63 protein-coding genes and 1 pseudogene (2 of these 64 running past the window's edge) are annotated in these 55581 nt (G+C 63.5%); 35 read left to right on the top strand and 29 right to left on the bottom strand.

Translation table 11 applies throughout. The annotated features are described in order from the left end of the window. On the bottom strand, positions 1-35 hold the beginning of the coding sequence (locus tag AB0H22_RS11480; RefSeq protein WP_358146728.1) for a DUF4307 domain-containing protein. It extends 325 nt beyond the left edge of the window; only the first 35 of its 360 coding nucleotides appear in the window; its start codon is at positions 33-35; the stop codon falls past the left edge of the window. Positions 36-263: 228 nt separating this feature from the next. Between AB0H22_RS11480 and mca the strand changes: the two genes are divergently transcribed. Genes mca through AB0H22_RS11460 form a run of 4 tightly spaced genes read left to right on the top strand, consistent with a single transcriptional unit; the run spans position 264 to position 3775 of the window. Beyond that, positions 264-1133 (top strand): mycothiol conjugate amidase Mca, encoded by an 870-nt coding sequence (gene mca, locus AB0H22_RS11475; RefSeq protein WP_180752034.1) that lies wholly within the window; start codon positions 264-266, stop codon positions 1131-1133. Next, entirely contained in the window at positions 1130-1414 is a 285-nt protein-coding gene (locus AB0H22_RS11470; protein ID WP_180752035.1) for a hypothetical protein, read from the top strand. The genes mca and AB0H22_RS11470 overlap by 4 nt, the downstream gene beginning before the upstream one ends. Next, a complete protein-coding gene (locus tag AB0H22_RS11465; protein ID WP_180752257.1) occupies positions 1380-3389 on the top strand; it encodes a thioredoxin domain-containing protein in 2010 nt (669 codons plus the stop codon). Before AB0H22_RS11470 ends, AB0H22_RS11465 begins: the two co-directional genes overlap by 35 nt. A gap of 11 nt (positions 3390-3400) precedes the next feature. Beyond that, a complete protein-coding gene (locus AB0H22_RS11460; RefSeq protein WP_180752036.1) occupies positions 3401-3775 on the top strand; it encodes a nuclear transport factor 2 family protein in 375 nt (124 codons plus the stop codon). A 62-nt stretch (positions 3776-3837) separates the two neighbouring features. Here AB0H22_RS11460 and AB0H22_RS11455 read toward each other — a convergent pair whose 3' ends face one another. Further along, positions 3838-4590, bottom strand: coding sequence for a hemolysin III family protein (locus tag AB0H22_RS11455; RefSeq protein ID WP_358146647.1), 753 nt, complete (start codon positions 4588-4590; stop codon positions 3838-3840). Between the two features lie 109 nt (positions 4591-4699). On the opposite strand from AB0H22_RS11455, the gene AB0H22_RS11450 reads away from it, so the two are divergent. Next, a complete protein-coding gene (locus tag AB0H22_RS11450) occupies positions 4700-5482 on the top strand; it encodes an isoprenyl transferase (RefSeq protein WP_180752038.1) in 783 nt (260 codons plus the stop codon). On the opposite strand, the gene AB0H22_RS11445 is transcribed toward AB0H22_RS11450, so the two are convergent. From AB0H22_RS11445 to AB0H22_RS11410, 8 genes are read right to left on the bottom strand one after another with little or no spacing between them, the layout of a single operon-like run. After that, complete coding sequence (locus AB0H22_RS11445; protein WP_358146727.1) at positions 5483-6325, bottom strand: SDR family oxidoreductase; 843 nt, start codon at positions 6323-6325, stop codon at positions 5483-5485. A 14-nt stretch (positions 6326-6339) separates the two neighbouring features. Next, positions 6340-7587: a cytochrome P450 gene (locus AB0H22_RS11440; protein WP_180752040.1), complete on the bottom strand. Its 1248-nt coding sequence runs from the start codon at positions 7585-7587 to the stop codon at positions 6340-6342. Positions 7588-7592: 5 nt separating this feature from the next. Next, entirely contained in the window at positions 7593-8150 is a 558-nt protein-coding gene (locus AB0H22_RS11435) for a nuclear transport factor 2 family protein (protein WP_358146646.1), read from the bottom strand. Between the two features lie 11 nt (positions 8151-8161). Beyond that, the gene (locus AB0H22_RS11430; RefSeq protein ID WP_358146645.1) at positions 8162-8362 is read right to left on the bottom strand and encodes a ferredoxin; all 201 of its coding nucleotides are present in this window, start codon (positions 8360-8362) and stop codon (positions 8162-8164) included. Then, entirely contained in the window at positions 8362-9750 is a 1389-nt protein-coding gene (locus AB0H22_RS11425) for a cytochrome P450 (protein ID WP_180752043.1), read from the bottom strand. Before AB0H22_RS11425 ends, AB0H22_RS11430 begins: the two co-directional genes overlap by 1 nt. After that, the gene (locus AB0H22_RS11420) at positions 9747-10574 is read right to left on the bottom strand and encodes an SDR family oxidoreductase (RefSeq protein ID WP_358146644.1); all 828 of its coding nucleotides are present in this window, start codon (positions 10572-10574) and stop codon (positions 9747-9749) included. Before AB0H22_RS11420 ends, AB0H22_RS11425 begins: the two co-directional genes overlap by 4 nt. Beyond that, positions 10574-11788: a cytochrome P450 gene (locus tag AB0H22_RS11415; RefSeq protein ID WP_358146643.1), complete on the bottom strand. Its 1215-nt coding sequence runs from the start codon at positions 11786-11788 to the stop codon at positions 10574-10576. The genes AB0H22_RS11420 and AB0H22_RS11415 overlap by 1 nt, the downstream gene beginning before the upstream one ends. Continuing rightward, positions 11785-12372, bottom strand: a complete 588-nt coding sequence (locus AB0H22_RS11410) for a TetR family transcriptional regulator (protein ID WP_180752046.1) — start codon at positions 12370-12372, stop codon at positions 11785-11787. Before AB0H22_RS11410 ends, AB0H22_RS11415 begins: the two co-directional genes overlap by 4 nt. A 172-nt stretch (positions 12373-12544) precedes the next feature. Between AB0H22_RS11410 and AB0H22_RS11405 the strand changes: the two genes are divergently transcribed. The 7 genes from AB0H22_RS11405 to AB0H22_RS11375 all read left to right on the top strand — a co-directional run bounded on the left by AB0H22_RS11405 (position 12545) and on the right by AB0H22_RS11375 (position 19389). Next, the gene (locus AB0H22_RS11405; protein ID WP_358146642.1) at positions 12545-14014 is read left to right on the top strand and encodes an aldehyde dehydrogenase; all 1470 of its coding nucleotides are present in this window, start codon (positions 12545-12547) and stop codon (positions 14012-14014) included. Between the two features lie 14 nt (positions 14015-14028). After that, entirely contained in the window at positions 14029-14787 is a 759-nt protein-coding gene (locus tag AB0H22_RS11400; protein ID WP_358146725.1) for an SDR family oxidoreductase, read from the top strand. Beyond that, the gene (locus tag AB0H22_RS11395) at positions 14784-15647 is read left to right on the top strand and encodes an NAD(P)-dependent oxidoreductase (protein ID WP_358146641.1); all 864 of its coding nucleotides are present in this window, start codon (positions 14784-14786) and stop codon (positions 15645-15647) included. Before AB0H22_RS11400 ends, AB0H22_RS11395 begins: the two co-directional genes overlap by 4 nt. Continuing rightward, positions 15640-16017, top strand: coding sequence for a carboxymuconolactone decarboxylase family protein (locus tag AB0H22_RS11390; RefSeq protein ID WP_358146640.1), 378 nt, complete (start codon positions 15640-15642; stop codon positions 16015-16017). The genes AB0H22_RS11395 and AB0H22_RS11390 overlap by 8 nt, the downstream gene beginning before the upstream one ends. After that, on the top strand, positions 16010-17230 hold the full coding sequence (locus tag AB0H22_RS11385; protein ID WP_180752050.1) for a hypothetical protein: 1221 nt from the start codon (positions 16010-16012) through the stop codon (positions 17228-17230). Before AB0H22_RS11390 ends, AB0H22_RS11385 begins: the two co-directional genes overlap by 8 nt. Positions 17231-17337: 107 nt before the next feature. After that, on the top strand, positions 17338-17925 hold the full coding sequence (locus AB0H22_RS11380; protein WP_358146639.1) for a DUF5701 family protein: 588 nt from the start codon (positions 17338-17340) through the stop codon (positions 17923-17925). A gap of 33 nt (positions 17926-17958) precedes the next feature. Then, on the top strand, positions 17959-19389 hold the full coding sequence (locus AB0H22_RS11375; protein WP_180752052.1) for a hypothetical protein: 1431 nt from the start codon (positions 17959-17961) through the stop codon (positions 19387-19389). On the opposite strand, the gene AB0H22_RS11370 is transcribed toward AB0H22_RS11375, so the two are convergent. After that, entirely contained in the window at positions 19372-20280 is a 909-nt protein-coding gene (locus AB0H22_RS11370) for an oxygenase MpaB family protein (RefSeq protein ID WP_180752053.1), read from the bottom strand. The two genes, AB0H22_RS11375 and AB0H22_RS11370, sit on opposite strands and share 18 nt — an antisense overlap. Before the next feature lie 124 nt (positions 20281-20404). On the opposite strand from AB0H22_RS11370, the gene AB0H22_RS11365 reads away from it, so the two are divergent. Further along, a complete protein-coding gene (locus AB0H22_RS11365) occupies positions 20405-20839 on the top strand; it encodes a hypothetical protein (RefSeq protein WP_180752054.1) in 435 nt (144 codons plus the stop codon). 73 nt (positions 20840-20912) lie between these two features. On the opposite strand, the gene AB0H22_RS11360 is transcribed toward AB0H22_RS11365, so the two are convergent. From AB0H22_RS11360 to coaA, 3 genes are read right to left on the bottom strand one after another with little or no spacing between them, the layout of a single operon-like run. Next, positions 20913-22595 carry a GMC family oxidoreductase gene (locus AB0H22_RS11360; RefSeq protein WP_180752055.1) on the bottom strand — a complete coding sequence of 561 codons (1683 nt, stop codon included), beginning with the start codon at positions 22593-22595 and terminating at the stop codon, positions 20913-20915. A 41-nt stretch (positions 22596-22636) separates the two neighbouring features. Beyond that, the gene (locus AB0H22_RS11355) at positions 22637-23032 is read right to left on the bottom strand and encodes a nuclear transport factor 2 family protein (protein ID WP_180752056.1); all 396 of its coding nucleotides are present in this window, start codon (positions 23030-23032) and stop codon (positions 22637-22639) included. 39 nt (positions 23033-23071) lie between these two features. Continuing rightward, positions 23072-24004: a type I pantothenate kinase gene (gene coaA, locus AB0H22_RS11350; protein WP_180752057.1), complete on the bottom strand. Its 933-nt coding sequence runs from the start codon at positions 24002-24004 to the stop codon at positions 23072-23074. Between the two features lie 53 nt (positions 24005-24057). On the opposite strand from coaA, the gene AB0H22_RS11345 reads away from it, so the two are divergent. The 5 genes from AB0H22_RS11345 to AB0H22_RS11325 all read left to right on the top strand — a co-directional run bounded on the left by AB0H22_RS11345 (position 24058) and on the right by AB0H22_RS11325 (position 30188). Next, a complete protein-coding gene (locus AB0H22_RS11345) occupies positions 24058-25266 on the top strand; it encodes a DUF885 domain-containing protein (RefSeq protein ID WP_180752058.1) in 1209 nt (402 codons plus the stop codon). 21 nt (positions 25267-25287) lie between these two features. Next, positions 25288-26745: a glycine hydroxymethyltransferase gene (locus AB0H22_RS11340; RefSeq protein ID WP_180752059.1), complete on the top strand. Its 1458-nt coding sequence runs from the start codon at positions 25288-25290 to the stop codon at positions 26743-26745. A gap of 113 nt (positions 26746-26858) precedes the next feature. Then, positions 26859-27665: an acyl-ACP desaturase gene (locus tag AB0H22_RS11335; protein ID WP_180752060.1), complete on the top strand. Its 807-nt coding sequence runs from the start codon at positions 26859-26861 to the stop codon at positions 27663-27665. Positions 27666-27989: 324 nt separating this feature from the next. After that, positions 27990-29288 (top strand): PhoH family protein, encoded by a 1299-nt coding sequence (locus AB0H22_RS11330; RefSeq protein WP_180752259.1) that lies wholly within the window; start codon positions 27990-27992, stop codon positions 29286-29288. Between the two features lie 33 nt (positions 29289-29321). Beyond that, complete coding sequence (locus AB0H22_RS11325; protein WP_358146638.1) at positions 29322-30188, top strand: polysaccharide deacetylase family protein; 867 nt, start codon at positions 29322-29324, stop codon at positions 30186-30188. Between the two features lie 2 nt (positions 30189-30190). On the opposite strand, the gene AB0H22_RS11320 is transcribed toward AB0H22_RS11325, so the two are convergent. From AB0H22_RS11320 to glpX, 3 genes are read right to left on the bottom strand one after another with little or no spacing between them, the layout of a single operon-like run. Further along, positions 30191-30520 carry a hypothetical protein gene (locus AB0H22_RS11320; RefSeq protein WP_219603479.1) on the bottom strand — a complete coding sequence of 110 codons (330 nt, stop codon included), beginning with the start codon at positions 30518-30520 and terminating at the stop codon, positions 30191-30193. 49 nt (positions 30521-30569) lie between these two features. Then, on the bottom strand, positions 30570-31964 hold the full coding sequence (locus AB0H22_RS11315; protein ID WP_358146637.1) for a class II fumarate hydratase: 1395 nt from the start codon (positions 31962-31964) through the stop codon (positions 30570-30572). A 30-nt stretch (positions 31965-31994) separates the two neighbouring features. Beyond that, positions 31995-33023 carry a class II fructose-bisphosphatase gene (glpX, locus tag AB0H22_RS11310; RefSeq protein ID WP_180752063.1) on the bottom strand — a complete coding sequence of 343 codons (1029 nt, stop codon included), beginning with the start codon at positions 33021-33023 and terminating at the stop codon, positions 31995-31997. 32 nt (positions 33024-33055) lie between these two features. Here glpX and AB0H22_RS11305 point away from each other — a divergent pair, with 32 nt between their 5' ends. Next, positions 33056-33682, top strand: coding sequence for a DUF4245 domain-containing protein (locus AB0H22_RS11305; RefSeq protein ID WP_358146636.1), 627 nt, complete (start codon positions 33056-33058; stop codon positions 33680-33682). An 8-nt stretch (positions 33683-33690) separates the two neighbouring features. On the opposite strand, the gene AB0H22_RS11300 is transcribed toward AB0H22_RS11305, so the two are convergent. The 4 genes from AB0H22_RS11300 to AB0H22_RS11285 all read right to left on the bottom strand — a co-directional run bounded on the left by AB0H22_RS11300 (position 33691) and on the right by AB0H22_RS11285 (position 36803). Further along, entirely contained in the window at positions 33691-34590 is a 900-nt protein-coding gene (locus AB0H22_RS11300) for a DUF559 domain-containing protein (protein WP_180752065.1), read from the bottom strand. Between the two features lie 104 nt (positions 34591-34694). Beyond that, positions 34695-34889 carry an exodeoxyribonuclease VII small subunit gene (locus AB0H22_RS11295; RefSeq protein ID WP_180752066.1) on the bottom strand — a complete coding sequence of 65 codons (195 nt, stop codon included), beginning with the start codon at positions 34887-34889 and terminating at the stop codon, positions 34695-34697. After that, entirely contained in the window at positions 34886-36118 is a 1233-nt protein-coding gene (gene xseA / locus AB0H22_RS11290; protein WP_358146635.1) for an exodeoxyribonuclease VII large subunit, read from the bottom strand. The genes AB0H22_RS11295 and xseA overlap by 4 nt, the downstream gene beginning before the upstream one ends. Then, a complete protein-coding gene (locus AB0H22_RS11285) occupies positions 36111-36803 on the bottom strand; it encodes a lipid droplet-associated protein (protein ID WP_358146634.1) in 693 nt (230 codons plus the stop codon). Before AB0H22_RS11285 ends, xseA begins: the two co-directional genes overlap by 8 nt. Positions 36804-36863: 60 nt before the next feature. On the opposite strand from AB0H22_RS11285, the gene AB0H22_RS11280 reads away from it, so the two are divergent. Next, positions 36864-37862: a 4-hydroxy-3-methylbut-2-enyl diphosphate reductase gene (locus AB0H22_RS11280; protein WP_180752069.1), complete on the top strand. Its 999-nt coding sequence runs from the start codon at positions 36864-36866 to the stop codon at positions 37860-37862. Between the two features lie 6 nt (positions 37863-37868). On the opposite strand, the gene AB0H22_RS11275 is transcribed toward AB0H22_RS11280, so the two are convergent. The 3 genes from AB0H22_RS11275 to AB0H22_RS11265 form a co-directional block, all read right to left on the bottom strand. Beyond that, on the bottom strand, positions 37869-38804 hold the full coding sequence (locus AB0H22_RS11275) for a DUF6542 domain-containing protein (RefSeq protein WP_358146633.1): 936 nt from the start codon (positions 38802-38804) through the stop codon (positions 37869-37871). Positions 38805-38866: 62 nt separating this feature from the next. Next, positions 38867-39046, bottom strand: coding sequence for a YbdD/YjiX family protein (locus tag AB0H22_RS11270; RefSeq protein ID WP_358146632.1), 180 nt, complete (start codon positions 39044-39046; stop codon positions 38867-38869). Then, on the bottom strand, positions 39043-41313 hold the full coding sequence (locus tag AB0H22_RS11265) for a carbon starvation CstA family protein (protein ID WP_358146631.1): 2271 nt from the start codon (positions 41311-41313) through the stop codon (positions 39043-39045). The genes AB0H22_RS11270 and AB0H22_RS11265 overlap by 4 nt, the downstream gene beginning before the upstream one ends. Before the next feature lie 120 nt (positions 41314-41433). On the opposite strand from AB0H22_RS11265, the gene AB0H22_RS11260 reads away from it, so the two are divergent. The 4 genes from AB0H22_RS11260 (at position 41434) to AB0H22_RS11245 (ending at position 42842) form a co-directional block, all read left to right on the top strand. Further along, positions 41434-41757, top strand: a complete 324-nt coding sequence (locus tag AB0H22_RS11260) for a hypothetical protein (protein ID WP_180752073.1) — start codon at positions 41434-41436, stop codon at positions 41755-41757. A gap of 37 nt (positions 41758-41794) precedes the next feature. Continuing rightward, the gene (locus AB0H22_RS11255; protein ID WP_180752074.1) at positions 41795-42016 is read left to right on the top strand and encodes a PspC domain-containing protein; all 222 of its coding nucleotides are present in this window, start codon (positions 41795-41797) and stop codon (positions 42014-42016) included. An 89-nt stretch (positions 42017-42105) separates the two neighbouring features. After that, on the top strand, positions 42106-42471 hold the full coding sequence (locus tag AB0H22_RS11250; protein ID WP_180752075.1) for a hypothetical protein: 366 nt from the start codon (positions 42106-42108) through the stop codon (positions 42469-42471). A gap of 65 nt (positions 42472-42536) precedes the next feature. Next, entirely contained in the window at positions 42537-42842 is a 306-nt protein-coding gene (locus tag AB0H22_RS11245) for a hypothetical protein (protein ID WP_180752076.1), read from the top strand. 2 nt (positions 42843-42844) lie between these two features. Here AB0H22_RS11245 and AB0H22_RS11240 read toward each other — a convergent pair whose 3' ends face one another. After that, positions 42845-43192 (bottom strand): DUF488 family protein, encoded by a 348-nt coding sequence (locus AB0H22_RS11240; RefSeq protein ID WP_180752077.1) that lies wholly within the window; start codon positions 43190-43192, stop codon positions 42845-42847. A 29-nt stretch (positions 43193-43221) separates the two neighbouring features. Between AB0H22_RS11240 and ychF the strand changes: the two genes are divergently transcribed. The 3 genes from ychF (at position 43222) to AB0H22_RS11225 (ending at position 45775) form a co-directional block, all read left to right on the top strand. Further along, entirely contained in the window at positions 43222-44295 is a 1074-nt protein-coding gene (gene ychF, locus AB0H22_RS11235) for a redox-regulated ATPase YchF (protein ID WP_180752078.1), read from the top strand. Continuing rightward, positions 44261-45361: a DUF5677 domain-containing protein gene (locus tag AB0H22_RS11230; RefSeq protein ID WP_358146630.1), complete on the top strand. Its 1101-nt coding sequence runs from the start codon at positions 44261-44263 to the stop codon at positions 45359-45361. Before ychF ends, AB0H22_RS11230 begins: the two co-directional genes overlap by 35 nt. A gap of 234 nt (positions 45362-45595) precedes the next feature. Next, complete coding sequence (locus tag AB0H22_RS11225; RefSeq protein ID WP_358146629.1) at positions 45596-45775, top strand: hypothetical protein; 180 nt, start codon at positions 45596-45598, stop codon at positions 45773-45775. Here the strand turns inward: AB0H22_RS11225 and AB0H22_RS11220 are convergent. Continuing rightward, positions 45766-46130 (bottom strand): annotated as a pseudogene (locus tag AB0H22_RS11220) (VOC family protein). The gene AB0H22_RS11225 and the pseudogene AB0H22_RS11220 sit on opposite strands and share 10 nt — an antisense overlap. Positions 46131-46462: 332 nt before the next feature. Here AB0H22_RS11220 and AB0H22_RS11215 point away from each other — a divergent pair. Next, complete coding sequence (locus AB0H22_RS11215; protein WP_180752082.1) at positions 46463-46771, top strand: hypothetical protein; 309 nt, start codon at positions 46463-46465, stop codon at positions 46769-46771. Then, positions 46771-47775 (top strand): hypothetical protein, encoded by a 1005-nt coding sequence (locus AB0H22_RS11210; RefSeq protein ID WP_358146628.1) that lies wholly within the window; start codon positions 46771-46773, stop codon positions 47773-47775. The genes AB0H22_RS11215 and AB0H22_RS11210 overlap by 1 nt, the downstream gene beginning before the upstream one ends. 57 nt (positions 47776-47832) lie before the next feature. Here the strand turns inward: AB0H22_RS11210 and AB0H22_RS11205 are convergent, their stop codons facing one another. Next, positions 47833-49353 (bottom strand): multicopper oxidase family protein, encoded by a 1521-nt coding sequence (locus tag AB0H22_RS11205; RefSeq protein WP_358146627.1) that lies wholly within the window; start codon positions 49351-49353, stop codon positions 47833-47835. A 190-nt stretch (positions 49354-49543) separates the two neighbouring features. Between AB0H22_RS11205 and AB0H22_RS11200 the strand changes: the two genes are divergently transcribed. The 6 genes from AB0H22_RS11200 to AB0H22_RS11175 all read left to right on the top strand — a co-directional run bounded on the left by AB0H22_RS11200 (position 49544) and on the right by AB0H22_RS11175 (position 55073). Continuing rightward, complete coding sequence (locus AB0H22_RS11200) at positions 49544-49897, top strand: hypothetical protein (RefSeq protein ID WP_358146626.1); 354 nt, start codon at positions 49544-49546, stop codon at positions 49895-49897. Positions 49898-49996: 99 nt separating this feature from the next. Continuing rightward, positions 49997-50326: a hypothetical protein gene (locus AB0H22_RS11195; RefSeq protein WP_358146625.1), complete on the top strand. Its 330-nt coding sequence runs from the start codon at positions 49997-49999 to the stop codon at positions 50324-50326. Between the two features lie 134 nt (positions 50327-50460). Further along, positions 50461-50826 carry a hypothetical protein gene (locus tag AB0H22_RS11190; RefSeq protein WP_358146724.1) on the top strand — a complete coding sequence of 122 codons (366 nt, stop codon included), beginning with the start codon at positions 50461-50463 and terminating at the stop codon, positions 50824-50826. Between the two features lie 170 nt (positions 50827-50996). Beyond that, entirely contained in the window at positions 50997-52022 is a 1026-nt protein-coding gene (locus AB0H22_RS11185) for a PLP-dependent cysteine synthase family protein (RefSeq protein ID WP_358146723.1), read from the top strand. 50 nt (positions 52023-52072) lie between these two features. Continuing rightward, entirely contained in the window at positions 52073-53290 is a 1218-nt protein-coding gene (locus AB0H22_RS11180; protein WP_358146722.1) for an MFS transporter, read from the top strand. Between the two features lie 7 nt (positions 53291-53297). Continuing rightward, positions 53298-55073 (top strand): ABC-F family ATP-binding cassette domain-containing protein, encoded by a 1776-nt coding sequence (locus AB0H22_RS11175; protein ID WP_358146624.1) that lies wholly within the window; start codon positions 53298-53300, stop codon positions 55071-55073. A gap of 177 nt (positions 55074-55250) precedes the next feature. Here the strand turns inward: AB0H22_RS11175 and AB0H22_RS11170 are convergent, their stop codons facing one another. Together AB0H22_RS11170 and AB0H22_RS11165 are read right to left on the bottom strand one after the other, a co-directional pair. Next, a complete protein-coding gene (locus tag AB0H22_RS11170; protein ID WP_255486142.1) occupies positions 55251-55376 on the bottom strand; it encodes a hypothetical protein in 126 nt (41 codons plus the stop codon). Positions 55377-55494: 118 nt separating this feature from the next. Beyond that, positions 55495-55581, bottom strand: the 3' portion of a protein-coding gene (locus AB0H22_RS11165) for a DoxX family protein (protein WP_180752088.1). It continues 441 nt past the right edge of the window; only the last 87 of its 528 coding nucleotides appear in the window; the start codon falls outside the window, past its right edge; the stop codon is at positions 55495-55497.

The raw sequence follows: 55581 nt of genomic DNA, 5'->3' as shown, positions 1-55581 counted from the left end.
GCTATTACCACCAACACGGTTAGCCCGATCGCGATCCAGCGGCCACGACGGGGTGTGCTCGCTTTGGTTCCGTAGCGGTCCCCTGGTGGCCGTAGTGCCGTTGGTCTTGGCGCAAGCGGCTCATCTGGCTCTGCTGGTCCTGGCGCAAGCGGCTCATCCACGGGTCAACGGTATGACGGGTATGAGTGGGATGAAACGATGGGGGACGCTAGAGCATCCCTAGAAGGCCGGATAGAGAAGATCAGGAAGAGGCGGGCGCACGGGTGACCGGATTGCGATTGATGGCGGTTCACGCCCACCCCGATGACGAAGCCAGCAAGGGCGCCGCCACGACGGCGCGTTACGCCGCCCAAGGCAACGACGTCATGGTGGTGACGCTGACGGGTGGTGAGCGGGGCGACATCCTCAATCCGGCGATGGATCGTCCCGAGGTCGCCGCGAACATTGCGATGATCCGTCGCGAGGAGATGGCCAAGGCCGCTGCCGAACTGGGCGTGCAACACCGCTGGCTCGGATACGTGGACTCGGGACTTCCGCAGGGAGACCCGCTGCCTCCGCTGCCTGAGGATTCGTTCGCACTGGTGCCCATCGAAGAGCCGATCGCCAAGCTGGTCGCGGTGATTCGGGAATTCCGGCCACACGTCATGACGACCTACGACGAGAACGGCGGATATCCGCATCCGGACCACATTCGATGCCATGAGGTGTCGATGGCGGCCTTTGACGCCGCGGCAGACCCGAACCAGTTCCCCGAGGCGGGTGAGCCGTGGACGGTCAGCAAGATCTACTACAACCACGGATTCATGCGAGCGCGTATGCAATTACTCAATGACGAGTGCAAGAAGCATGGGCACAAGGGGCCGTTCGATGAATGGCTTGAGCGCTGGCCCCCCGATGACGACACCTTCGATCGGCGGGTGACCACTCGCGTGCCGTGTGCGGACTTTTTCGATGCTCGGGACGCAGCGCTGCGTGCGCACGCCTCGCAGATCCCGCCGGACAGCAGCTTCTTCTCGGTTCCACGCGAGTTTGAGCGCCGGCTGTGGCCCACCGAAGACTTTGAGTTAGCGACATCGCGAGTGCCGACGAGCTTTCCCGAAGACGACCTGTTCGCCGGAATCGAGGCCAAATGATGCTGATGGACGCCGTGCTGGTGCTCGCCGACGAGAAGGGGCCCACCAATGTCGGACCGGATTTCGGTAAGGCCGGTCCGTTTGGTTTGACGGTTGTGGTGCTGCTGATGGTGGGCACCTTCTTCCTGATTCGGTCGATGAACGCGCATTTGCGCAAGCTGCCGGAGGCGTTCGATCCCGAACACCCCGAGGCCGATCAGGCTGCCGACGAGGGCACAGTGGGCGCAGCGGCTGAGGAGCCTCCGTCTGACACCACCGAGCAGCGGGGCGACGACCGTTAACCGCCTTTCCGAGGCAACCAGCCCATACCTGCGCCAGCACCTGGACAACCCGGTGCACTGGCAGCAGTGGACGCCAGAGGCATTGCAGGAAGCGCAGTCTCGCGATGTGCCGATTCTGCTGTCGATCGGGTACGCGGCCTGCCATTGGTGTCACGTGATGGCCCACGAGTCCTTTGAGGACGACGAGGTGGCCGCGGTTATGAATGCCGGGTTCGTCAACATCAAGGTCGACCGCGAAGAGCGTCCCGACCTGGACGCGGTCTACATGAACGCCACCGTCGCGATGAATGGGCAGGGCGGCTGGCCCATGACGTGCTTCCTCACCCCGGATGGGCGGCCTTTCTATACCGGGACCTATTACCCGAAACAGGGTTTTCTGCAGTTGCTTTCGGCGGTCCGCGAGACATGGGAGCAGCGCCGAGACGAGGTGGAAGAAGCAGCGTCAAGCATCACCGGGCAGTTACAGGCGATGTCGGGACGGCTCCCCGCCGGGCCCGGGGTGGATACCGCACTATGCGACGCGGCCATCGCCGCGATTCTGCCGGCCGAGGACGTGCGCTTCGGGGGTTTCGGTGGGGCGCCGAAGTTTCCGCCGTCATCTCTGCTGGAGGCGCTGCTGCGCGGATACGAACGCACCGGCGATGCGGCGGTGCTTGGTGTGGTGGCCAGGACCGCGACGGCGATGGCGCGTGGCGGCATCTACGACCAGCTGGCCGGAGGCTTCGCGCGGTACAGCGTGGACACGGCCTGGGTGGTGCCGCATTTCGAGAAGATGCTCTATGACAACGCGCTTCTGCTGCGTGTCTACGCGCACTGGGCGCGCCGCAGTGGCGACGCACTCGCGCGACGAATTACCGGCGAGACGGCCGATTTTCTGCTGGATGAGCTGCGTGTGGGCGACCTGTTCGCGTCATCGCTGGATGCCGATGCCGACGGATCCGAAGGCTCCACATATGTGTGGACGCCCACCCAACTCGCCGAGGTCCTTGGCCCGGAAGATGGCTCTTGGGCGGCAGCGCTTTTCGAGGTGACTCAGGCGGGGACCTTCGAACACGGCAGCTCGGTACTGCAGTTGTTGCGCGATCCCGAAGAGCAAGCAGATGTGAACCGGTGGCGTCGCGTACGCGAGACGCTGTTGACGGCGCGGCTGCAGCGGGTGCAACCCGGCCGCGACGACAAGGCCGTTACCGCCTGGAACGGGCTGGCCATCACTGCGCTCGTGGAGGCGTCGATCACCCTGGATCGAAACGATCTTCTGGATGCGGCGGCCAGATGCGCCGCCCGGCTGCTGGATCTGCATCTGCGCGACGGGCGGCTGCGGCGCGCCAGTCTGGGTGGGCAGGTGTCTGACGGCGACGGTGTGTTGGAGGACTACGGCACGCTCGCTACGGGCCTGCTCTCGCTGTATCAGGCGACAGGCCAATGGCGTTGGCACGAGGCCGCTGCTGAGCTACTGGATACCGCGCTCGACCATTTCGCCGATCCGGAATCGCCCGGTGCGTGGTTCGATGTCGCCGACGACGCCGAGCAGCTGGTACTCCGGCCGAGCGATCCGCTCGACGGCGCGACCCCGTCGGGGGCGTCATCGGTGACCGAGGCATTGCTCATCGCCGGTTACCTGCTGGAGGACTCGCGCTATCGGGAGGCGGCACACGCCTCGCTGTCGGCGGCGTCCATGGCGCTGGCGCGCGCACCTCGATCGGCCGGTCATTGGCTGGCGGTGGCCGAGGCCGCGGTCCGGGGCCCGATCCAGGTCGCGGTGGCGTGCGACGCCGAGACCTCGCCACTATTGCGACGGGCGCGGCTGGCAGCACCCGGTGGGGCGATTGTGGTTGGCGGGGTTAAGGATTCGAGCGAGCTGTTACGCGACAGGGGGCAGGTGGGCGGTGTCGACGCGGCCTACGTGTGCCGGGGTACTGTCTGCGATCTCCCGGTGACCGGGACCGAACAATTAGACGCCGCGTTGGGTCGGTAGCGTCGGCGGGCATGACCGTTACCCGCGAACAAGTTCTCGCCGTCGTCCAGAGCTACTGCGATCTGCTCACCAGTGGCACAGCCGCCGAGATCGCCGATCTGTACGCCGATGATGCGACCGTTGAAGATCCGCTGGGTGCCGACGTCCTCAAAGGGCGCGAGGCAATCCAGGGCTTCTACGCAACCATTGAGCCGCTGAACCGCCGCGGCGAGCTGAAGTTGGTGCGTGCCACAGCCAACGAGGCCGCGTTCCACTTCGAGCTGACCATCACGCATGAGCACGGCGGCATGGTGATCGCGCCGATCGATGTGATGACCTTCGATGACAACGGCAAGATCAGCTCGATGCGGGCCTTCTGGACCCAGGACGACATCAAGCAGCTCTAGTCGCCGCTCTCCTCGCTCGCCGAGTGTGAACGTTGGTGCTCACACTCGGCGGGGCAAGGTGACTAGAAGACCGCGAACCAGACCGCGATGTAGTGGCAGGTCGCGGCGATGACCGTCGCGGCGTGGAAGAACTCGTGGTGGCCGAAGTGCAGGGGCCACGGGTTGGGCCACTTCACGGCGTACAGGATGGCGCCGACGCTGTAGAAGGCTCCGCCGACAATCAGTAGCACCAGTGCCGGCACCCCGGCGCCGTGCAGCAGTGTCGACGAGAAGCCGATCGCCACCCACCCGAGCAGCAGATAGAGCGGCACTCCAACCCAGCGCGGTGCCGTCGGCCACCACATCTTGAGGACTACCCCGGCGAGCGCGCCGCCCCACACGATGGCGAGCACTAAATTGCCGTCGGCGGGTGGCATCGCGAGCATCGCGAACGGGGTATAGCTGCCCGCGATGAAGATGAAGATCATCGAATGGTCGAGTCGCTTCATCCAGGTGCGGGTGGTCTCGGATTTCCAGTTCACCCGGTGATACGCGGCGCTGACGGCGAAAACGCCGAAGACTGTCAGGCTGTAGATCGCGGTGGCCAGCCCCGCTTCCGGCGAGCGTACCGACCAGGCCACCGACACCAGCACGATGCCCGCGACGACGGCGGTGATGCATGCGTAGAGGTGGATCCAACCGCGTGCCTTGGGTTTGACGGGGAGCGTCTCGATACCGCCGACCAGTGCGGCCATGGGTAGGGAACGCTCGGAACCTTGTGCTTCCGGTGCAAGCTGGGGGTCCCTCCCGCTTGCGGGGGCCTCATCGGTCTGCATAAGTCACAGTATCTAACCCAACTAATCCGGTTGTGAAGGTTGTGTGCAGATCTGCGTCTCGTGCACTGTCGTGGCTCGGGCGTGTGACGGGCTCGCTAGGCTGGGTTCCGTGGAGATCATCCCGCCAAGGCTGAAAGAACCGCTATACAAGCTCTACGAAATGCGGCTCCGTCAGGAGCTGGCCAAGGCGGCGAAACCGCGGCATATCGCCGTGCTGTGCGACGGAAACCGTCGTTGGGCCCGGTCGGCGGGGTACACGGACGTCAGCCATGGGTACCGGATGGGCGCCCGCAAGATCGGCGAGATGCTCGGCTGGTGTCAGGACGCCGGTGTCGAGATGGCCACCGTGTATCTGCTGTCGGCCGAGAATCTGACACGTGATCCCGAACAGCTCGGCGAGCTGCTGGAGATCATTACCGATGTCGTCGAGGAGCTGTGTTCCCCGCAGAAGAACTGGAGCGTGCGCAGCGTCGGAGACCTCGATCTGCTGCCCGACGCGGTGGCCGAGCGCATGCGTCAGGCGGTGAAGTCCGCGCCCTCGGATGCGGGTTTCCATGTCAACGTGGCGGTCGGCTACGGGGGCAGACAAGAGATCACCGATGCGGTGCGCACCCTGCTGAACAAGGAGCTGGCCAACGGCGCGACCGCCGAGCAGCTGGTGCAGAAGGTGACGGTCGAGGGCATCTCCGAGAACCTGTACACATCGGGGCAGCCGGACCCGGACCTGGTGATCCGGACATCGGGGGAGCAGCGGTTATCGGGATTCCTGCTCTGGCAGAGCGCGTACTCGGAGATGTGGTTCACCGACGCGTACTGGCCCGAGTTCCGGCGTGTGGACTTCCTGCGCGCGCTACGCGATTACGCCGCGAGAAACCGGCGGTTCGGGCAGTAGCTATCGCCTGCCCATCAACTCGTCGATCTCCGGGACTGACCACTGCGAGGATTCGGTGTGGTCGCGGTAGCCCAGCGGCGTGGGGACCTGGCGTTTGAATCGCCCGATGAAACCGCCCGCCGCGATGAATATCTGGCCGGTGATGCGTGCGGAGAGATCGCTGGCCAGATAGGCGTACAACGGTGCCACACACTCCGCAGGCGCCGGGGCAAGCGAGGCCTGCAGTGTCATCTCGTCGAGTAGCCCCCGCGTGTGCAGATCGTGGAGATGCGCGATGTACTCATCGCCCTCCGATAGCCGCGTGCGGGCGCCCGGACAGATCACATTCGCGCGCACGCCGCTCTGCTTCAACTCGGCGGCGATGGCCAAGGTCAGTCCGTTGACGGCCGCCTTGCCCGCCGGATACCCGGTGCCGCCGTAGATACCCAGGGACGCAGTCGATCCGGTGTTGATGATGGTCCCATGCCCCTGGGCGGCCATGAGCGGTGCGGCGGCGCGGCAGGTGTGGAACACGGTACCGAGATGTGCATCGATCAGTCGATGGAAGTCGTCGGGGGTGATGGTGAGAATGGAGGATCCGGCGGGCTCCGGTATGCCCGCGCAGTTGATCAGCACATCGATACCGCCGTATTCCGTCCGGCACGCCTCGATCAGGTCGGTGGCTGTTCGGTCGTTGTCGGGTGCGCCGACGAACCCGACTGCTGCACCGCCTGCAGCCGTCATGCTGCGGACAGTTTCGTCGACGGCCTCTGAATGTCGGCCGTTCACGACGACATTGGCGCCGAGCTCGCTCAGCAGATGTGCAGCGGCGCGGCCGATTCCACGACTGCCGCCTACCACCACACAGGAGAGACCGCTCAATGCGGCACCGGGCAGTATGCCGTCTCGAACTTCTTGACACCGTTGATCCAGCCCGAATGGAACCGGGGGGCTTCCCCGATCCGCGAGATATCCGGCATCCGGTCGGCGATCTTGTTGAAGATGATCTCCAACTCGACCTTCGCCAGGTTGGCTCCCAGGCAGTAGTGGGCCCCCGTGCCACCGAAACCCAGATGCGGGTTGGGGTCACGGGTGATATCGAAGGTGTGCGGGTTCTCGAATACTTCCTCGTCGAAGTTGGCGGACGGATACAGCATCACCAACCGCTCGCCCGCCGCGATCGGCACGCCACTGATCATGGTGTCCTGTAGCGCGGTTCGTTGTTGGGAGATCAGCGGTGAGGTGTATCGGACGATCTCGTCGATAGCGGATGCCGGCCGGTCCTTTTTGAACAGCTCCCACTGGTCCGGGTGTTCCAGGAACGCCATCATGCCCATTGTGGTTGCGTTGCGGGTGGTTTCGTTGCCGGCAACCGACAGCATGACGACGAAGAAGCCGAACTGCTCGGGGGTGAGCTGCTCACCATCCACGGTTCCGGCGAGCAGACGGGAAACCACGTCGTTCCCCGGACAGTCACGGCGCTGCTCGGCGAGCTGGTACGAGTATCCGAGTATCTGGGCGGCGCCGATACGCGGGTCGATCTCGACATCGGCCTCGTCGTACCCCGTCATCTGGTTGCTCCATTCGAAGAGCTTGACGCGGTCTTCCTCAGGAACACCGATCAATTCGGCGATGGCCTGCATCGGAAGCTCGCTGGCCACCTCGCGCACGAACTCGCCGTGCCCGCCCTCGAGTGCGGCTCGCACAATCCGCTCCGCGCGCTCTTCCAGGGTGATGCGCAGCGCCGCGATGGAGCGCGGGGTGAACATGCGGGACACCAGCCCCCGCAGCTGGGTGTGTTCGGGGGCGTCCTTGTTGATGAGGACCGACAGCGTGGCCTGGAACTCCTCTGGGCTGATGTGGTCTTCAAGGCGCGGGATGGCGCCCTTGCGGCCGGACGAGAAGATATCGGTGTGCAGCGAGATCTCACGCACATCACGGTGTTTGGATACCACCCAGTATCCGTCGTCGGCGAATCCGCCCACCGTGCGCGGTTGTGGATTCCACCAGACGGGCGCTTCGCGACGCAGGGTCGCGAACTCTTCGTGCGGCATCCGTTCCCCGTACAACGCGGGATCGGTGAAATCGAAGCCTTCGGGGAGACCCAGTTCCGCAGCGCTCTTCATCGCGGTCACCAGAGGGGGACCGGAGTCTTGCCGAGAGGGTAGTAGCCGGGCACCCTTTCACCCGACAGGCCGCGCTGGATGCGTTTCTGCATGCCCAAGCTGAGCTTGCCCGCCTTGATGAGGTCCATGTACACGGCCGATACATGACCGAAGTCGAAGAAGTCGCGTTGCCAATTCCATTGGCCGTTACCGGCATAACGGAACCAGCTGCCGCCGATACCGTAAACGGTCAGATCGTCACTCCCAGCTCTATCATTACCGCCGGTAGCGATCTGCTTCCAGAATCCGATCACCTCGCCCTGCTTGTCGTCGACGATCACCTTCTGGTACGGGTAGGTCCAACCTTCCAGCCCCTCCATCTCCTGGCCGAGGGCGATATCGCGTATCTCATCGATACCGACGCACATCACGTCTTCCTTGGGACCGATGTTCCATCCGTAGGTGGCATCGTTGGTATAGAAGCGTGCCAACGGTTTCCAGTCACCTGCCTTCTCGGCATCCAGGTTGGCTTGTAGCCAGTCTGCGACGACATCGTCGAGCTCTTGGCGGGGGAATTGCGGCATCGTTGACGCTCCTATTTCTCGGTGATGAACAAAGCTCGAGCGGGACATTCCTCGACGGCGCGCTCGACCTCGTCGCGCGCGTCCTCGGGGGGTTCGTGATTCAGGATTTCGACGGTGCCGCGCTTGGGCACGCGGAAGTAGTGCGGGGCCTCCAACTCGCACATGGCGTGGCCTTGGCACAGGTCTCGGTCGACATCGACCCGAAACGGCATCAGGTCCTCCGGCGGTAACGAACCTTGGCCGGCTGTGCCAGCTGCACCACCATCTTGGAGTGGTCGTTGTGGTACGAGTCGGCCGGCTGTGCCATCTCGAATTCATACTCACGCAACAGCACCGAGAAGATGGCCTTGATCTGCATGGTGGCGAAGGCGGCGCCCACGCAGCGGTGTCTACCGGCCCCGAACGGTATCCATGTCCAGCGATTGACGATGTCTTCCTGCCGCGGCTTCTCGTAGCGGTCCGGCACGAAGCCGTCCGGGTCGGGGAAGTCCTCGGCGATCCGGTTCGAGACAGCTGGGGAGGCCGCCACCATATCGCCGTTGTGAATGGGGAAACCGCCCACTTCGAACTCGCCCTTGGCGACCCGCATCAAGACGATCAGCGGCGGGTGCAGTCGCAGCGTCTCCTTGAGTACATTCTCCAGCTTCGGGATCTGGCGCAGCGCATGGAAACTCACCTCGCTTCCATCCGCATACAGCTCGTTCAGCTCGTCGATGACCTGCGTCTGGATATCCGGGTGACGTAGTAGCTCGATGAGCACCCAGGAGGCGGTGCCCGAGCTGGTGTGGTGCCCGGCGAACATCATCGAGATGAACATGCCGGTGATCTCGTCGGCGGTGAAGCGGGGATTGCCGCTCTCGTCCCTGATCGTGATCAGCACGTCGAGCATGTCGCGCTGACTCTTATCGGTCGGGGGATTGGAGATCCGGCTGTTCATGATCTCTTGAACCAGTGCTACCAAGCCTTTTCGCGCCTCATCGCGCTGGCGGAAGCTCTCGATCTCCAGGTACGGGTCGACATAGCACAGTGGATCGGTGCCCTGCTCAAGCTGGTGGTACAGGTGGGCGAACCTGCCGTCGAGCTCATCGCGGAACTTCTTGCCGATCAAGCAGGCCGAGGAGGTGTAGATGGTCAGCTCGGCAAAGAATTCGAGGAGATCAATCTCGCCGCTCTCACCCCAGTGTGAGATCATTTGGCGGACTTCATTTTCGATGGTGGTCGCGTGCCCCTTCATCTGTTCACCGCGCAGCGCCGCATTGTGCAGCATCTCCTTGCGGCGTTCCGGGTCCGCGTCGAAAACCACACCCTTGCCGAAGATCGGCGTCATAAATGGGTACGCCTCGGCCTGGTCCAGATCCTCGTCACTGGAGCGGAAGAAGAACTCGTTGGCCTCAGCGCCGGAGAGGAACACCACCTGCTTATCGGCGAGCTGGAAGGTGCCGACGTTTCCGCATTCCTCCCGGATGCGTTTCATCAGCGCGATGGGATCGGTGCGGAACTCCTCCAGGTGCCCGTACTGGTCTTCGCCGCCGGATACCCGGGGAACGGTGCTTAGTCCCGAGTCGCTACGCTCCTGCCCTCCGATCGGGGTCGTCGTCATGACGGCATTCCTTCCTCACCGAGTTCAAGTTTCTGTTTGTCCGCCGGAGCGCCCTTCAGCGGTGCTTCGGGCTGCACTTCCATCTCTGCGATATGTGCGCCCCTGGGAGTTTCGGCCACGAAGGCCACCGCACGGGCGATATCGGAGGGGCGCAGGAAGTAGGAGTGACGCGCCTGGCCCCAGGACTTCCAGTCCTCCAACATGGGACCGACTTGTTCGGCGGAGAGCTGCCAGCCCATCGATGTGAGGGTGGGACCGGGATGCACGATCGATGCGCGGACTCCGGTGCCCTCCAGCTCCATGCGCATGGTGTTGACCATCGCGAGCAGCGCCGCCTTGGCCGCACCGTAGGCACCCATGTGCGGGCGCTGATGCAGCGCGACATCGGACCCGATGAACACCACATCGCCGCGTTGGCGGGCCACCATATCGGGCACGATCGCGGTGGCGAGCCGGTTGGCGCCCAGCAGGTGCACCTGGATCTGGGAGGCGAAGATATCGGCGCTCATCTCATGCACCCGGCCGGGGTGCATGTCTCCAGCCCCGGATATCAGCAGGTCGATCTCGCCCAGCGCGTCGATACTCTGTCCGACAAACGATTTCACGGAGTCCGCATCGGTGACATCCAGTGGGAACGCAACGGCCTCTCCGCCATCGGCCTGGATCTTCTCGACGAGCTCGGTCAACTTGTCCACGCGGCGGGCGCCTAGCGCCACCGGGAATCCGCGACCCGCCAGTTCAGTTGCCGCGGCCGCCCCGATGCCGGAGGAGGCACCGGCGACGATGGTTGGGCGGCGGTCCGGGTGTGGGGCAAATCGCGGCATCAGGTGTCCTCCCTCAATTGCACAGTGATGGGCAGATAGGCGAATCCGCGGACATTGCTGGAATGCACACGCACGGAGTTGCTTTCGTCGATCTCGTAGTGTCGTATCCGGGTGAACAGCTCGGTCAAGGCGACCTTGGCCTCCATCCGCGCCAGGTGTGCGCCGAGGCAGAAATGCGCACCACTGCCGAAGCTCACGAGCTTGGAGCCGATCTCGCGACCAATTCGATAGTCGTCGGCATCCTCGAACACTCGATCGTCGCGGTTGGCCGATCCCGGCAGCAGTAGCAGGATGTCACCGGCGGGGATGGTCTTGTCGTACAAAGTCATATCCTCGGCCACGGTGCGCGCGAGGATCTGGCTGGAGGTGTCATAGCGCAGCGATTCCTCCACCCACAGCGGTATCCGCTCGTGGTCTGCGTAGACGCCGGCGAGCTGATCGGGATTGCGGTGCCCCCAGTAGGCGGCATTGGCCAATAGCTTGGTGGTCGTCTCGTTGCCGGCGATCACCATCAGGAAAAGGAAGGCGAGCACCTCTTCGTCGGTCAGTCGGTCGCCGTCGATTTCTGCCTGCAGCAGAGCGGAAGTCAGATCGTTTGAGGGCCGACGTCGCCGCTCTTTGACCATGTCGATGTAGTAGCGCATCAGGTCGAAGGACGCCTGAATGGCCTCGGGTGGCACATCGGCCAGGCCGTCCTCACGGTGCATGACGCCATCGGCCAGCTCCCGGATGCGGGTGCGGTCGGCCTCGGGCACCCCCATCAGCTCCGAGATGACATCCATCGGCAGCTTGCCGGCATAGTCGCCGATAAAATCGAAGCTTTCCGACTGTAACGCGGTGTCCAGATGCGTACGCGCCAGCTCGACGACCCGGCCTTCGAGTTCACGAATTCTTCTGGGAGTAAACCCCTTTGACACCAGGGTGCGTAGCCGAAGGTGCTCGGGATCGTCCATGGCCAGAAACGACATCACCAGCCTTGCATGCGGCCCGAAGGAGGCCTTGTCCATGGAGACGCCGTTGGCATTGGACAAGGCCTCGCTGTTCCTGAACCCCTGTAAGACATCCTGATGTCGCGACAGTGCCCAGAAGTTCAGGTCGTCATTGCGATATAGCGGGGCTTCGTCACGCAATCGCCGGTAGTACGGGTATGGGTCTTCGTGAAAGTCGTAGTCGTACGGGTCGAACACCAACGAGGACGTATGAGCGGCCGTCATGAGCGCTCTCCCAACATGAGATCCACCACGAAGGTGAGTTTGTCGGCGATCTGGTGATAGGTGAAGGTGCCGCTGCCTGCATGCATGAGTGCGCCGAAGAACGTCATTTCAAGGGCCGAGACCACGCGCGGATCAGCATCTGGGCCCATCGCGGAGCGGATCCTGCGGTGGATTTCCAGGCCGATCTTGTCGCGTACGGCATGCACCGGTTCGTCGTTGTTGCTGAGTAGGGCAGTGGTGCAGCCAGTCGCGATCTCGGGTTCGTCGGCAACCACCAGCGCCAGGCTCCGCAGAGTCTTGGTGACGCGGGCGGCCTGACTGTCGTTGACGTCGGTGAAGTAGGGCGCCTCATGGATGAGGTCGAGGTAGATCTCGGCGACCAGATGACTCTTAGAAGAGAAGTACGTGTAGGCGGTGGCAGCCGCGACCTTCGCGCGGGCGGCGACACCACGGATTGTCATATCCGCGTACGTGGTCTCACCGAGCATCTGTCGGCCCGCGGTGACGATCTTGCGGATCGTCTCTTCCTGCCGCCGATTTCGGGGCGCACTATCTGTGAGGGGTACCGCAACTTCACTGGACACTTGTCCAGATTATCGCGGGCGACGGGTTCCGGCAAGATGCCAAGTGAAAAATGCTGTACAACAGCAATTATTTGATGTGAAAGGACTGCGGTCTTGCCATGTTGGGATCTATCTGGTTATCGTTCATGGGTAAGGAATGGACAGTTGTCCAGATTCCTGGAATGAGGTGACGATGGCACTCCTGGCCGATGGTGAAAGCGATCTATTCATCGACGGAAAGCTGGTTCCCGGAGGTGCCGGGCGGTTCCCGACGATCAACCCGGCTACCGAAGAGATATTGGGCACCGCGGCCGATGCGGACAGCGAGGACATGAGCCGCGCGATTGAGGCAGCACGTCGTGCGTTCGACGGCACCGACTGGTCTCGGGATGTGGGGTTGCGCGTGCAGTGTCTCCGTCAGCTTCGCGACGGGATGAAGGCTCATATCGAAGAATTGCGGGAACTGACCATCGCGGAGGTGGGCGCACCTCGGATGCTGACCGCCGGAGCGCAGCTCGAAGGACCGGTAGATGATCTGCGGTTCGCGGCCGACACCGCCGATTCCTTTGATTGGAACGCCGATCTCGGTGTTGCCTCGCCCATGGGCATCAAAACCCAGCGCACCCTCGCACGCGAGGCCATTGGTGTGGTCGGGGCCGTAACGCCGTGGAACTTTCCGCATCAGATCAACCTCGCCAAGGTGGGCCCGGCGCTGGCCGCCGGAAACACCTTGGTGCTCAAGCCCGCCCCGGACACCCCGTGGTGCGCGGCGGTGCTGGGGCGAATCATCGCGGAGCACACCGATTTCCCACCGGGCGTCATCAATATCGTCACGTCGAGTGACCATCGAATCGGTGCGCAGCTGTCGACGGATCCCCGCGTGGACATGGTGTCGTTCACCGGATCGACGGCCACCGGTCGCGCGGTGATGACCGATGCGGCGGCCACCGTCAAGAAGGTGTTCCTGGAGCTCGGGGGCAAGTCGGCGTTCATTGTGCTCGATGACGCGAACCTGGCCGCAGCGTGTTCGATGTCGGCATTCACGGCCGCGATGCATGCCGGCCAAGGATGCGCCATCACCACCCGACTGGTGGTGCCGCGTGCTAGGTACGAAGAGGCGGTGCAGGCTGCCGCGGCCACTATGGGGTCTTTGAAGCCGGGGGATCCCACCAGTCCGGGAACGATCTGTGGTCCGGTCATCTCGGCGCGCCAGCGCGACCGGGTTCAGTCCTATTTGGATCTGGCTGTCGCCGAAGGTGGTTCGTTCGCCTGCGGCGGTGGGCGGCCAGAAGGTAAGGACCGGGGATACTTCATCGAACCCACCGTCGTCGCCGGTCTTACCAATGACGCGCGGGTGGCGCGCGAGGAGATCTTTGGGCCGGTACTGGTGGTCCTGGCCCATGACGGTGACGACGACGCGGTGCGGATCGCCAACGATTCACCGTACGGACTGTCCGGCACGGTGTTCAGCGGGGATGACGAGCGTGCGGCGCGGGTGGCATCCCGGTTGCGGGTGGGGACGGTGAACGTCAACGGCGGTGTCTGGTACTCCGCAGACGCACCCTTCGGCGGATATAAGCAATCGGGTATCGGCAGGGAAATGGGTATGGCCGGTTTCGAGGAATACCTGGAAACCAAAGTCATTGCGACGGCTGTGAAATAGGAGGATCAAAGGTGATTTCGACTGGGCAGTTTCAGGACAAGGTTGCCATCGTCACCGGCGCCGCACAGGGCATCGGTGAGGCGTATGCGCTTGCGCTGGCCCGGGAGGGCGCGGCGGTGGTGGTGGCCGATATCAACGTCGAGTTGGGCGAAGGCGTCGCCAAGCAGATCGTCGCCGACGGTGGCAAGGCCATCTTCGCCGGTGTCGATGTGTCCGACCCCGATTCGGCAATCGCCATGGCAGACAAGGCGGTCTCCGAGTTCGGCGGCATCGACTACCTGGTGAACAACGCCGCGATCTACGGCGGAATGAAGCTCGACCTGCTGCTCACGGTGCCCTGGGACTACTACAAGAAGTTCATGAGTGTGAACCAGGACGGGGCGCTGGTGTGTACGCGCGCCGTGTACAAGCACATTGCCAAGCGCGGCGGCGGCGCCATCGTCAACCAATCCTCCACGGCCGCATGGCTGTACTCGGGCTTCTACGGGCTGGCCAAGGTGGGCATCAACGGCCTTACCCAGCAGCTGTCCCGTGAGCTGGGTGGACAGAAGATCCGCATCAACGCCATCGCGCCGGGACCCACCGATACCGACGCCACCCGAGGCACGGTGCCGGAGCAGTTCCGCAACGAGCTCGTCAAGAATATTCCGCTGAGTCGCATGGGTACCGTCGACGACATGGTGGGTATGTGCCTGTTCCTACTGTCGGACAAGGCTTCCTGGATTACCGGCCAAGTGTTCAACGTCGACGGTGGACAGATCATCCGGTCATGAAACTTGGATACATCGGCCTGGGAAACATGGGCGCGCCCATGGCCCAACGACTTGTCGACTGGCCCGGCGGCCTGACGGTTTTCGATCTGCGGCCCGAGGCGATGGCGCCCCTCGTCGAGGCGGGTGCGAGAGCGGCTGACGGCCTCGCTGACATTGCGGAGGCCGACCTCATCAGCGTGACGGTGCTGAATGACGCACAGGTAAGGGAAGTCGTTGCCGCCCTTGCTCCGAAGGCAAAGCCTGGCACCATTATCGCGATCCATTCCACCATCAGCGACGCGACGGCCGTGGAACTGGCACAGCGCTGGTCGCCGCACGATATTCACGTTATCGACGCACCGGTCAGCGGAGGTGCGCCTGGTGCGCACAAGGGTGAGCTTGCCACCATGGTCGGCGCCGATGACGAGATCTTCGCGCGTATTAAGGAGCCGTTCTCGAAGTGGGCATCGCTGGTGATCCATGCCGGCGCTCCGGGCGCGGGTACACGGATGAAGTTGGCGCGTAACCTCTTACACTTCGTGGCCTTCACCGCGGCGGGAGAGGCGCAGCGCCTGGCCGAAAGCTGCGGGCTGGACATCACTGCTCTGGGCAAGGTGGTCAGGCACACGGATGCGATCACCGGTGGGCCGGGCGCGATAATGCTGCGCGACACCACGGCGCCGGTCGATCCGGACAGCTTCTGGAACCCGATCTTCACCCATGTGCGGGGCCTCGGCGAGAAAGATCTCAGCCTGGCGCTGGCACTGGGTGAGGAGATGTCGGTCGAGCTGCCGTTGGCGGCATTGGCCCGTGAGCGGCTGGCGGCCAGTCTCGGTGTGCCACATGCTGTGCCATCTAGAGAGGGAGAAGTTAATGGATGAGCTGCGTCGCAAGGGCCTCGACAAGATGAAAGAGGTCTACGGCTGGGATATGCCAGACCTGCCCGGCGACTATTTCAAGTACACGGCCGACCATCTCTTCGGGACAATTTGGGATCGCCCCGAGCTCTCGATCCGTGATCGCCGGCTGTTGCTCCTCGGCGCGGTCAGCGCCTTGGGGCTCGACGAGATCCTGGAGATCCAGACCAGCGCGGCGCTGAAGAACGGCGAGCTCACCGACACCGAGCTGCGCGAGGTGGCCCTGTTCATCACGCACTATGTCGGGTGGCCGCTGGGGCAGCGGGTCAACAAGCATGTCGAGATGGCTATCGCCAAGCGTGCCAAGAAAGACACGGAATCCTCCGGTGACTAGCCGATTCTCCGGGTTGTCTCGGGAACAGCTGGCAGTTCTGGTTCCGGAGCTGCTGCTGATCGGTCAGCTGATCGACCGCTCCGGAATGGCTTACTGCATACAGCATTTCGGTAGGGAGGAGATGCTGCAGGTCGCCATCGAAGAGTGGGCGTCATCCAGCCCCATCTATACCCGGCGCATGCAGAAGGCATTGCGATTCGAGGGTGACGACGTGATCACCATCTTCAAAGGCATGCAGCTCGATATCGGTGCGCCGCCACAGTTCATGGATTTCCGGTACACCGTGCATGACAAGTGGCACGGGGAGTTTCACCTCGACCACTGCGGAGCGTTGCTCGACGTGGAACCACTCGGGCCCGAGTACGTAACGGGCATGTGCCATGACATCGAGGATCCCACCTTCGATGCGACGGCCTTTGCCACCAACCCACATGCCCAGGTGCGGCCGATTCACCGCCCGCCGCGCACACCCGCGGACCGGCATCCACACTGCGCGTGGACGGTGACAATCGATGAGTCATATCCCGCGGTGTCCGGGATCCCCGCCCTTGATGTTGTCGGCGGATCTGTGGCCGCGGGTTGGGAATTGAGCGATATCGACACCTCCGATGAGGGGGCCTCCGACTACTCGGGGCCACTGCTGTCCGATCTGGACTTCGGTGCCTTCTCGCATTCGGCGCTCGTGCGAATTGCCGACGAGATCTGTCTGCAGATGCATCTGCTGTTCCTCGGGTTCTCGATCGCGGTGCGCAAGCGCGCCGAGGTGGAGTTGGCAAGAACGGTGTGCACCCAACAGCTCATCGGACTCGCTGGCGTCGCGGCCGCGCGGATCACGCAGGCGTTGCAGCTGCCCGGCGGGATCGAGGGTGTGCTGCGGGTGCTCGAACTGCATCCGCTGCTGAGCCCTGTCGGATATGTGAACGCCGAGATTGCAGGCGGTGAGCTTCATGTATGGAGGTCGCCCGCTCACGAGGAGCAGGCGTGGATCTCGCTGTGTGGGCCGTCCGAAACGCGGCCGTTGCAAGCCATCGCAACTGCGGTCGATCCGCATATCCGCGTGGAGGTTTCGGGAGATGCTGAGGATTGGGTGGCCTCGTTCGTTGAGCATGAGGGTGTGGACAGGCAGCTGCCGGAGGTGATGATCGCCAATGTCAGTGGGGGATCGAGGTTCACTTTCGAGCCTCGCAAGTCGCTGCCGCTGACGGTGGTGTAGCACCAAATCCTCGCCGAGATGACATCTATGCGGTGGATTCGCTCGTGATTCCCAGCGTCAATGTCATCTCGCGGGAACCTGTGGCCTTGTCGGTGCGTTGACGAGCAATGCCCGCTGCTCTGGATGAATTCGACCGCCAGCTCGCCCGATTGACCAACCTTGGGTATCCGGTCACCGATAGCGTTACCCGCCTGCGGCCGTTGGTGGAGGGCCTGCCTGCCTCGACCGTCAACCCCGAGGATCACATTCCGTTCCTTCTCGTCGTCACCGGGACCAGTTATGAGCAGACGGCGCCGTTGATGACTCTTAACGGACGCAGTGGATTTCACGTCATGGACGACGGTGACGTCGACGTCTACCGATCAATTGTGGATATCCCTTCTGGCGCGTACCTGCTCACCGATATCGACACCGGTGGCGAGTTCTGCAACGTCACACCGGAGACGGCCCTGCATGCGATCACCGCCTGTGGGCGTTCCCCGCTCACGATTGACGAGGGCATCGCGCTCGTGACGGCGCGGCCGGACATGCTGCGCAAGAACAAATGTTTCTCGCTGGCAGCGTCGCGTGGGAAGGGGCAGCGGGTGCCGGCGATCTGGATTTCCGATAGGCGCCCGAAACTCGGATGGTGCTGGGACCGGAACCCGCACACTTGGCTGGGCACGGCCTCGGGCGGTGCACGGGTAGTCCCGTAGCTCCGGGGTCCGGCACCTGTCACACTGATAGTGATGGTGGCGATGTCGGCACTGGTGTTCGGACTCAGCTGGTGGCTGGGTCTGTACTTACTCGCGCGCAACCCCCGCAAGCCGGTGCTCGCCCTCGCGGCCGTCGGGCTGATCGGCTACTCACTCGTCGTCGCACTGGACGCCATTCGGGTAACTCCCGGATCCGATGCCGAACTCCTTGGTCGTATCGAGGTCTTCACGGCGATCGTCCCGAGCGTCGCCTGGTTGATGGTGCTGCTCGAACTCACCAACAACGGCGATCGCCGGCGTGACCGTGCGGCCATCGCGGTGCCCGCCTTGGTGCTTGCCATCGCGATGCTGGTTGGTGCGACGATGGCCGGCACCATCGAAGGTCCCGCCACGCTGGGGCATTGGATCATGTTCTGTGCCAGCGGAACCGCAGCCGTTGGGGCGGCGATTCTGCTATTCCGGCGCCGCGCGTCGATACCCGGTTCAGCACGTGGCGTCGTCCTGGTCGCCACCATGTTCTTCACGCTCGGCGACGCTCAGCTGATCATTCCGCTCGGCATCCTGCCGAGCTGGCTGGCATTGGCCTCGACGGGCTTCGACCTGGTGCTGCTTGGTCTGGGCGTTGCACTCTGGGACGCCTTCGACGAGGGGCAGGCACTGCGCGCCGATATGCTGCGCTCCTTCGTTGCGTCGATCCTCGTCGGCGCACTGTTCGGCGCCCAGGCCATGATCGGTATGGCCGTTGTGGGTCAGTCGGTAGCTCTGGTGGTGCTGCTGTTCACCAGCGTCGGCCTGGCTATCTGTATCCAGGTGCAATCGGGTCCATTCGCCGACTTGCTCGACCGCATGGCCTTCTCGCGTTCCCCGCAGCTGCGCCAGGAACGCTCCGAGCTGCGCAGCACCGAGGCGGCCTTGCCGCTGAAGTCGGCATCGCCCATCGAAGGTGTCGACGACGAGACGTTCACCCGGCTCACTCGCCGTGCGCTCAGTCACTATGGCGATCTCGCCAAACTCGTCGCCAGCCCGCTGGCTTCGCTGCCGGTCATCGGCGAGCGCCTGGGCGGCCGTGGCGCTTCTGATCAACCCGTCGAACGCGCCAACGAACTCAGAGCGGTTCTCGCCGAATCCATCTCACGGCTCAAGCCGCGGGAGGAAGGGGACTTCGGTGTCACCGATCAGTGGCGTTATTACAACGCCCTGTACTTCCCCTACGTCATGGGCGTGCGGGCTTATGCCCAGGGCGCGACGGCGGCGGGGTTGGACCCGGTATCGCGCCAGGCGTGGCAGTGGTTGGTCACCGAGGTTCCGCAGCGGTCATTGCACAACTGGCAGAACGCTGCCGCCAAGTTGATCGCGGCCGATCTGCGCGCACAGACCGTGGCTGACGGTCTTCGCGTAAGCGGCTCATCGCCGTCCAATGGTCTTCGCGCAAGCGGCTCATCCGTGTCACCAGGGTCGCGGTAGCCGTCCTCGCTCCCGTCGCCATCCGTCATGACTGCCGGGATGCCATCGCCACGATGTCGGGATGAACGGCCACACCAGCGGCACGGCGCGCGACAGCGCGCGGTAGGCCGTCTCGTCTGCCATGTTCCACCGGATCCCAAAACGCTTGCGCACCTGGGGTGGCAGGCCGCCGTAGATGGTCAGTCGCAACGGCGGCGCCAACGCTGCGCGTATCGGTACGGTCGGCAGTGCCAACCGAGCAGCGGGTTTGAGTAACGGTGACACCGGCAGATACGGCGACTGGCTCATATCCGGGACAGTGCGTCTTTCGATGACCTTCATCAGATAGTCCGCCGCCGGGTTGGGGGCCAGTACTTCGTCGCAGTACCGATCCCATTCCTCTTGGAATGCTGCTCGATTCGGCGGTACTGGCTGCTCGCTCATCGCGTACCGCCGATACCACTCGACCCCCTCCTGGTAGAGCTGCTCACGCTCTGCATCGCTGAGCCGGTGGGACGAGTAACGGTCCACAGTTTGTTCGACCATCACCTGGAAGGTCGCGTGCGCCCACCAGAAGGTCGTCGGATTCAACGCGTGATAGCGGACCCCGTCGGGCTGGATCCCCTTGATATCGCGGTGAAAGTCGCGCACTTTCGTGCCGGTTCCGGCCGCGGGGTCGTCGTACACGGTGCCGAGGATCGGAGGCAGCGAGCGGAATACCCGGTCGACGGGGTCTTCGAAGAAGTTGGAGTGCTCGATCAGGGCGTAGCCGATCGCGGGATCCATCGTTTGCAGCAGCCCGGCCGTGCCGCCGGTGAATGCGATACGCATATCACCAGCCCAACGCCACAACAATGAGCGGGGGCCGAGCTGTGCACCGGGCGCGACAGAGATGACATCTGCTGTTGTCATCTTTAGATGATGGCACACACCGCGACGAACTGGCAGGAATTGGCAGTGCGGAATGTCGAGATGGCAGTGCATAAGAGGCAATGTCGGTGGTGTCAGGTTCATCGACGCACCTCAAGGAGCCGCAATGTCCATCGCATCAGAAAACGCGTCAGTACTTCGCACACGATTCGCTCAACCCGACTCACTTCTGCGATTTGGAATCGGGTTCGACGGCATTGCCACCGGATCGGTTGCCGTCGTACTGCTGATTGCTGCGAAATGGCTTGTCGAGCCGCTCGGACCCTCGCTGGGATTCCAGGTGGCACACGCCGCCGCCCTCATCGGGTACGGGGCCGTGGCGTACGCATTGAGCCGGGCAGACACGTCGAAGCTGGGGACCATCGGCATCGTCTACATCGTCGGTAACCTGCTGGCCACCGTCTTGTACGTGGCGGTGGGTGTCATGAAATGGGTGCCGCTCACCACTGTGGGGGTAACCCTGGCGATAGTTTTCGGCGTCTACACCGCCGTCATGGCGGACATCCAGTTCCTCGGACTACGGCGCCTACGCTCCGCGTAGCCGCCCATATGCTCACCCGCTGAGAGTGAGCCGGTGCCGGGTCACCCATTTGGTGGCCCGGCACCTTTCATGTTTAGACCGGGGCCAGCGGTAGACGCAGTGCGCCCGGGGCGGCCCCCGGAACCGTCGGGTGTTGGGGCTGTACGGGTGCGATGTGCTGGTACACCGATCCCAGCTCTGGGCGTGGATCGGCCTCACCGTTGTTGGGCCAGAACGCCATTGCACGTTCGGCCTGAGCCGTAATGGTGAACGACGGGTTGACGCCGAGATTCGCCGAGATCGCCGACCCATCGATCACATGTAGCCCCGGATAGCCGTAAATGCGCTGGTAGGGGTCGATCACACCGGTCTCGGCGGAGTCACCGATCGGGCAGCCGCCGATGAAATGTGCGGTGAGCGGGATGTTGATCGAGTCCAGGTGCGTGCTGCCCGCGTACCCGTCGACCTTCTCGGCCATCCGGCGTGCCACATCATGGGCGACCGGGATCCAGTCCGGATTCGGTTCTCCCGAGCCCTGTTTCGTGGTCATCTTCTTGCCGAACAACCCGGGCTTGAGGTACGTGGTCAGCGAGTTGTCCAGTGATTGCATCACCAGCACGATGATCGAATGCTGCGCGGCGCGGTACGGGAACATGGAGCGGAACATCATGCCGGGATGGAGCATGTTGGCCAGCCAGGTTCGTGCGAAACGCCATGGACCGCCGTCAACCATGTTGGTGCCCAGCATGCTCAGGAAGGTGGAACCCGGCCCATAACGGCACACCTCGACGTGGGTGTTGGCCTCGGGATGGATCGAGGAGGTGATGGCCACGCCCTGGGAGAAGTCGTCCCTCTTGGGTGAGTAGACGATGGGCACCTCTTCGGAATTGGTGCGCGCCTGCTCTCCGAGCCGCTCCGATAAATTGGGTAGTGACCCAGTGTCTTTCAGCTGGTGTAGCAGCCGCTGGGTGCCCAGCGAGGCTGCGGAGAACACCACGTGGCGCGCGGTGAAGTCCCGCTTGTTCTTACGGAACCAGCGCCCGGTCTGCTTGGTGCTGACGGTGTAGCCTTTTGCTCCGTCGAGCGGGCGCACATCGAGAACCTGAGTAAGCGGATGAATCTGTGCACCAGCATGTTCGGCCAGATACAGGTAGTTGGTCTCGGTGGTGTTCTTGGCGTTGTGCGGGCATCCGGTGAAGCATTGCGCGCACCCGATGCATCCGGCGCGATCTGGGCCGGCGCCGCCGAAGAACGGGTCGGGCACCGTCTTGCCGGGCTCATCGCCGAAGAACACGCCCACATTGGTGGGGTGATAGGTGTCCTCGACACCTAGATCCCTGGCCACCGCCAGCAGCACATCATCGGGCGGTGTGGTGTGCGGTGTCTGTACCACCCCGAGCATCCGGCGGGCCTGGTCGTAATAGGGGGCGAGCTCGGATTTCCAGTCGGTGATGTGTGCCCACTGCGGATCGGTGTAGAACCTCTCCAACGGCTCGTACAGCGTGTTGCCGTAGATCAACGAACCGCCGCCGACACCCACCGCGCTCGCGATGAAGGTCTTGCCCAACACGGTCAGTCGTTGCGGGCCGTAACAGCCGAGCCCAGGTGCCCACATGGCCTTGCGCACATGCCAGTTGTTCGGGGGAAAGTCCTCGGGTTTCCAGCGTTTTCCCATGTCCAATATGCCGACTCGGTATCCCTTTTCGGTGAGGCGGAGGGCCGCAACGCTCCCACCGAAACCGGACCCGATGACGACTACGTCGTAGTCATAGTCCATGCGGTCAACCTACTGGTTGGTTGCCGCCGATGCACCGTAAATCAGGACGCGGCTTCTAAAGCCGCGCGCATCTTCTCGTGGATCGCATTGATGGCCTGCAGCGGGCGGATCATGACCTTGAATTCCACGATCTTCCCGGCGTCGTCGCAGGTGATGATGTCGACTCCGTTGATGTACTTGCCGTCGATGGTCGACTCGAATTCCAACGCTGCGGTGTTCCCGTCGAGGACTTCTTTGACGTAGTGGAAGTCGCTTTCGGGTCCGGCAAGGGTCGCGAACGCGGCCAGCAGGTACATCGTGGTGATCGCCTTGCCGCGCTGCGGCGTGAACACCACGGGGGAGTGGAAGACGACATCCTCGGCAAGCAGCTCGTTAAGGGCCTCTGGGGTGGCGCCGGAGATGATGCCGTGCCAGGTTTCAACCACGTTGTTGATCATGAGCCGAATATACCATTCGGTCTACTTTGTGCACGGCGGCTACAGCTTGCGCAGACGCAGCCGGTTGATGGAGTGATCGGCATCCTTGCGTAGCACCAGCGTGGCGCGCGGGCGGGTCGGCAGGATGTTCTGCAACAGGTTCGGCAGGTTAATAGAATGCCAAATCTCCTGTGCGGCAAGGGTTGCCTGCTTATCGCTCAGTTTGGCGTAGTGGTGGAAGTGTGAGGACGGATTGGCGAAGGACGTCGAACGCATTGCCAGGAACCTGGAGATGTACCACTGTTCGATGTCCTCGATGCGGGCATCCACGTAGATCGAGAAGTCGAACAGATCCGAGACCATCAGGGTCGGGCCGGTCTGCAGTACGTTGAGGCCCTCGAGGATGAGGATATCCGGTTGCTGCACAACGTGTTTCTCGTTCTTGATGATGTCGTACAGCAAGTGCGAATACACGGGCGCACAGACTTCATGCGCGCCCGATTTTACCTCGGTGACGAACCGCAGAAGTGCGCGCCTGTTGTAGCTTTCCGGAAAACCCTTGCGGTGCATGATGTTCCGCCGGGAAAGTTCGGCGTTGGGGTAGAGGAAGCCGTCGGTGGTCACCAGATCCACCCGGGGATGGTGGTCCCAGCGCGCCAATAGTGCCTGCAGCACGCGGGCGGTGGTCGACTTGCCGACGGCCACGCTGCCCGCGACCCCAATGACGAAGGGGACCAGGCGGTCCGGGTGCTGGTCCCCGAGGAAAGTGGCGGTCGCCGCGAACAGTCGCTGCCGCGCCGCGACCTGAAGATGGATGAGACGGGCCAGTGGGAGGTATACCTCGGCGACCTCGGTGAGGTCGATTTGCTCGCCCAGGCCGCGCAATCCGAAGAGCTCTTCCTCGGTGAGGACCAGCGGGGTGGCCTTGCGCAGCGCACGCCACTGTTTCCGGTCGAACTCCACGTAGGGGCTCGGCTCGCTCAGCCGCGGCATGAAGCCAAGTCTTACAGGAACCGTCCGTAAACGCGGCACTAGGGTTGTGTGACATGGGCAATAACGGCGGGTTGAAAAATAGTCTCGTCATCGAATACCTGCTGCTTGGGCTGCGATTTGACCGCATTGAGAGCGGGTACGTCGACTCGTTCACCGGCGACCCGACATTGCGGAAGCGGGTGGAGAACGAGCCAACGCCCAATCCGGCCGACCTCGCACGTCAGGCCGCGGCGTTGCGCGGTGAGTTGGCTTCCAGCGATCTGGATGAGGTGCGCAAGGCCTTCATCGACACCCATCTGAAGGCGCTGGCATGCGCCGGGCGCAAGTTCGCCGGCGAAGACATCGGGTTTGTCGATGAGGTGCATGACTACTTCGATGTGCGCATCGCGAAGGGTGACGAAGAGCGCTATAAGCAAGCACATGAGGCGCTCGAAAGTGTGCTGCCCGAAGGTGGTTCGCTGCTCGAGCGGAAGACCGCCTATGACCGCTCGCAGGAGATCGACCCGAATCGTCTGCAGGAATGCGTGGACGCCTTCTCCAGCGCACTACGCGACCGGGTACGGGGCGAGTTTCCGCTGCCCGAGACCGAGACGGTGACGTACGAGATCGTCAGCGACAAACCGTGGTCGGGGTTCAACTACTACGAGGGCAATTACCGGTCGACGGTGGCCGTCAACTCCGATCTCAAGCAGTTCCTGTACAACGTGCCGGCGCTGATCGCCCACGAGTCTTATCCCGGACACCACACCGAGCATTGCCGCAAGGAGGCCGGTCTGGTGCACCTGGGTGATCAGCAGGAACAAACCATATTTCTGGTCAACACGCCGCAGTGTCTGATGGCCGAGGGGCTCGCCGACCTCGCGCTTTACGCCGCCGTCGGCGAGGACTGGGGACCGTGGGCTCAGGAGATCTATGCCGACCTGGGGCTGCGCTTCGATGGTGAGCAGGCTCAGACCATTGGGCGCGCACGGGCCGGGCTGATCAACGTCCGCCAAGACGCCGCCCTGATGCTGCATGACGAGCACCGTGACGTCGAGGACGTCATCGCATTCCTGAAGCGCTGGCTGCTTGTCTCGGATGAGCGCGCCCGGCACATGCTCAAATTCCTGTCCTCGCCGTTGTGGCGGGCGTACATCTCCACCTACGTGGAGGGCTATCAATTGTTGAAGGGATGGCTCGACCGTCGTCCCCCCGAGCAGTCGTTGACGACCCGGTTCGGCAGGCTGCTTGACGAGCCCCTGGTGGCCTCCACCTTGGTATAGCCGCCGACTAGGCTGATGACCATGACGACATCAGCATCCAGTGATATCGCGCAGGGCGCGCAGTACGCCGAGACCGCCAGCGCCGCGTACCGGTCGGCTCTCGAGGTCATCGAGACCATCGAGCCGCGGATTGCCGATGCGACCCGCAAAGAGCTTGCCGACCAACGCGATTCACTCAAACTGATTGCCAGCGAGAACTACGCCTCGCCGGCCGTGCTGCTGACCATGGGTACCTGGCTGTCCGACAAGTACGCCGAGGGCACCATCGGCCACCGCTTCTACGCCGGCTGCCAGAACATCGACACCGTCGAGGCATTGGCGGCCGAGCATGCCCGCGAGCTGTTCGGGGCGCCGTACGCCTACGCGCAGCCGCATTCGGGTATCGACGCCAATCTTGTTGCCTACTGGGCGATCCTCGCGACGCGCGTCGAGGCTCCGGCGCTGGCCGAGAAGGGCGTCCGCAATGTCAACGATCTGTCCGAGACCGACTGGGAGGAGCTGCGCCACCAGTACGGAAACCAGCGGCTCATGGGTATGTCGCTGGACGCGGGCGGTCACCTGACCCACGGCTTCCGCCCGAACATCTCGGGCAAGATGTTCCAACAGCGCAGCTACGGCACCGACCCGGAGACCGGCTTGCTGGATTACGACGCCCTGGCCGCCGCGGCCCGCGAGTTCAAGCCGCTGGTCCTCGTGGGTGGCTACTCCGCCTACCCGCGCCGGGTGAACTTCGCCAAGCTGCGTGAGATCGCCGACGAGGTGGGCGCCACCCTGTTCGTGGACATGGCGCACTTCGCCGGTCTGGTCGCCGGAAAGGTGTTCACCGGCGACGAGAACCCGGTGCCGCACGCCCACATCACCACGACCACCACCCACAAATCGCTGCGCGGCCCGCGCGGCGGCCTGGTGCTGGCCACTGCCGAGTACTCCGATGCCGTCGACAAGGGCTGCCCAATGGTGTTGGGCGGACCGCTCTCGCATGTGATGGCCGCCAAGGCCGTCGCCCTGGCCGAGGCGCGCCTGCCCTCCTTCCAGGTGTATGCGCAGCGCGTCGCCGATAACGCCAAATCGCTCGCCGAGGGCTTCCTGAAGCGGGGCGCACGCTTGGTCACGGGTGGCACCGACAACCACCTGGTGCTGCTCGATGTGCAGTCCTTCGGACTCACCGGACGGCAGGCCGAATCGGCGCTGCTGGACGCCGGCGTCGTCACCAACCGGAACTCCATCCCGGCCGATCCCAACGGGGCCTGGTACACCAGCGGTATCCGCTTCGGCACCCCGGCGCTCACCAGCCGCGGGTTCGACGGCGACGAGTTCGACAAGGTAGCCGAGCTCGTGGTCGACGTGCTGTCCAACACCACGGCGGATGGGACCTCCAAGGCCAAGTACGCGCTTGCCGACGGCGTCGCCGATCGAGTGAAGGCCGCATCCGCCGAGCTGCTGGCCGCCAACCCGCTTTACCCGGGCCTCACGCTCTAGATTTCTAGAGTCAAAAGCCCCCGAAACGCCGCTGTGACGGGGGCTTTTGTATGCGCTCATGACTCGTCGCGCGGCGATTTCACATTTTTTCCGAGTGGAGTTAGTGTTACCGCATGGCACAGAAACCTGTACCCAATGCCTTGACTCTTGAGCTGACGGATGTCGTCGCCGAGAACATCGACCGGCATCGCGATACCGCGGAGCTTTGGTACGCCCATGAGCACGTGCCCTTCGACGAGGGCGAGAACTTCGCCTTCCTGGGTGGACGCGACTGGGAGCCGTCCGACGTCAAGCTGCCCAAGGCCATCGTCGACGCGATCCAGATCCTGCTGATCACCAAGGACAACCTTGCGGGTTACCACCGTGAGATGGTCGAGCACTTCAGCCTCGAGGTCATCCCGTGGGCCGATTTCATCGGGCGCTGGACTGCCGAGGAGAACCTGCACGCTATCGCCCTGCGTGAGTACCTGGTGGTGACCCGCAACGCTGACCCCAGCGGCGATGAGGACACCCGGCTGGCCCATGTGATGAAGGGCTACCGCGCCGACTCGTACACCCAGATCGAGACGCTGGTGTTCAACGCGTTCTTCGAGCAGATGCACGCGGTATACGTGCAGAACCTCGCTGCGCAGACCGACGACGATGTACTCAAGGGCCTGCTCGCCAACATCGAGAAGGACGAGCGTCGGCATGAGCAGATGTACAGCAATATCGTTCTCGAATGCCTGCGGTTGCACCCTGAGGACACCATCGCCGCCATTAAGGCCCGGGCCGCGGAACTGAAGGTCATCGGCGCCGATATCGACGGCTACGAGGACAAGGTCGCCGCGGTCGCTGAGGCCGGAATCATCGATGAGGGCACCGTGCAGGACGTGGTCCGCGAGCTCACCGACAAGTGGGGCGTGACCGAGCGGCTCTGAGCCGCCGCCGCACGCTTGTAACCGGCGTTAACCCGGTGTTAGTCAACACGCTTGGTTTCATGCGCGGCATCCGCGTGTAGGTACGAGTAGCGTCAAAACCGATGGCTAGCGACATGCTTTGCTATCCGGGAGGTACTGATCGTGGCGAAAGCGACAGGACCGGCCCCGGTCCTGATGTGGACGGTCTCATGACGGTCCACACACGGTACCGACCGCGTCCACGACAGATCGTGTGTGGTGCCGCACCGATGTCAGGAGCGTTCGGTGACTGCTTCAAAGACCGCTGGGACAACCTCTGATGACCTTCGCGCGAGCGGCTCATCAATCCGTACCTATGTGCTCGACACCTCGGTGTTGTTGTCTGATCCTTGGGCCACAAACCGATTCGCCGAACATGAGGTAGTGATCCCGCTGGTGGTGATCAGCGAGCTGGAAGGCAAGCGTCATCATCATGAGCTGGGTTGGTTCGCCCGCACTGCGTTGCGGATGCTCGACGATCTGCGGTTGGAGTACGGCCGCCTTGATCAGTCCATTCCTGTTGGGACACAAGGTGGTTCGCTGCATGTCGAGCTGAATCACACCGATCCTTCGGTACTGCCCGTGGGCTTCCGCACCGACTCCAACGACTCGCGGATCCTGGCGTGCGCGCTCAACCTCGCCGCCGAAGGCAAGCTGGTTACGTTGGTGAGCAAGGATATTCCGCTCCGCGTCAAGGCTGGTGCGGTGGGCTTGGCGGCCGATGAATACCGGGCTCAGGATGTGGTGAACTCTGGCTGGACGGGTATGGCGGAGTTGGACACCGCCCCCGACGTCATCGACTCACTCTTCGAAGCCGGTGAGGTGGATCTCGAGTCGGCTCGGGACCTACCGTGCCACACCGGAATTCGGCTCCTCGGTGGCACCTCCAGCGCGCTCGGGCGGGTCAATTCCGAGAAGCGTGTTCAGCTGGTTCGCGGTGACCGCGAGGTCTTCGGGTTGCGCGGCCGTTCTGCCGAACAGCGTGTGGCACTGGACATCTTGCTTGACGAGTCGGTGGGCATCGTGTCCCTGGGCGGTAAGGCGGGCACCGGTAAGTCGGCGCTGGCGCTGTGCGCCGGACTCGAAGCGGTGCTGGAGCGGCGCAGTCACCGCAAGGTAGTGGTGTTTCGACCGCTGTACGCAGTCGGCGGTCAGGAACTGGGTTACCTGCCGGGCAGCGAGAGCGAGAAGATGGGTCCGTGGGGGCAGGCCGTTTTCGACACCCTCGAAGGTCTGGCGTCACCGGCTGTCATTGAAGAGGTGCTGGCGCGCGGCATGCTTGAGGTGCTCCCGCTCACGCATATTCGCGGACGGTCCCTGCACGACTCCTTTGTGATCGTCGACGAGGCGCAGTCCCTGGAGCGCAACGTGCTCCTGACAGTGCTGTCACGGTTGGGCACGGGCTCGCGGGTGGTGCTCACCCACGATGTCGCCCAGCGCGACAACCTGCGTGTCGGTCGTCACGACGGTGTCGCCGCCGTGATCGAGAAGCTCAAGGGGCATCCGCTGTTCGCACACGTCACACTGGTGCGCAGCGAGCGTTCGGCCATCGCCGCGCTGGTCACCGAGATGTTGGAGGAGTTCGGGCCCGGGCACTCTGCGTAGTGCCGGTATGAACCGGCTACTAAGCTGTTAGGCGTGCTAACCAAGCGTGATGTCTTTCGTTGGACGATGGTCGCGGCCGCGGTAGGAAGTCTGATTGCGGCCGCGATCGTCGTCACGGACAAGCAGCGCGCCCTCGCCGAGCCGGTGGACTGCCAACGCGAGAAGTGTGTTGCGCTGACATTCGACGACGGGCCGAGCCCGTTCACCGATCGGCTGCTGGACATACTGCGGGCCAACGGAGCGCACTCGACCTTCTTCGAGATCGGCAATAAGGTCCAGCGCGATCCGGCGGGTGCCAAGCGTGTGGTGGATGCCGGGATGGAATTGGGCAGTCACACTTGGGAGCACCCCAACATGACGACCATCCCGCCGGAGGCCATCGCGGCCCAGCTGAGCAAGGCCAGCGATGCTATCGAAGCGGCAACCGGCCAGCGCCCGAAGCTGTTCCGCACGGCCGGTGGCCTGATCAACGACCAGGTACTGGCCGAAGCCAAGAAGCAGGGCTTGGCCGATATCAACTGGGACGTCATCCCGTTCGACTGGGCCAACGACTCGAACACCGATGCCACCCGGGCCATCCTGATGTCGCAGATCAAGCCGGGGTCGGTGGTGCTGTTCCACGACACCTACTCCAGCACAGTGGATCTGGTCGAGCAGTTTCTGCCCGTGCTCAAGGCAAACGGCTACCATGCGGTCACCGTCACTCAGCTACTCGGCCCACGCGAGCCCGGCAGCAGCTATGGCAGCCGGGACAACGGCCCGCCGGAGAACCTCTTGAAAGACATTCCGGCATCCGAGATTCCGCCGCTGCCCAATACTCCGTCGCCGCTGCCGATGACCAACATTCCGATCACCGACCTGCCCAATCAGGGTGCGGGCGGACCGGCCGTCGGGCAGTAGCGCTAGGCCTCTTCGGCGGCGGCGAACCAGAGCGCCAGCGCCAGCAGTACCGCCGTCACCAACAGGCCGAGGCCTTCGAGCAATCCCAAGGTCTGGCCCTGGTGGTGGTTGGTGTCCACCAGGTGACTCACGGTGTGCAGCACCCAATGTCCGGTCGCAATGGCCAGTGTCGGCACCCGCCACGACGGCCACTTCACCGCGGCCAGCAGTGCCAGCCCCAGTGGAAGGGCGAATGACCCTAAATCAAAGAGATAGTGGTCATTTCGCACACCGAATGCGCCCAGAGTGTCGAAGAACGACTCTGGAGCCACGATCGTCCAAGCCCCCGTCACCGCCTGATAGATACCGGCGGCGACGAGAGCGAAACTGACGAACCGAGTCTTAATCCTTGACCTTCGCCATGGCGAGTACATCGAGGCGCTTGTCGAGTTCCTCGATGCTCAGCTTGGCGCCGATGAGGCCGCGGTCGATGACCGTCTGCCGGATTGTCTTGCGCTCCTTGAGCGCTTCCTTGGCGACGGCCGCTGCTTCCTCGTAGCCGATCGCCGAGTTCAGCGGGGTGACGATCGACGGGGACGACTCTGCCAGTGTCCGCAGGTGATCCTCGTTGGCGATCAGCCCGTCGACGCACTTGTCGACGAACAGTCGAGAAACGTTGGCCAGCAGCGTGAACGACTCCAGCAGGTTGCGCGCCATCATGGGGATGTACACGTTGAGCTCAAAGGCACCCGACAGACCGCCAACGGATACCGCGGCGTCATTGCCGATGACCTGTGCGGCCACCTGGGTGACTGCCTCGGGCAGCACCGGGTTCACCTTGCCGGGCATGATCGAGCTGCCGGGCTGCAGGTCGGGCAGCTGAATCTCGCCGAGTCCGGTGAGCGGGCCGGAGCCCATCCACCGAACGTCGTTGGCAATCTTGGTCAGTGACACCGCGATGGTGCGCAGCGCACCCGAGGCCTCGACCAGTCCATCACGGGCGGCCTGTGCCTCGAACGAGTCGGCGGCCGTCTTCAGTTCCGAGAGGCCCGTCGACTTCTTCAGCTCCTCAACAACTTTGATACCGAAACCGTCGGGAGCGTTCAGACCGGTGCCGACAGCGGTACCGCCAATGGGCAGCTCACCAAGGCGGGGGAGCGTTGCCTTGACCCGCTCGACGCCGGCTTCGATCTGGCGGGCGTACCCACCGAACTCCTGGCCGAGCGTCACGGGCACCGCATCCATGAGGTGGGTGCGACCGGACTTCACGACGGTCTTCCACGCCTTGGCCTTGGTGGCCAGTGCTTGCTGTAGGTACTCCAGTGCGGGAATCAAGTCGCGCACAGCGGCTTCCGTCGCGGCCAGGTGGGTGGCCGTCGGGAAGGTGTCATTGGACGACTGCGACATGTTCACGTCGTCATTGGGGTGCACCGTCACGCCGTCGCGTGCGGCGATCGAGGCGATCACCTCGTTGGCATTCATGTTCGAGCTGGTGCCCGAGCCGGTCTGGAACACGTCGATGGGGAATTGGTCATCTTGCTTACCGTCGGCGATCTCGGCCGCGGCGGCGATGATGGCATCGGCCTTTTCCGGCGCGAGCAGGCCCAGGTCCTTGTTCACCTGTGCGCAGGCGCCCTTCAGCAGGCCGAGCGCACGGATCTGGGTGCGCTCAAGCCCGCGCCCCGAGATGGGGAAGTTCTCGACGGCGCGCTGAGTCTGCGCGCGCCACAGTGCTTCCACGGGCACCCGGACCTCGCCCATGGTGTCGTGCTCGATGCGGTACTGCTGCTCAGACATGGATACCTTCCGTCGTCGATGAGGGAGTGATCAGGGGAGGGGGTGGGTGGCGTCGTCGTCGCCGGTGAAGTCGACCGCGGAGTACTCGCGGAGCTTGGTGAGGCGGTGGTACGCGTCGATCATCCGGACGGTGCCGGACTTGGAGCGCATCACGATCGACTGCGTCGTGCAGCCGCCGCCGAAGTACCGGACCCCCTGCAGCAGATCGCCGTCGGTGACGCCGGTCGCGCAGAAGAAGACGTTCTCGCCGGACACCAGATCCTCGGTGGTGAGAATCTGGTCCAAGTCGTAGCCGGCGTCGATGGCCTTCTGGCGTTCCTCGTCATCGCGCGGTGCGAGCTTGCCGTGGATGGCGCCGCCCATGCAGCGCATGGCGGCCGCGGCGATGATGCCCTCGGGGGTGCCGCCGATACCGAGCAGCATGTCGGTACCCGAGTTGGGGCGGGCCGTCGAGATGGCACCCGCCACGTCACCGTCGGAAATGAGTCGGATGCGGGCGCCGGTATCGCGGACGTTCTGGATCAGCTCGCCGTGACGGGGCCGGTCCAGGATGCAGACGGTGATATCGGAGACCGAACAGTTGCGCACCTTGGCGACGCGCTTGATGTTTTCGGAGACGGGGGCCGTGATGTCAATGACATCGGCGGCGTCGGGGCCGACGGCGATCTTCTCCATGTAGAAGACGGCCGAAGGGTCGAACATGGTGCCGCGCTCGGAGACCGCCAACACGGAGATGGCGTTGGGCATGCCCTTGCTCATCAGGGTGGTGCCGTCCACTGGATCCACCGCGAAATCGCAGTCCGGGCCGTCGCCGTTGCCGACATCTTCGCCGTTGTAGAGCATCGGGGCGTTGTCCTTCTCGCCCTCGCCGATGACGACGACACCGCGCATGGAAACGGAGTTGACCAGCTCGCGCATGGCGTCGACGGCAGCACCGTCGCCCTTTTCCTTCTCGCCGCGGCCGACCCACCGGCCCGCGGCCATAGCACCCGCCTCAGTCACTCTGACCAGTTCTAATGCCAGGTTGCGGTCCGGGGCTTCTCTGCGCGACGGGCTCATGGGTTGTGATTGTTTCATGCGCGCCTGCGAGTATGGGAGGCGTGGCAGATGCATCCCCGTCGGAGGGACCCGAGGACCGGATCGCGGTCCCGGCTCCCAGGCCGGCCAAGCCGCGCCTGTTCCAGGACGGCCGCGACATGTTCTGGTCGATGGCCCCGCTGGTGGTCGCGTGCATCCTGCTGGCCGGAATGCTGGGTATGTGCTCCTTCACTCCGAGTGGGCCGACGGTGGGCAAGCCGCCCGCCTATGACGCGCACGCCGCGCTGCAGGCCGATGCCCGGCAGTTCCCGTTCCCGGTCCGGGAGCCGTCGCTGCCAGAGGGATGGCAGGCGAATTCCGGTGGTCGGGACAGCATCGACGGAATGCCTCTGTCCAAGGTGGGGTATCTGAGCCCGTCGGGCGCGTACATGGCGGTGGTGCAAAGCGGAGCGGCCGAAGAGAAGGTCGTCCCGAAGCTCGACAGTTCACTTGTCCCGCGCGGACCCGAAGAGGTCGATGGTGTGCACTGGGTTGCCTATGAGGGCGGTGAGGGTGTCGAGCCGGTCTGGGTGACGCGGTTGGACAACACGGTGACCGTCGCCGTCACCGGGGCCGGTAACACTGAGGCCTTCCAGACCGTCGCCCGCGCGGTACAGACGGCCAAACCACTGCCGCGCTGAGATGACATCTACGCGGGTCGTTTCTCGACAATCGCCCGCGTGATTGTCATCTCGCCACGCCAGCCAGCCGCAGTCAGTGCCTCCGCGACTCTGCTCACGACCGTGGCTCGCCGGTTGCGCAGCATGTCACTGCTCACTCGAATGATCCGCCAGCCCAGTTCTTCCAGCTCGGCGAGTCGGTCGATGTCCTTGGTGCGCTGCGCCGGGTCGGTCCAATGTTGAGCACCGTCGAACTCGACGCCGACTTTCCATTCCTCCCAGCCCATGTCGATGCGTGCGAATATCCAGCCGAACTCGTCGATTACCCGAATCTGAGTCTGTGGCTTGGGCAATCCGCCACGGATCAGTTCGAGCCGGGTGCGCGTTTCTTGCGGCGACTCAGCTCCGCCGTCGATGAGCGGAAGGAGTTCACGTAGCTGCATGATGCCGCGCGCACCGTTGTGATGATCGATCAATGTCTGTACGTCGTCGGCGTTGAGCCCGGTCGCGCGTGAAAGCGAGTCGAGGTGAATAAGCGCCTCGGTGAACGGCATTCGCCGTCCGATGTCGAATGCCGTTCGTGCCGCCGTCGTCAGTGGAACGCCGTCGCGGATTGTACGTTCGTGGGGCGATAATTGGTCACGGTGCACCGTGATTCCGCGGGGAGCGTGCCGACGAGCGACGATCAATTCCGCTGGGGTGTTTGGGGTTATCCATTTCGAACCCATGAGGGCAGACGCTGACAAGCCGGCGATGACCGCAGTTCTTTTCGACCAGAGCCACGCCGCGATTGCGCGATCGGCGGCGGTAGGTTCGGCGCCGTTCGGGACGTACACGTCGGGATAGACACGTGTATGGCGGGCGCTCAATTTCCATCGGCTGAGGTCGCCTGTGCCAAGCAGTTCGGTGCCGATGAATGGATCCCCCATGAGCGCGAGACTGGCATAGCCCACTGACACGCCACCGAGATGACATCTATGCGGGTGATTTCCGCCTAATCGCCAGCGTCATTGTCATCTCGTCGCGAAAGAGACTAGGAATCAAGCGCGTCTTCGATGCGCTTGCGGGCTCCTGCCAGATGCTCTTCGCAACGCTTGGACAGCGCCTCGCCGCGCTCCCAGAGTGCCAGCGAGGTATCCAGATCCAGGCCGCCTTGCTCTAGCTGCTGCACCACCTCGATTAGCTCGGTGCGTGCTTCTTCATAGCCCAGCTCGGCGGGATTGGTCATGAACCCTCTCCTGTCACGGTCGCGGTCACGGCGCCATCGGAAACGCGTACGCGCAGCGATGCCCCGGCCGGTGCATCGGCCACCGTTCGCAGCACCTCCACCGTGCCATCGTCGCGTACTCGCTGCACCACCGAGTACCCGCGGGCCAAGGTGGCGGCCGGACCCAGCGTGGCCAGCTGTGCCGACAAATGCTTCACCCGTTGCGATTCGGATTCCACCAGCCGCCGCATATCGCGACGCAGTGCCGTTCGCGCGACGGAGATTTCGTCCTGACGTGTCGTCAGCATCCGCAATGGATCGGCCAGCACCGGGCGGCTACGCATCTGATCCAGACCGCGCTGCTCGCGCTGCACCCAGTTGCGCAACGCCTGTGCCGACCTTCGTCGCAGATCCAGGATCAACGCCTGCTCTGCGGCGGCATCGGGCACCAGCTTCTTGGCGGCATCGGTGGGCGTGGCGGCCCGTAGATCGGCCACCAGATCGGACAGCGGATTGTCCGGCTCATGCCCGACTGCGCTGACCACGGGGGTTCGGCACGCCGAGATCGCGCGGCACAGCGTCTCATCGGAGAACGGCAGCAGATCCTCCACGCTGCCACCGCCGCGTGCCAACACGATCACATCCACGGCGGGATCGGTATCCAAAGCCTTTAACGCGGAAACGATTTCGGCGACCGCGTGCGGGCCCTGCGCCGGGGTGTTGCGCACCGCGAATTGCACCGCCGGCCATCGGGCCGTCGCGACGGAAATCACATCGTGTTCGGCGGCACTGGCGCGGCCGGTGATCAGCCCGATGCACCGAGGCAGGAACGGAACCGGCCGCTTCAACCGTGCATCGAACAGCCCCTCGACGGTCAGCAGCTGACGCAGCCGTTCGATTCGGGCCAGCAGCTCGCCGACGCCCACCGCGCGAATATCGTTGAGCCGTAACGAAAACGATCCACGTACCGTGTAGAAGCTGGGCTTGCCGCACACCACGACCTGGGTGCCTTCGGTCAGCTTCACCGGTGCGTTGCGCACCAAATCGGGTGGGCACGTCACGGTCAGCGACATATCGGCGGCCGGGTCGCGCAGCACCATGAACACGGTCTTGCTACCGGGCCGGATGTCGATCTGCGTCAGCTGGCCTTCCACCCACACCACGCCCAGGCGGTCGATCCACTTGGCTACCCGGGTGGCGACAGCCCTGACTGGCCAGGGGTTTTCGGGGCTTGTCCCCGGATCAGCCACGGGCAGCGGCGCGTGTGATCCTGTTCGCGAGCAAGGTCTGATAAGGCGCCCGCGCCTTGTGGGCGTCTTCGTAGGTCAGCAGTTCTTCCAGATCGCTCACCGACAGAGACTGCAGCCGCGCCCGCAGCTGGGCCAGCGTCAGATCGTGGTAGCCGAGCTCGATGACGACGTCGGGGGCGTTCGGATCCGCCGGTTCAGCGGGCGCTACCGACGCAGCCTGCTGTGCCGCTTTGGCGGGAGCCTTTTTCGCTGGTGCCTTACGCGGCGCGGCCTTCTTCGCTGCGGGCTTGGGCTCGGGTGCTGCCGGCTCCTCGGCCGCCGACGGCGCGGACGGCTCCGACGAGTACAGCGCGAACCGTCCGTTCGTCATGCGCTCGGCGGTATCCTCATAGACCGCAGTAGCTTGCGACTCATCCGGCGCGGGTGCATCGAGCTCGTCGACGTCCTCATCGAAGGTCGCCCACTCCGGCTGCTCGTCGGTGGGCGGGAAGATGTTTTCCCAGGTCTCGTCGCCCTTGATGGCCAATTCGGTCACCGTCTGCTGGAACCGCATGAAGTTCTGCACGGCTTGGCTAGCCGCTGTCATGGGGTAGGTGAGGACGGCCTGGGGCAGCTTGCGGGTCTCTTCGAGAACGGTCGCGGCCACCCCGAGGATCAGCCGGACTCCGTACGGAGGACGAATCATAGGAGCAAGCTTGCCTTACATGGCTCGTGGAGCGAAAGAGTGGGCCGTAAGCTGGTGGCTATGGCAGCGGTGGATATGGGCACTCCGGGGATGGTCAGCACCATTGTCGGCTCCTCGACCAGCAAGCGGGTGCTGCTGGCCGAGCCTCGCGGCTACTGCGCGGGCGTCGACCGTGCCGTTGAGACCGTAGAGCGTGCGCTGGAGAAACATGGCGCCCCCGTGTATGTGCGTCACGAGATCGTGCACAACCGCTACGTGGTGGAAACCCTCGCCAAGGCGGGGGCAATCTTCGTCGAGGAGACCGATGAGGTGCCCGAGGGTGCGATCGTCGTCTTCTCCGCGCACGGTGTGGCTCCGACCGTGCACCTGGACGCCGCGGCACGCAACCTGAAGACCATCGACGCCACCTGCCCGCTGGTCACCAAGGTGCATCAGGAAGCCAAGCGTTTCGCCCGCGACGACTACGACATCCTGCTGATCGGTCACGAGGGGCATGAGGAGGTCGTCGGTACCGCCGGTGAGGCTCCGGACCACGTGCAGCTGGTCGACGGCCCAAGCTCGGTGGACAAGGTCACCGTGCGTGACGAGAACAAGGTCATCTGGCTGTCTCAGACGACGTTGAGCGTGGACGAGACCATGGAGACGGTCCAGCGCCTGCGGGAGCGTTTCCCGACGCTGCAGGACCCTCCTAGCGACGACATCTGCTACGCCACCCAGAACCGTCAGGTCGCGGTGAAGGCGATGGCCCCCGAATGTGAGCTCGTGATCGTCGTAGGTTCGCGCAACTCGTCCAACTCGGTGCGTCTGGTCGAGGTTGCCCTCGGTGCGGGCTCGCACGCCTCGTACCTGGTCGATTACGCCGAAGACATCGATCCAGCCTGGCTTCAGGGTGTGACGACGGTCGGGGTCACCTCGGGTGCCTCGGTGCCGGAGGTACTGGTGCGCGGGGTGCTGGAGCGGCTCGCAGAGTACGGATATGGCGAGGTGCAGCCGGTCACCACGGCCAACGAGACGCTGGTGTTCTCGCTGCCTCGAGAGCTGCGTGCCGCACGGCGCTAGTTCGCGCTAGCGGTCGTAATCCCACGCGTCGGAGGAGTCCTGCCGACGCCGTCGCGGTGCCGGGGGCTGCTCATCTCGGTAGCGGACTATCGGGCGGTGTGAGCGCGGCGGCTCTGACGGCTCCCTGACCGGCTCCCGGTAGCGAGGCCGCTCCTCGTAGCCGTAATCCTCGTATTCGTCGCGGACCCGCCGTGCGGGACGGCGTTCGGTCCGCATCGGGCGTTCGTCCTCCCACGGCGTGCCGAGCGGCGTCCGCTGCGAGACGGGTTCGGAATCGTGCGTGGGACGACGGCGCGACGCGGATTCGTGCCGTCCGTGGCGTGTCCGAGCGGTGGCCTCGTCCGTGCGGGGACGGCGGCTCCTCTCGGTACTTCCCGCGGTCTTGCTCGCGGTCTTGGCGTCGGCATCGACCAGGGCCTGCACCCGGGTCCGTCTGGTTGTCCTCGGCTTGGCCACCTTTGTGGCCTTCGGCTTGGACGTCTTGGGCTTATCGCTGGCGGGCTTGCCGGTGAAGATTCCCCAGTACCAGCGCACCACCCCGATGATCAGCACGCCCAGCGCGGTGCTGATCATCAGCGGGAACCGTTCGATCAGCGGGTACCCGATGGTGAGGGCCGTCGACTTTCCGCCGGAAAGCGGTGCCTGCGACATGACCATGTAGGCCGCGGGAATGCTCGCGAAGAGGATGAGCGGCGGTTGCACGACGGCGGTGAAGATCGACGCGTAGCGGACCGCGAAAACCGCGACGACGCATCCCGCCGCGTAGCAGCCAGCGAATGCGCCGGTCAGCTTCTCACCATTTGTCATCGCGTCAATTGCGAAGCCGAGTGCTGTACCAGCGACGGCGATAAGGATGGCACCCCACCACGGCACACCCGGGATATCGGGGTGCGCCGACCGGTGATCGGCCTCCACCGATGAGCGGGCGCGTTGACCTGTCACATGTTGAAAGGTACCGGTGTCTGGTCGGATGTTCGGTAACGGTGCCCGTCAATGATCTTGTGTCAGCAGCATCTCGCCGACGGATTCGTATCGGCTTCGGCGTACCGCGAACGCCAGAATTCGCCCTCGGTGGGCACTGAACGGTTGGGGTGGCGGCGCCGCAGATGTTCGACGTATCGCTGGTAGTCGTGGTCTCCCATGACAGAGGTGAACCACCACACCAGTCCCTTGATCACCTTCATGTTCGGGTCCCTGCGAGATCGCGTGCTGCCCATTGTTTCTCGATTTCCTTCTCCACGTCGGTGGGCAGGAAACCGCTGGGGGCGAAGAGTTTGGAGGGCACTGCCGGATCTTCACTGGTCGGCAGACCACCCGAGCGCACCGCGCGCAGGCATGTCCAGATTCCGGCCGCGACGACGACCAACACCAACGAGGCGAAGACAGCCGACAGCGTCCCCTGGACGAACGTGTTGCGAATCACGGCGTCGATGGCCTCGGGTGTCTTGGCGGTCTTGAAGCTCGTCATTCCGGCGTCTCGGGCCGCCGCATAGAGCTGGTGCTGCTTCCAGTACCCGACGGCCGGGTCGGCGGAGAAGATCTTCTGCCAGGACGCGGCCATGGTGACGGTGAGATCCCAGGCCAGTGGGATGGTCGGGATCCACGCCCACTTGTACAGCCGCTGTTTGACGACGATCGTCAACACCACCGTCAAGGCGATCGCGGCCAGCAGCTGGTTGGCGATGCCGAACAGCGGGAACAAGGTGTTGATGCCTCCGAGGGGATCGGTGACCCCCATGAGGAGGATCGAACCCCAGCCGCCGACGACGATCGCCGAGCAGATCCATGCCCCGGGCCGCCAGGAGGTGTCCTTGAAGCGGCGCAGCGGACCGCCCAGGTTCCCCAAGGAGTCCGACAGCATGAAGCGAGCGACCCGGGTGCCGGCATCGACGGTGGTGAGGATGAACAGCGCCTCGAACATGATCGCGAAGTGGTACCAGAACGCCTTGAAACCGCTGCCGCCGAATACGTCCGACATGACCTGTGAGATTCCGATGGCCAGGGTGGGGGCGCCGCCGGTGCGCGAGACGATCGACGTCTCACCGATATCGTGGGCGGTTTGAGTCAGCTGTTCACCGGTGATATCCGGTCCGCCGATCGGCAGGTTGTTGACGTAGGCGGCTGCGGTTTCGGCGGTACCGCCGGTTGCCGCAGTGGGGGCGTTTATCGCAAAGTACAAGTGCTGGTTGAGGATCGCCGCGGTGACCAACGCCATGACGGCAACGAAGGACTCGGTGAGCATGCCGCCGTAGCCGATGAAGCGGGCCTGGCTCTCCTTCTCCAGGAGCTTGGGTGTGGTGCCGGAGGCGATGAGCGAGTGAAAGCCCGAGAGTGCCCCGCACGCGATGGTGATGAACAGGAATGGGAACAGCGATCCGGCGAAGGCCGGTCCCGAGCTGTTGAAGGCGAATTCGCTCACTGCGGGCAGCTGCGCCACCGGGCGGGCGATCAGGATGCCGACGGCCAGCATGGCGATTGTCCCGACCTTCATGAAGGTCGACAGGTAATCGCGAGGAGCCAGTAGCAGCCATACCGGGAGCACCGATGCGGCGAACCCATAGAACATCATCAGCCAGGCGATGGTCGTCTTGTCGAGGCTGAACAGTGTTTCGCCCCAGCCCGATTCGGCCACCCACCGACCGGAGATGATCGCTGCGAGCAGAAGTGCCACGCCGATGACGGTCACTTCGGTGACCTTTCCGGGCCGCAGATAGCGCAGGTATACGCCCATGAACAGTGCGATGGGGATGGTCATCGCGATGGAGAACACGCCCCATGGGCTTTCGTCAAGGGCGTTGACAACGACGAGGCCCAGGACCGCGATCAGGATGACCATGATGACGAAGATCGCCACCATCGCGGCGGCCCCACCGACGGTCCCCATCTCGTCGCGGGCCATCTGGCCAAGACTGCGACCGCCGCGTCGGGTGGAGATCACCAGCACCAGGTAGTCCTGGACCGCGCCGGCGAGAACGACGCCGACGACAAGCCAGATGATTCCGGGTAGGTACCCCATTTGAGCGGCCAGCACCGGGCCGACCAGGGGACCGGCGCCGGCGATGGCGGCGAAGTGGTGACCGAAAAGCACTCGCCGGTCGGTGGGGACGAAGTCCTTCCCGTTGTCGAGTGCTTCGGCGGGGGTCGCCTGGTCGTCACGCGGTTTGACGAGCTTGCGTTCAATCAGCTTGGCGTAGAACCGGTATGCGATGAGGTAGGTGCAGATCGCGGCGACGACGAACCAGACGGCGTTGACGTGCTCGCCGCCCAGCAGCGCGATCATCGTCCAGGCAAAGGCTCCCAGCAGTGCCACCAACACCAGCACCACGCGGGTGGTGGGCGAGGGGCCCCGGTTATCGATGACAGCGACCGGTGGCAGGTCGGGATCGGTCCGCAGCAGCTCGACGCCGGGTGGGGGAGTCACGTCCTGGGGCTCTACGGCGGTGGTGGCCATGCGCGTTACCTTAAGTCGCCCGCCGATGACCGGGCAGCACATCGGGGCAGTGTTCAAGTTCAGGGAAAGATCGGGGCCATCCCTGATGCCCCTCATAGTCTCCGCTCATAGCGTCGAGACATGAGCAAAACAGTGTGGTTTGCAACGGCTTTGGAGGCCATGGTGGCGGTCATTCCGGTTGCGGCGGTGGCGCTGGCGGCCGTTGCGCATGCCGGGCCGCAAGGGTACGGCGATGCCGAGACGGTGATCAGTTCTCTTGAGGCGCAGGGAAATTACGTCATTCTTAACCGTACGGGACATTGCCCGCTGGAGAGTTGCACGGTAGCCCGGGTGCGGCAGGGGCCCTCGGTCTACCGGTACGAGCGGGCCGTGGGTGCCGATTCCAACACGGCACCCACGAAGGTGCTGGACCACGGAACCTACTACGTTGACCTGAAATGCTGAGCCGCCAAACTCCGGGGAAAGATCAGGGGCTTCCCTGATGCGCCAGGATGTTTCGGCGGCCTACGGTGAGTTCATGACTACTGCACTGCGACGCCCCCGCGCTGGGGCGATGATCGGCGGGGTATGCGCGGCCATCGCTCAGCGCTTTGGATGGGATGTGACGATCGTCAGGGCGCTCACGGTCGCGTCGATCCTGCTTCCCGGGCCGCAGGTGTTGGCCTACCTGGTGTTATGGGTGCTCATTCCTCGGGACCAGTGACCGCGGCCCGCGGGCTCGAAAGTTAATTTTTCGTAACCACCGGGTGGACGGGGCTCTGCACGGGGCTAAACCGTGGGTAGTGTGCGGGCATGCGACCATACGACTACCCCCTACGGGTTACTGTATTGGTCCTTGTCGCCGGTGTTCTGTGCTTCGTGGGGGTGAACCCGGGAAGTGTTGTGGGCCAGCCCGCATCAATGACGACGGCGTACGCCCTCGATCACGATGAGGCAAGTGCCGCTCCGGCGGACGCGCCTCAGGTCGATGCCTTCGCTCAGGTCGTCCAGATCGCCAAGATGTGCCGAGGGATCCTTGCGGGGGCGATGCTGCTGGTGCTGGCCTTTGTGCTGCGCTACGTGCTGCTCACAGCGCCACGGGGTTCGCCTGTGCGGCAACGGATTTTTGGCCGCGACCGCCGTGTGATATTGCTCAGCGGCTGTGTGAACAGGTGCTGATGCGGTCGGTGTGATCCGGCCATGTCAGTCATGCCGCGCTAACGCGGTTCTACACAGGAGCAACCATGATCAGGACCCTTTCTTCCGCGGTGTTCGCGTTGACCGTCGCAGGAACACTTCTCGCGGCGCCGTCGGCATATGCCGGTCCAGACGGGGAGAACGCCGCCGATGTGATCGCCGACCTGGAGTCGCGCGGCAACATCGTGGTCGTCAACCGCGTGGGGAGCGGGCCCATGGCTGATTGCAAGGCGACCGCCGTCCGCCCGGGACGGCTGTTGGCGCCGGGTGCGTCCATCAACGCGCCGGGAGCCAGCTGGGGCGGCTCGATCTTGTCGAATCATCGGGTGATGCACGTCGACATCACCTGCTGATATCAACCACCAAGGAAATCCAGCAGCACGATCGCGTGATTGCGTTCGGGGTCTTTCGCGGCGTAGAGCAGCGTGACGGTGCCGTGCTCGCGCTCGAATTCCTGCGCGGTGTCCACCGCAGAGCTGGTGGCGAGCTCCGCGCGATACTCCCCCGCGTACACGGCCCAATCCTCGGGCGCGGCATGGTGCCAGCGAACGCGCAGGTCAGGGCTCGGCGCGATGTCCTTGAACCAGAGATCGACCTGCGCGGCGGCCTTGCTCACACCCCGTGGCCACAGGCGGTCGACCAGTACGCGGTATCCGTCCGACGGGTCGGGAGTCTCGTAGATCCGCTTGGTGCGATAGGTCACCCCAGCATTGTCCGTAGACTTTCCTTCCCGTGAGCCTGAACTTGGGAATCGTTGGTCTGCCGAACGTCGGGAAGTCGACGCTGTTCAACGCGCTGACCCGCAATAACGTGCTGGCGGCCAATTACCCGTTTGCGACCATCGAGCCGAATGAAGGCGTGGTGCCGCTGCCGGACCCACGCCTGGACAAACTGGCGGAGGTGTTCGGGTCGGCGCGCACGCTGCCCGCGACCGTGACGTTCGTGGACATCGCCGGAATCGTCAAGGGCGCCTCCGAAGGAGCGGGACTCGGGAACAAGTTCCTGGCCAACATCCGCGAGTGTGACGCCATCTGCCAGGTGGTGCGGGTATTCGCCGACGACGATGTCGTCCACGTCGACGGCCGGGTGGATCCGGCGGCCGATATCGAGGTGATTGAGACCGAGCTGATTCTCGCCGACATGCAGACGCTGGAGAAGGCGGTGCCGCGGCTCGAGAAGGAAGCCAAGACCAAGAAGGACCGTCAGCCGCTCTTCGATGCCGCCAAGGCCGCGCAGGAGGTGCTCGACAGTGGCAAGACGCTGTTCTCGACGGGGCAGGACTGGTCGGTGGTGCGCGAGCTGAACCTGATGACCACCAAGCCTTTCCTCTACGTGTTCAATGCCGACGAGGGAGTGCTCGGGGACGAGGCACGCGTTGCGCAGCTGCGGGAGCTGGTGGCACCTGCCGATGCGGTGTTCCTCGACGCGAAGATCGAGTCGGAACTGCAGGAGCTGGACGAGGAGTCCGCTGCCGAGCTATTGGAGTCGATCGGGCAGACCGAGCGGGGCCTGGATGCGTTGGCACATGCGGGTTTCCATACGTTGAAGCTGCAGACGTACCTGACCGCCGGACCAAAAGAGGCGCGGGCGTGGACGATTCATCAGGGAGACACCGCGCCGAAGGCGGCCGGCGTCATCCACACCGACTTCGAAAAGGGCTTCATCAAGGCCGAAGTGGTGTCCTTCGACGACCTCGTCGAGGCGGGTTCGATGGCAGCCGCCAAGTCCGCCGGGAAGGTGCGGATGGAAGGCAAGGAGTACGTCATGGTCGATGGTGACGTGGTCGAGTTCAGATTTAATGTCTAATTCGACTTCGGTGGAAGAGGAATTCCCCTCGGCCGAAATTGTCGCTCGCTTTGCAACGAAGATCGGCCGCAAATGGCGCACCAGAAATGAACTGATCGACCTCATTGATAACGAATTATGGGATATCGAAGAAACGATATACGCCGCAGGGGAAGCTGCACGATGTGAGTATCGGAAAATCCCTGAACTAGTTCGTCGTGACGTGGGACATCTACCGTTGTTTGAAGTAGCGGAGGTAGCACAAGCAACGGTGCATTTATATGGCAAGCAGGCGGATAGGTCAGTTCCACGTGATATGTTATATGTATTTTCTGGTCTGGCCACTCGTGCGATCTCTACTTTGAGGGAGATTGCAATTTTGCTTGATAGTGGGTATGCGTTTGGGGCTAAGTCGAGGTGGAGAGCGCTTTCCGAAATTCTTGTGGTGGCCCGAATTCTTGTGGCTGGAAACAGGCACACCGCGACGAGATACAAGGAACATCGATGGATAATCCTCGCTCGCCAGCGAGCTCGCACGCAGGATTTTCAATGGGTTGGTGATCTCCCGACGCCGGAGGTGATGTCGAGGCGGCTCCGTCGTCGATTCGGGGACGCATACGGCGGCGAGTATGGGTGGGCCGCCACAGTTACATCGCAAAGGTTGCGGCAATCGAAGCCACGATGGCGGCATCTCTTAGAAATTGCTGGCGTTGATGAGTATGAATCCCGTGTGCAGGCTGCTCACCATGCTGTGCACGGAGCAGATGCTCTGGGCTTGCTGGGGACAGTTAGTGGGAGCGTCGGATTATTCCACGCAGGCGGTTCCGCCCAGGGCGTACTTGAGGTGGCGCACGACTCTGTTCGTCTTTTCCGGGAAGTAATGTGGGCGCTATTTCAAAATTGCTCCAAGTATTCTACTTCGCGAAAACTGGTGATCTTTCAAGGGATTTTTGAGGCTCATGCCTTCAACTGTGAGCAAAACCTCCTACGGACCATTATTTCGGTTGATGTGGATGCGAGGAATAGATACTTCGCTACCATTGACGAGTTCCTTGGTCTCGGAGGCGACATCGTAGTTGGAGACTGAAGGTGGAAATGCGGCCCGGAGCAGCGGGTCCGGCCGCTCCTTGGGATTAGGGCTGGGCATGCAATTGATGGTTGTGGCTAGCCGCGAGAGCCGGATGGGCCGTCACATCATTCGATCGACTTGGCGTCCGCTCGAAATCGTTCATAGACACGAGCCACTTCGACTGTTGTAGCGGAGACGTGGCTATGGCACACGTCCCATGTGTGGTGCCGATACTTGAGCAGGTCGTTCAGAGTGCCGATAGCGATCGATCGTGTCATCCCGGTCAAGGCAGGACTCTGCGATGCGACGGATCTCGACCCGAATGAACCCCATAAGCGTCTGGACCTCCGAGTCCTCGAAGAACGGTCTGTTGACGGTCGCCCACGGGCACTCGATGACGACGTCGGCGGTGCACACGGGCGTCAGTTGTAGAACTGGACAAGGCAGAACTCGTGCGCTTCGGGGTCGAGCATGACGAGCACCACGCCTTCGTCGTAATCGTGGCGTTCGCCCGACCAGGATCCGCCGAGGCCCTCGACTTGAGTGCGCGCAACCTCGATATCGTCGACCTCAATGTCGAGATGAAGCCGCACCTTCGAGGTCTTCGCTTCTGACACGCGCTGAAGGTGAGTCGCGGTTGGCCGCCGGTGCGGGAGCCCAGTGTCGCCCACCCCGGATCGTCACCGTGTTCGGCAGAAGGTGGCAGGTCCAGCAGTGCACTCCAGAACAACGAGAGCCGCGCGGGGTCCGCGCAGTCGATGGTGAGTCCAAACCAGCGATTCGTCACCCTGTCATTGTGAGTGCATATGTGAATCGTTAGCCATGCCTGCCGCGCTCGAGTGTTGAACCCGTGGGCCGCGATAACCACCTCTAGGCAGTACAACCGATTGCCCACTACATCCGCAGTGATCGTTGCGAAAATCCTCTACGACGTTTGTAGTGCTGCATCAATGCAGGTTATTGAGGATTTATCTGTGAGTTTCGTTCACTCAGCTAATCGACTGCAGCAACCTGTTGCTGTGAGCTGGCGCAACAGGCTGAAACGCCCGTTGTCAGACTTCCGGGGGATGCTTGCGGTGGGGTAGCCTGCCGCCTAAAGGGTTGCTTGGAGGGTTCTGTATGTCATCACGCGAGGTTCGTATTGACCCCGAATCCGTGCATCTTGGCGCCTGGAACGCGTCCAATGCAACCAGCGATGCGGCGGCTGATCTCGCCAAGCATGCCCGCGATATCCGCGCTCACGCCGAAGGGTGGGTCGGCTCCTCACTATCGGCACTCGAAGATCTGATGGAGCGGTGGGAGACGCGCCATTTCGAGCATGAAGAACGTATGGGCAATGTAGGACAGATCCTGAACGACGCGTCCAAGCAGTTTCTGAACCTGGACCTCGAAGGTTTGCAACCCCCGGGCGAGACGCGGGAGGTGTGATGGGGCTACTGACTGTTCCCGACATCCTTCGATGGGACGCGCCATCTCTCGCGGCGGTGTTCGAGGTCTGCAAGAAGCGTCAAGGGACGCTCGACACCTTCGGATGCAATATCCAGCAGATGAACAATCGCCTGTCCGATTGGAAGGGCGAAACGGCTGACGCCCTCACCGCGGCAGCGGGTAAGGCGCGTACGGATATTGAAGCCGATGGCAGTGAGTCCGCGGTGGTGGCGCGCGCCCTCTCGACGGCCGAAACCGGTGTCCGCCAGGTCAAGAAGCGGCTCGTGGAGCTGCTGGACGAGGCCGAGGGCAAGCAGATCGAGGTGGACGACAGCGGCGCCTGCGCTTTCAAGAAGGGCCACGAACTATCGCCGCAGTCCATGGGAGTTCTGCTCGGCTTCCAGCAGCGGGTCACCAACGTCATGATCCAAGCGATGACCGTGGATGACGAAATCGCTTTTGCCATAAGGCTTGCGGTGATGGACAAGCCGGTGGCGCAGGCAGCGGCGACCGTCAGCGATGCCGCAGACTCTGCGGGTACGACCGACGCCGCCGCCAAGGCAATCGCCTTCGCGAAGGCCGTGGGAGACGGTCGCGCCTACGTCTATGGCGGGACCGGACCCGGATACGACTGTTCGGGCGCACAGTCTGCACTCTTTGCCGCCGTAACGGGAAAGCCGCAGAGTACAAGGTATTTCACCACCGAATCCGACTTTGAGGCACTTGGCTTCAAGAAGGGATACATGCCGGGCGCGTACAACGTCGGCATTCACCGTGGCGGTGGCGGCATGAACTCACACATGGCGGCCACGCTCCCCAATGGAGTCAACTTCGAATCCGGCGGATCGCACAACAGCACCTTGTACGGTGGCTCGGCCGCCGGGGCCACGGACTCCCAGTTCGAACTGCATTACTACCTGCCGGCGACGGCAACCCGCTCGACCTCGGTGAGTACGTCCACTTCATCCACGAATCAGACGTCTGACACGGCGCAATATGCTTGAGAACCAATCGAATTAGATGCATGAGCCCGGCCACGCCGATGCTTCTCCGCAGGGGTACTAGTCCTGCACGTAGGACACCACGGCCATCATTCCGGACTCGCCGTGATAGATGTTGTGGCAGTGGGTAAGCCACTGCCCGGGGTTGTCGGCGTCGAAGTCCACCTGGACGGTTTTCATCGGAGCGACCAGGACCGTGTCCTTGCGGGCGCGAAAACCTCCGTTCGAATCGCGCACCGCAAATGTGTGCCCATGCAGGTGCATGGGGTGAAACATCATCGAGTCGTTGACGAACCGTAGCCGTACACGCTGACCCTCACGCACGGGCAGGCCATCCCGAGGATCGTAGGTTTTGCCGTTGATGGTCCACGTGTACTTACCGGTTGGGCCGGCCAAGCGCACGTCATGAGTGACATTGGGGTCGCGACGCTGAAGTTGAACCTCAGGGGCGGCGGTCAGTGTCGCAGTATCGAGCGGCACCTGGGACTTCATCAGCATCGCGGCGTCCTCGGCGCGCCCGCGAACCGGTGTATCGCCCGAACGCAGAATCAATTGGGCGAAGCCGTTTTTCCCCTCGGGCACGGCCACCAGCGGCACCGACGAACCCGGGATGGTGACCACGGCGTCGACTCGTTCTCCCATGGTGAGCAGGATTGTGTCGGCCTGGTATGCCTGCACTGGGAAGCCGTCGGTGTGGGTGACGGTCATGGGTACGCCGGGAATGCTGATTCGGAACGCTGTATCCCCGCCCGCGTTGATGATGCGCAACCGCACTCGTTGTCCGGCGCGGTAGGTCGTCGCCTGCGGATCGGCCGTCACCCGTCCATTGATGAGGTAGTAGGGGTACGTCACATCACCACTGTCCATGCCGAGTGGCGCAGTCGGGTCCGCTCCCATGCCGCCCATGGAGTGATCCATAGGCGGCATTCCTTTGGCGCGTAGCCCTTCCAGCACTTGGTCGGGATCAGTGCCGTTGCCGTCGATCCAATCGTCGAGGATTACCACCAGTTCGTGGTCATAGTTGGCACCTTCATCGGGATCCTCGATGATCAGCGGCGCGTAGAGCCCGCGATCGATTTGCGTTCCGACGTGGGGGTGGAACCAGTACGTCCCCGCGTGCGGTACCGCGAACTCGTAGTCGAACACTCCTGTCGGCGGGATTTCCGGCTGAGTGAGGCCGGGCACCCCATCCATGTCATTGCGCAGCGCGAGGCCATGCCAGTGCACCGTGGTGGGCGCGGGGAGGTTGTTGACTGTTTGCACGCGGAGTATTTCGCCCTGGCGAACACGAATCTCTTGGCCGGGTACCCGTCCTCCGTATGCCCATGTGGATGCCGGAGTTCCCGCAAGGTCGATCTGGGTAGGGGCGGGGGTAAGGGTCACCTGCCGCACCCCGGCCGAGGCGCCACGGCGAGCCGCCTCGACGGCTGAAACCCGTGGAGAGTCCGCGGTAATTCGTTGTGGTGCGCCAGTTCCCGCGGGGCTTTTGGTGCAGGACGCGAGGAACCCGGCGGCGGCAGCCGTCATGCCCATTCGGAGGAGTTCGCGTCGGCCAAGTGGCGGTGACATGCGTGGCGTCATGCATTCTGTATACCCCGTAGGGGTATATTTAGGCAACTGTATGCTACGGTCGCAATGTGTTGCCGTCCAATGGCGAACTGCAACCGGTGTGGCGGGGCTACGTCGTGTCGGGCATTCGTGCGCAGGCTCTGACGTGCTGAATATCGGCCGACAGCCGCGATGGCGATGGATCGCCGTCATCGTCGTAGGCGTGATCGCCGCCCTTCCCATTCTTCATTGCACCGTCGCCGCCGAAACCGCGCTCCCGGTCATGTCGCATCACTCCATCGGAGCCGCGTCCGGTGCCCTCGAGGACGCGAGCCATCACATCGGTCGGACGGCCGAGGACTTCTCCAGCCAGATCTTCGATGTGATCGCGGGAAAAATTCGCTCCGGCAATTCATTCCGATTGCTGTGGGCTACGGCGCTGGTCATGACCATGATCCTTGTGCTGCACCCGTTACGGGTCCGCGCGATACGTGCGCCACCGCCGCGTCGTCTTGTGTACATGGCGATGGCTGGAGGTCGTGGCCGCCTGCAACAGATCTGCGTGAGCCGACGCTGACGAAGGCCCTGCGGTGACGGGCCTCGCGCCGTCCGCCGCACGACGCCGTCATTGAAGGCTTCGCCGCATGGAGTGCGGCGCAGACGTAGGGAATCAGTTATGTATGGACGCCTTATTTTCCACCGCATCGGCGGCCTCGGTGTGGCCGCCGCAACCGCAGGTGCCATTGCCGTTGTTGGTGCACCGATCGCCGACGCGGGCCCCAAGAATCTTGGGAACGCCGATGCCGTCATCGCGTCCCTGAAGGCCAGGGGCGACAAGGTTGTCATCGACCGTCGGGGCAGCGCACCACTGGACGAGTGCATTGCGACCTCGGTGCGTGAGGGGAGGTCGGCGTATCGCTGGCAGCGCGTACGCGCTGCCGATCCCACCAGTCCGCTGGTGCAGGTGGTGGATTACCGAGTCATGCATGTCAGTGTTGAGTGCTGACCACGGATAGGTAGCAATCAGGTCACATACCCCATGAGGGTATGCAAAATCGTGCTAGCCTGGCGGTTATGCCGACCAGGGTGCGCCGCAGCAGTGGCAGCGGTCGGCTATGGCTTGTCGCAGTCCTAGTGGGAATCGTCGCGAGTCTGCCGATCCTGCACTGCGTCTCAAGCGACCCCAACACCCACGGTGGCGCTGACGCGCCGCATCATCAGGCAACTCACACCGCACTCGTTGGGCACGGCCTCTCGGCCACCCATCCACACCTGGACAACGCGGTGCACCAGATGGCGTGCCAGACCGTGGACGGGCTGATTGCGCTGACTCGGGGCCACAACCCGCTGCGCGTTCTTATCGTGCTGGCGGCGTTGGCCCTCGTCACCTTGATCTTCCAGCCGGTGGCGGCGCACCTGTCCCGCGGGCCACCGCTGGCCGTCGGTCATCACGGGGCCCGGACGGGCCGCGACATCCTCACCAATCTCTGCGTCATTCGGCGCTGATACGGCCCGATGGGCGAGGCGGGGTTCCGCCACGCCCACATACGCCGTCATCAGCTTCCCGGCCGCGTCATGCGGCCCTCACGCAGGGACCTTTCATGAACAACAGCATCGCTCTGTCCTCTCGTCGTAGCTGCACCCATTTGGGTCCGCGATTCCACGACCCCAACACATTGGTCGGCAACACCCCGGTATTGTGGGTGTCGGAGCCGTTCTCCGCGCCCGGCACCGGCTTCTGGGCCAAGCTCGAAGGCCATAATCCGAACGGTATGAAGGACCGCCCCGCACTGCACATGATCGAGCAGGCCCGGACGCGCGGCGACCTCAAAGCGGACGCCATGATCGTCGAATCGACCAGCGGAACATTGGGTTTAGGACTGGCCCTGGCCGGAATCATCTACCGTCACCCCGTCACTCTCGTCACCGATCCGGGCCTGGAGCCGATCGTGCGGAGCATGCTGACCGCCTACGGTGCGCGGGTGGAAATCGTGACCGAGCCGCATCCGATCGGGGGATGGCAACAGGCACGCAAGGATCGTGTCGTGGAAATACTTGCTGCCGAACAGGATTCGTGGTGCCCTGACCAGTATCAGAACCCCGACAACGTCGACGCCTACCGAGGGCTCGCCGAAGAACTGATCGACCAGCTGGGAACCGTGGACACCCTCGTCTGCTCGGTGGGAACCGGCGGACATTCCGCGGGAGTGGGACGCGTACTGCGAGAACATAATCCGAACCTGCGGTTGGTGGGTGTCGACACCATCGGCTCCACAATATTCGGACAGCCCGCCGGCTCGCGACTGATGCGCGGCCTGGGTTCGAGCATCTATCCGGGGAATGTCGACTATCCCGCATTCGACGAAGCCCATTGGGTTGCGCCGAATGAGGCCGTATGGGCGGCCCGTACCCTGGCCTCGACCTACCACGCGAGCGGCGGATGGAGCGTCGGGGCGGTGGCGTTGGTCGCGGGGTGGGTGGCACGGACCTCGGAACCGGGGACGCGTGTTGCCGCCATCTTCCCCGACGGTCCGATGCGCTACCACGGCACGATCTACGATGACGAATACTGCCGCAGTCACGATCTTCTGGACCGCCCACCGGCGCAGGATCCCGATGTGATCGACGATCCGGCGGACCGAGTGGTGGACCGGTGGACCAGGTTGACCCGTGTGATCGACCCGATAGGAAGACCTGCGTGATCGAAACCTTCCGTCAGTTCCGGTCTTTCGATCGTCCCAGCCAGACGTTGATGGTGAATCAGTTCGCCATCAACGTCGGCTTCTACATGTTGATGCCCTATCTCGCGGGGTACCTGGCCGGACCACTGGGTTTGGCCGCGTGGATGGTGGGTCTGGTGCTGGGCGTCCGAAACTTCTCCCAGCAGGGCATGTTTCTGGTTGGCGGCACCCTGGCCGACAGGTTCGGATACAAGCCGCTGATCGTCGCCGGCTGTCTGCTACGTACTGCCGGATTTCTCATGTTGGCCTTCGTCGGCACGCTACCGGCGATACTGATCGCCTCGGCGGCAACGGGTTTCGCGGGCGCTCTGTTCAATCCCGCGGTGCGTGCCTACCTGGCCGAGGATTCGGGGGAGCGTCGGGTAGAAGCCTTTGCCGTCTTCAACGTCTTCTATCAGGCGGGCATCCTGTTCGGCCCGATCCTCGGCCTGGCGTTGACGGCCTGGGACTTCCGGATCACATGTGCCGTCGCCGCAGCGGTCTTCGCGGTGCTGACGGTGATTCAGTTGATGGCACTCCCGCCGAACCGTGCCGAGCAGGACGCGAATGCCGATCATGCTCCGGTGCTTGCTAGCTGGCGTTCGGTGGTGTCAAACAGGGCGTTCCTGCTGTTCTCGGGTGCCATGGTCGGTTCGTACGTGCTCACGTTCCAGGTGTATCTCGCGTTGCCGTTCCAGGCGGGACTGCTGACCGATGACAAGAAGTCCGAAACGATTTTGGTGACAAGCATCTTCGTGGTGTCCGGGCTGGTGGCGATCGCCGGGCAGGTGCGACTCACAGGCTGGCTTTCGGCGCGATTCGGTCCCAGCCGAAGCTTGGTGCTCGGCATGCTGGTCATCGCCGCGGCCTTTGTGCCGCTCGCGCTACTACCGTCGGCCGACGCCGGATCCGTCCCGGCGGTCGCTGCGCTGCTGCTTTCGGCGGCACTGCTGGCCGTCGGCACCATCGCGACCTTCCCGTTCGAGATGGACACCGTGGTCAGGTTGGCGGGTAACCGGCTGGTGGCCACGCACTACGGGCTGTACAACACGATCGTCGGTGTCGGCATCCTGGTCGGAAATCTCTTGACCGGCACGATATTCGGGTACACCCAGCAGCATGGCAGGCCCGCCCTGCTGTGGGTATCCCTGACCGGCGTCGGACTGGTTTGTGCTGCGGCGCTGTTCGCGCTGCGACGGGCGGGATTGCTGGACAAGGGCAGCGAAGTGGCGCCGACCGTCCGTGCGTGAGTAGTTTGTGGAGGCCATGACAGTCCCCGTTAAGCCCGTTAACCTCGTCAATCTCGAGAGCGTCTCCAAGTCGTATGGGGTCAAGCCGTTGCTCTCCGATGTCAGTCTGGGGGTGCAGACGGGGGACCGCATCGGGGTTGTCGGCCTCAACGGCGGGGGCAAGACCACCCTGCTGGAGGTGCTCGCAGGCATCGAGCCGCCGGATCAGGGCAGAGTGAGCCGTGTCGGGGACCTGCGGCAGGCCGTCGTCACGCAGCGTGACGATCTTGTGGGTACGACGGTATTCGATGTCGCAATCGCACCCCTGGGAGTCGCCGAACACGAATGGGCCGGGGATGCGCGGATCCGCTCGATTCTCGAGGGTCTTGGGGTGGCGGGGCTCGGCCTCGACAGGCGTGTCGACCAGCTGTCCGGGGGCCAGCGGCGCCGCGTCGGGCTCGCCGCGGCCCTCGTGCGCGATCTGGACCTGCTGATACTCGACGAACCCACGAACCATTTGGATGTCGAGGGCGTGCAGTGGCTCGCCGAACATCTTCTCGCGCGGCGCACCGCGCTGGTGGTCGTCACGCACGATCGTTGGTTCCTCGACACCGTCGCCACTCGCACGTGGGAAGTGGTCGATGGCGGCGTCGAATCGTACGAAGGTGGGTATGCCGACTGGACCTTCGCACGTGCCGAACGTGGGCGGCAGTCTGACGCCGCGGAAGCGCGCCGCCGCAATCTTGCGCGTAAGGAACTGGCGTGGCTGCGGCGCGGTCCACCCGCGCGTACATCCAAGCCGCGATACCGGATCGAGGCGGCCGAAGCCTTGATTGCCGATGTGCCGCCGCCGCGAGACTCCGTGGCGCTTTCCGCTTTTGCACGTCGGCGGCTGGGACGCGTCGTCATCGAGCTTGAGGAAGCGACGGTGACGTCGCCCGACGGCGGTGAATTGGCGCGAGATCTGACCTGGCGGCTGGCTCCCGGCGAACGCATCGGTCTGGTGGGGGTCAACGGATCCGGGAAGACGACCTTGCTGCGCGTTCTCGCCGGTGCGGTGCCATTGGCCGCCGGACGTCGCAAGGAGGGTAAGACGGTCAGCATCGGTTGGCTGCGTCAGGAACTTGACGACCTACCGGCAGATATCCGGATGCTCGAGGCGATCGAGGAGATCGCCCTGCGAATTACGCTGGGGGATAAGGAGATGTCGGCCTCACAGGTTGCCGAGATGCTCGGGTTCAGCCCGGCGCGTCAACGGACACCGGTCGGGGACCTCTCCGGTGGAGAGCGTCGTCGGTTGCAGCTGACTCGCGTGCTCATGGCGGAGCCGAATGTGCTTCTTCTCGACGAGCCCACTAACGACCTCGATATCGAGACCCTCCAGCAGGTGGAGGACCTGCTCGACGGCTGGGCGGGCACTTTGGTGGTCGTCAGCCACGATCGGTATCTCATCGAGCGGGTCTGCGATTCGACGTGGGCCTTGTTCGGTGACGGCAAGCTGACCAACCTGCCCGGCGGTATCGAGGAGTACCTGCGCCGCCACACTCCTGCTGCTCCAACAAAGACCACATCGGATCGCGGCCGGGATGGTGCTGCCCAACGGACCGTGCAGAAGGAGCTTGGTCGGCTCGAGCGGACTGTTGCCAAGCTGGATGAACGGGAGGCCGCGCTGCACGGGCAGCTCGCCGAACACGCCACCGATCCAGACCGCGTGGTTACCCTGACCGCCGAACTGACTGCCGTCGTCGCCGACAAGCATGCTGCCGAGGTGCAGTGGATGGAGCTGGCCGAAAGCCAGGAATGACGCAGACGCCGCCTTATTTATGGTGGGGCGGGCTCTCTGGCGGAAAGAAAAAGCGAGGACAGTCATTGACTGTCCTCGCTTGAACGGGTGAGTGAGAAACATCCGGGACTTGCCCGGCATGCGATGCGCTACGCACATCGCCGATGCGTCCCCCCTTTGGGGTTCGCCTACCTGCCGTTATACGGCTAGCGGGAACCACTCATCGGTCTGCTCCGTGTTGTCACCCTCTACCAGCATCTCGCCGCTGTAGATGGCTTCGAAGTCGATCTCGATGACCGTGGCACCGAATTCCTCGTTCGTCATGTACTGAACAGTAGGGGTCACCATTAAGAAATCATTGAGTCACGATTCGGAAAAGTCTGGCAATTTTCGGAGCGGGCATCTGTGCAGGTCGTGGTACACGTACGACCTTGCTGGAGTCCTAAGAAAGCGGATTTGGGTCCTTGACAAGCATCCAGAAGGCGATTGCGGCCCCGATTCCGGCCACAAGAAGCACCATCGACACCCC

It is taken from the genome of Mycobacterium sp. NPDC050853, assembly GCF_040653875.1.
Taxonomy (GTDB): Bacteria; Actinomycetota; Actinomycetes; order Mycobacteriales; family Mycobacteriaceae; genus Mycobacterium.
The sequence above is the reverse complement of the archived record's forward strand: the minus strand, read 5'-3'. Positions and strand labels throughout refer to the sequence as shown.

Excerpts from the sequence above, each read along its gene's own strand:
- glpX (WP_180752063.1), bottom strand. The coding sequence starts at position 33,023 with ATGAGCCCGTCGCGCAGAGAAGCCCCGGACCGCAACCTGGCATTAGAA.
- AB0H22_RS11305 (WP_358146636.1), top strand. The coding sequence starts at position 33,056 with ATGGGAGGCGTGGCAGATGCATCCCCGTCGGAGGGACCCGAGGACCGG.
- AB0H22_RS11430 (WP_358146645.1), bottom strand. The coding sequence starts at position 8,362 with ATGCCGTTTCGGGTCGATGTCGACCGAGACCTGTGCCAAGGCCACGCC.
- AB0H22_RS11245 (WP_180752076.1), top strand. The coding sequence starts at position 42,537 with ATGATCAGGACCCTTTCTTCCGCGGTGTTCGCGTTGACCGTCGCAGGA.
- AB0H22_RS11230 (WP_358146630.1), top strand. The coding sequence starts at position 44,261 with ATGGTGACGTGGTCGAGTTCAGATTTAATGTCTAATTCGACTTCGGTG.
- AB0H22_RS11170 (WP_255486142.1), bottom strand. The coding sequence starts at position 55,376 with ATGACGAACGAGGAATTCGGTGCCACGGTCATCGAGATCGACTTCGAA.
- AB0H22_RS11440 (WP_180752040.1), bottom strand. The coding sequence starts at position 7,587 with ATGAAGAGCGCTGCGGAACTGGGTCTCCCCGAAGGCTTCGATTTCACC.
- AB0H22_RS11195 (WP_358146625.1), top strand. The coding sequence starts at position 49,997 with ATGTATGGACGCCTTATTTTCCACCGCATCGGCGGCCTCGGTGTGGCC.
- AB0H22_RS11215 (WP_180752082.1), top strand. The coding sequence starts at position 46,463 with ATGTCATCACGCGAGGTTCGTATTGACCCCGAATCCGTGCATCTTGGC.
- AB0H22_RS11425 (WP_180752043.1), bottom strand. The coding sequence starts at position 9,750 with ATGACGACGACCCCGATCGGAGGGCAGGAGCGTAGCGACTCGGGACTA.
- AB0H22_RS11435 (WP_358146646.1), bottom strand. The coding sequence starts at position 8,150 with ATGCCGCAATTCCCCCGCCAAGAGCTCGACGATGTCGTCGCAGACTGG.
- AB0H22_RS11210 (WP_358146628.1), top strand. The coding sequence starts at position 46,771 with ATGGGGCTACTGACTGTTCCCGACATCCTTCGATGGGACGCGCCATCT.
- AB0H22_RS11255 (WP_180752074.1), top strand. The coding sequence starts at position 41,795 with ATGCGCCAGGATGTTTCGGCGGCCTACGGTGAGTTCATGACTACTGCA.
- AB0H22_RS11405 (WP_358146642.1), top strand. The coding sequence starts at position 12,545 with ATGGCACTCCTGGCCGATGGTGAAAGCGATCTATTCATCGACGGAAAG.
- AB0H22_RS11355 (WP_180752056.1), bottom strand. The coding sequence starts at position 23,032 with ATGATCAACAACGTGGTTGAAACCTGGCACGGCATCATCTCCGGCGCC.
- AB0H22_RS11395 (WP_358146641.1), top strand. The coding sequence starts at position 14,784 with ATGAAACTTGGATACATCGGCCTGGGAAACATGGGCGCGCCCATGGCC.
- AB0H22_RS11415 (WP_358146643.1), bottom strand. The coding sequence starts at position 11,788 with ATGACGGCCGCTCATACGTCCTCGTTGGTGTTCGACCCGTACGACTAC.
- AB0H22_RS11300 (WP_180752065.1), bottom strand. The coding sequence starts at position 34,590 with ATGGGGGATCCATTCATCGGCACCGAACTGCTTGGCACAGGCGACCTC.
- AB0H22_RS11315 (WP_358146637.1), bottom strand. The coding sequence starts at position 31,964 with ATGTCTGAGCAGCAGTACCGCATCGAGCACGACACCATGGGCGAGGTC.
- AB0H22_RS11380 (WP_358146639.1), top strand. The coding sequence starts at position 17,338 with ATGCCCGCTGCTCTGGATGAATTCGACCGCCAGCTCGCCCGATTGACC.
- coaA (WP_180752057.1), bottom strand. The coding sequence starts at position 24,004 with ATGCCGCGGCTGAGCGAGCCGAGCCCCTACGTGGAGTTCGACCGGAAA.
- AB0H22_RS11360 (WP_180752055.1), bottom strand. The coding sequence starts at position 22,595 with ATGGACTATGACTACGACGTAGTCGTCATCGGGTCCGGTTTCGGTGGG.
- AB0H22_RS11335 (WP_180752060.1), top strand. The coding sequence starts at position 26,859 with ATGGCACAGAAACCTGTACCCAATGCCTTGACTCTTGAGCTGACGGAT.
- AB0H22_RS11455 (WP_358146647.1), bottom strand. The coding sequence starts at position 4,590 with ATGCAGACCGATGAGGCCCCCGCAAGCGGGAGGGACCCCCAGCTTGCA.
- AB0H22_RS11270 (WP_358146632.1), bottom strand. The coding sequence starts at position 39,046 with ATGAAGGTGATCAAGGGACTGGTGTGGTGGTTCACCTCTGTCATGGGA.
- AB0H22_RS11265 (WP_358146631.1), bottom strand. The coding sequence starts at position 41,313 with ATGGCCACCACCGCCGTAGAGCCCCAGGACGTGACTCCCCCACCCGGC.
- AB0H22_RS11250 (WP_180752075.1), top strand. The coding sequence starts at position 42,106 with ATGCGACCATACGACTACCCCCTACGGGTTACTGTATTGGTCCTTGTC.
- AB0H22_RS11370 (WP_180752053.1), bottom strand. The coding sequence starts at position 20,280 with ATGACAACAGCAGATGTCATCTCTGTCGCGCCCGGTGCACAGCTCGGC.
- AB0H22_RS11285 (WP_358146634.1), bottom strand. The coding sequence starts at position 36,803 with ATGATTCGTCCTCCGTACGGAGTCCGGCTGATCCTCGGGGTGGCCGCG.
- AB0H22_RS11345 (WP_180752058.1), top strand. The coding sequence starts at position 24,058 with ATGGGCAATAACGGCGGGTTGAAAAATAGTCTCGTCATCGAATACCTG.
- AB0H22_RS11205 (WP_358146627.1), bottom strand. The coding sequence starts at position 49,353 with ATGACGCCACGCATGTCACCGCCACTTGGCCGACGCGAACTCCTCCGA.
- AB0H22_RS11420 (WP_358146644.1), bottom strand. The coding sequence starts at position 10,574 with ATGCCGCGATTTGCCCCACACCCGGACCGCCGCCCAACCATCGTCGCC.
- AB0H22_RS11180 (WP_358146722.1), top strand. The coding sequence starts at position 52,073 with ATGGTGAATCAGTTCGCCATCAACGTCGGCTTCTACATGTTGATGCCC.
- AB0H22_RS11340 (WP_180752059.1), top strand. The coding sequence starts at position 25,288 with ATGACGACATCAGCATCCAGTGATATCGCGCAGGGCGCGCAGTACGCC.
- AB0H22_RS11375 (WP_180752052.1), top strand. The coding sequence starts at position 17,959 with ATGGTGGCGATGTCGGCACTGGTGTTCGGACTCAGCTGGTGGCTGGGT.
- AB0H22_RS11365 (WP_180752054.1), top strand. The coding sequence starts at position 20,405 with ATGTCCATCGCATCAGAAAACGCGTCAGTACTTCGCACACGATTCGCT.
- AB0H22_RS11295 (WP_180752066.1), bottom strand. The coding sequence starts at position 34,889 with ATGACCAATCCCGCCGAGCTGGGCTATGAAGAAGCACGCACCGAGCTA.
- AB0H22_RS11260 (WP_180752073.1), top strand. The coding sequence starts at position 41,434 with ATGAGCAAAACAGTGTGGTTTGCAACGGCTTTGGAGGCCATGGTGGCG.
- AB0H22_RS11280 (WP_180752069.1), top strand. The coding sequence starts at position 36,864 with ATGGCAGCGGTGGATATGGGCACTCCGGGGATGGTCAGCACCATTGTC.
- AB0H22_RS11470 (WP_180752035.1), top strand. The coding sequence starts at position 1,130 with ATGATGCTGATGGACGCCGTGCTGGTGCTCGCCGACGAGAAGGGGCCC.
- AB0H22_RS11460 (WP_180752036.1), top strand. The coding sequence starts at position 3,401 with ATGACCGTTACCCGCGAACAAGTTCTCGCCGTCGTCCAGAGCTACTGC.
- AB0H22_RS11390 (WP_358146640.1), top strand. The coding sequence starts at position 15,640 with ATGGATGAGCTGCGTCGCAAGGGCCTCGACAAGATGAAAGAGGTCTAC.